Genomic DNA, 54,776 nt, shown 5'->3' with positions numbered 1-54,776 from the left:
ACCGTAGAGGGCGAACACCGGTTTCAGTGGCATCCATTCGCCGAACCGATATTCCCGGCCAGGGACCAGGCGAACGGCCAGTTCCGGGCTCTGTTCAGCGAGATAGGCGCGGGCAGTCTCAGCATGCGTCGGCAGCGAGACGATCTTGATCCGGTCGACGTCCTTCAGATACGGGATCGCGAAGGCGATGTTCTCCCAGGTGGACCGGCTCGACTCCTCCAAAACGAGTTCGCCCTCGTAACCGCGGGTTTCCACGGCGTAGCGGCCCATCATCGCCGCCTCGGTCTCCGGTCCCGCGCAGGCACCTCCACACAGCACGAGGCGAGTCTCGGACGCGTGCGGATCGATTGATCGTAGACCGGCGCGCACTCGCCAGCGGTTCATGCCGTTGGCACGCGAACCGGTGTTGCGATATCCGAGGACCACGACGGCCTCCGACCCTGAGCGTGGGGCTCCGACGCCCCGACGGGAGGCCCGTCGATTCGCCCATTCGCCCCACAGCATCACTCCGACACCGGTGGCGATCGTCAGCCGGGTTCGTTTCCGCACGTCTCCAGCAAACCACACACCCCGTCAGCAGGGCCATAAGCCGAAATTATGACCACCTGCGAATTCGCTCTCTACCTCGGGCTCCTGCGTACCGCGAAGGTGAAGGAGTGAACCGCGCACCCGCTCTCGCTCCCGGCCTGATCCTCGCCGCGCTCCTGGCCACTGTGGCCACGCCGTTCGGCAAGGCGCTGCCGATGATCGGCACGCCGGTGCTCGCGCTCGGCGCGGGCGCCGTCGCCGGGATGGTGCTGCGTCGCAAGGACGTGACGGGCGAGACGTTCGGCCCTGGGCTCGACGTTGCCCGCCAGCGCTTGCTCGGGCTGGCGATCGTGCTGCTGGGGCTCGGCCTGCCGCTCGGGTCGGTGATGAGTGTGGGGCGCGAGACGGCGGTGGTGCTGATCGGGACGCTGCTCGTCGGCGGTGTGGCGGCGTTCTTCGTGGGACGGATGCTCGCGGTGGACAAGGAGTCGGCGACCCTCATCGCCGTGGGCACCACGATCTGTGGCGCGTCCGCGATCGCCGCCGCCACCGCGGTCCTGCGGCCCGACAAACAACGGGTCGCCTACGCCCTGTGCACCATCTTCATCTTCAATGTCACGGCCGTGCTGGTGTATCCGCCGCTGGGCCGCGCTCTCGGCCTGTCGCAGGAGGCGTTCGGACTCTGGGCGGGCACCGCGATCAACGACACGTCGTCCGTCCTGGCCGCCGGCGTCATCTTCGGCGCGGGCGCCGCCCAGTTCGCCGTGATCGTGAAGATGGTTCGCAGCCTCGCCATCATCCCGCTCTGCGTCGGCCTGCACGTCGGCCGCCGCCACATCGCCGAGGACACCGATCTCCCCCAGGCCTCCCTGCGCCGGGCGGTCCCTCTGTTTGTGATCTTGTTCCTGGCCGCCTCCGTCATCGCGGGCCTCGGCATCGTTCCCAGCGAACTCACCGCACCGCTCGCCACTGTCAGCGGTTGGCTGATCGCCGCCGTCCTCGCCGCCATCGGCACCTCGCTGAGCATCGCCCGCCTGCGCACCGCGGGCATCCGCCCCCTGATCCTCGGTGGCACCCTCGGCCTGATCCTCGGCACCACCAGCCTCGGCCTCATGTACGTGACCGGCTGGTGCTGACAACAACGGCCCCACCGACGTGCGCGCGGGGCCTGATCGGGCCCGCGTCGCGGAGCTAGGATTGCTGGACATCGCAGGTCGGCGCGGACAGGAGGATGTCATGAACAGCGTGTACCGGATCATCGCCACCGCGGGTGCCGCCGCGGCAGTGACGCTGGTCGCCGCGGGCGTCGCGGCGGCCGAGGACACCGAGCCACCGTCGTCGCCGTTGGTCGAGTACATCGAGTCGTGGCCACCCGCCCCCGAATGGTGCAACGCGAGGTGGGACCCGATCGAGAACGCCATCGAGGACTCGATCCCACCCCGGTACGAGCCGGAGTTCGACGCGTTCGACGACTGGTGCGAGGGCGACGCGGACTGACTCGCCCGGTGCGGTGGGGCGGCCGACAGGGCGACCGCCCCATCGATCTATCCCACCGCGTTGACGGCGTTCATCACCGCTGCCAGCGAGGCCGCGACGACCGAGGTGTCGCGACCGAATGCCCATCCGGTGCGGTCCGCCGCTCGGTACTCGACGTAGCTCACGGCGGTGCCTGCGGCGCCCTCGCCCACCGAATGCTGGGTCAGGCCGAGGATCTCGATGCGATAGCCTGCCTCGTCGAGTGCGGCGGTCAGTGCCTCGACCGGGCCCACCTCACGGTGCACCGAATGCCGTTCACTGCCGTGCGCGTCGAGGACGATCCCGGTGGCGCCGTCGGCGATCTGCCACCCCACCAGCGTGATTCGCTGATCGGAGACGGTGTAGGTCTGCTCGAACAGCGTGAACAGATCCTTGGCGGTGATCTCCGCGCCGGTGTCGTCGGTGTGTTCCTGCACCCGCTTCGCGAGGTCGATCTGCAGACGACGTGGCAGGTCCAGACCGTATTCGGCGTGCAGCAGGTAGGCGATACCGCCCTTGCCCGACTGGGAGTTGACCCGGATCACGGCGTCGTAGGAGCGGCCGAGGTCGGCGGGGTCGATCGGCAGATACGGTACGCGCCACTGTGATTCGCGCTCGGCGATGCCCTGGGCCGCTGCCCGCTCGCGATGTTCGGCCATGCCCTTACCGATCGCGTCCTGATGGGTGCCGGAGAAGGCGGTGTGGACGAGATCGCCCACGTACGGATGCCTCTCGTGCACGGGCAGGCGGGTGCAGTGTTCGACGGTGCGGCGGATCTCGTCGATGTCGGAGAAGTCGATCATCGGGTCGACACCCTGGGCGTGCAGATTCAGGGCCAGCGTGGCGATGTCGACGTTGCCGGTACGTTCACCGTTGCCGAAGACACAGCCTTCTACGCGTTGCGCGCCCGCGAGCACGGCCATTTCGGCGCAGGCGATACCGGTCCCCCGGTCGTTGTGCGGGTGCACCGACAGGATCACGCCGTCGCGGCGAGCCAGGTTGCGGTGCATGTATTCGATCTGGTCGGCGTAGATGTTCGGGGTCGCGACCTCCACTGTCGCAGGCAGATTCAGCGTCACCGGACGCTGCGCGCTCGCCTGCCACAGGTCGGTGACCGCGTCGCAGATCTCGAGGGCGAAATCCGGTTCGGTCAGGTTGAACACCTCCGGCGAGAACTGGAAGCGCACGTGGGGCAGCTCGCCCGCCAGCTCCAGCACGTCGCGGGCACCGGCGACGATCAACTCGCGCAGTTGCGCACGATCCTTGCCGAGGACCACCTCCCGCCAGACCGGCGCGGTGGCGGTGTACAGGTGGATCACCACCTCGTTGGCGATACCGCGCACCGACTCGACGGTTCGTTCGATCAGGTCTCGCCGCGCCGGGGTGAACACGACCACGGTGACGTCCGGCGGGGCGATCGCGGCGTCGGCCAGCAGGCGCACGAAATCGAAGTCGGTCTGTGAGGCGGACGGGTAGCCGACCTCGATCTCCTTGTAGCCCATGGCGATCAGGAGCTCGAAGAACCGGCGTTTGCACGCCGGGTCCATCGGTTCGGCCAGCGCCTGATTGCCGTCACGCAGGTCGACGGGCACCCACAGAGGGGCGGTGGTCAGCCGCGCGTTCGGCCAGTCGCGGTGTCCGACAGCAACATCCACGCGCCGATGGACATCGCGATATCGAGACGAGGGCATTGCCGAGTGACGCTGGCGATTCCACGCGGGCGCACCGTCGGCGACAGCGCCCGAGGGGGTGGTCAGGGTGGGGAATTCGGTCATGACTTGCTCTGCTTCCCGGCCCACTTCGGGCCACGAGACGACGGCGACCGGCCATGACGGAGCCCCACGGCGGGGCGGCCGGTCGGTCAGGCCCCGCCGTGGCGGCCGAGAAGAAGCGCGGTGTAGGTCATGATGGGTACACTTCTACCACAACTCCTCAGACAAGTAGAGAGGTTTGCCGGTGGTATCGCAGGTACGACGTCAGCCGCTGGCCGCACAAGCGGCTGAACTACTGCTCGCGCGGATCCGCGCGGGCGAATGGCCACTGGGTCATCGACTACCGGGTGAGACGCTGCTCGCCGCCCAGCTGGGGGTCGGCCGCTCGACGCTGCGCGAGGCGATCAGAGAGCTCGCGGGCAAAGGCGTGCTCGACAGCAGGCAGGGCTCCGGGGTCTTCGTCACCGCGCTCGACGTGTCCGAGGACTGGGACGTCGTGCTGCGCGGCGCCACCATCGCCGCGGTGATCGAGGCGCGCATCGCGATCGAGGCCGAGGCCGCCGCCCTCGCGGCACAACGGCGCACGCCTGCCGATCTGCGGGCCATCCGGCGTGCGCTGGCCGGTCGTCGTGCCGAGGGCCAGACCGTCGCCGCGCACGTCGATGCCGATATGGCCTTCCATCGCGCGGTGATCGTGGCCGCGCACAACGATGTGCTCACCCAGCTGTTCGACAGCTTCCTGCCGCGGCTGCGCCTGGCCATGATCGACATGCTCGAGTTGCGCCCGGTCCGCTCCGAGGAGGCCGACCACTGCGCGCACGAACAACTCGCCCAGGCGATCGCCGACCGAACTCCCACTGCCGCAGCGGAATTCAGCCGCACCCACCTGTCCACCCTGAAGGAGGCCTTCACATGACCGGCGCCCCCGTGATCGAGCTCGACGACGTGACCTTCCGGCGCGACGGCAAGAAGATCATCAACGGCATCTCACTGACCGTCCGGGCCGGTGAGCACTGGGCCCTGCTGGGCCCCAACGGCGCGGGCAAGAGCACGCTGCTCGGCTTCTGTGGCGCGGTCACCTTCCCCACCACCGGCGCGGTGCGGGTGCTCGGCGAACAGTTCGGCCGGGTGGAGCTGGCCCGGCTGCGACGCTCGATCGGCCACGTCAACCCGCGCCATCCGCTGCGCTATGCCCTCACCGTGCGCGAGGTCGTCCTCACCGGTATCACCGGCACCATCGATACCCCGATGCGCTGGTCACCGACCTCCGGGGAGCTCGCCCGTGCCGACGCGATCATCGACACCCTCGGCCTGTCCGGCAAGGCCGACGACAGCTGGCCCACCCTGTCCCAGGGCGAACGCGGCCGCACCCTCATCGCCCGCGCCCTGATCAGCGACCCCGATGTCCTGCTCCTGGACGAACCGTCCACCGGCCTCGATCTGGCCGCGCGCGAGCAACTCCTCACCACCATCGACACCCTCGATCGCACCCACCCCGAGGTCGCCTCGATCCTGGTCACCCATCACCTCGAGGAACTCCCCAGCACCACCACCCACGCCCTCCTCATCGCGAACGGCCACACCGTCGCCGCGGGCCTCGCCACCGACGTCATCACCACCGACCACGTCTCCACCGCCTTCGCCCACCCGATCGAAGTCCGCTACGACGGCCGCTGGAGCGCCCGCGCCCGCTGAACACCGGATGCCCACTCGGGCAACGCTTCGCGCGCCGCGAGCCACTCCTGCGGGATCCCGCGGGTCGTGCCACGGTCCCCGGCACCGGTGTGGGCAGCCACGATCCCGCCGACGATCGCGGCGGTGGTGTCGACGTCGCCGCCGGCTTCCACACAAGCGGTGACGGCGCGCGGATAGTCCACGAGGTAGGTGGCGGCGGCCCACAAGGCGAAGGGCACCGTGTCCTGAGCGCTGACCCGGGCGCCGTTGCCGAGTTCGTAGGCCGCTTCGGCTACGGTTCGGCCGAGCAGCTCTCGAGCTCGACGGATTCCGTGCGCGGTGCGCCCGTCGACCAGATATGGTTCGACGGCCCGCAGCAATTCATCTGGCGCGCAGCCCTTTCCCCGTGTTCGCGCAGCGTGCGCGGCGGCAACCGCCACTGCCATCGCTCCCACGATCGCTTCCGGGTGCCGATGGGTGATCTCGGCGGACAGCGCCGCCTGCACCGCGGCCAGATCGGGATTTCCGGCGAAATGCGCGCCGAGCGGCGCGACTCGCATCGCGGCCCCGTTTCCCCACGATCCACTCCCACCGAAGACAGCACCCGCCGCCTCGCCCCATGGACGCCCGTCTCGAATCTCGTGCAGCACAACAACTGTGCCCGGCCCGTAGCCACGATACGGTTCGCACCGCTGCGCGAACGCGCCCGCGAGGACATCACGATCCACGTGGCCACGCTCACGGATTTCCGCATACACCGAACACGCCATTTCGGTGTCGTCGGTCCATGGCCATGGCGCCGACGGCGGTCGACCCGCGAGAAGATCAGGAACAGAACGACCGGGAACGAAGAACTGCGCACCCAGCGCATCACCAACAGATAAGCCTTGAAGGCTGTCGAAAGCGGGATCGGAATTCGGCATGCTGGGCGTAATCATTGCCCACCCTGGGCTAACGACGCAACACGACCTCCGGTCGGTCAGACCAGCTCGACCTCGTCGAATCCGACGGTCAGCTTGTGTCGGCGCTCGCGCAGGACATTCCCCTCACGGTGGACGGTTCCCTCCCCGAACTCGATTCTCAGCTCCGCGCGCCGCGCGTCGACCTCCCGGACAACCCCGCAGATGCCGCTGAACGGACCTGCCGGGAAATACACGACATCGCCCGGCCCGTAGTCGGTGAACCCCACGGCGCCACTGTAATTCACGTCAGCGGGCATCGCCTTTGTGTGATGGGACAAAGGGGGGAAGGATCGGTTCGTAGAGGTTGCGAGCGCGCCGCCGGTCGGCGTTGTCGAGATCGAGAAAGTAGGCGGACTGCCACTGCTGTGACTGCTGCGCTTGCTTGTTCCGGGTCGCGGACCACGGCGGGTACAGGCGGAACCCGCGTTTGCCGCCACGACCGGCTACGGAAACGATGCCGTGTTCGACGAGGGCGTTCCGCGGGAAGACGAACTGTCCGACCCGCGATTCCTCGCGAACGGTGATCACCAGGAGGTCGACACCGTCCTCCACGGCGAACGGCTCGGTCGAGCCGTCCTCGGCGCGCTGCCACACGGATACGAACAGACCCGGCTTCGCCGGAGTCCGCTTGCCCACCCGAAATCTCACCGAGCCACGACCGACCTCGGCCACGGATGCTCCGTATTCCGCGTTCTGTGTCTCGGGAACCGTGGCCGACATGTCCAGTCCCAGCTGGGCGATGAGGGTTCGGGCCGCGAGAAGTTCAGGGTGCGTCATCCGAGCCTTCGAAGTCGGGATCGAAGTTGTCGAGGAGTTCGTCGGCCCGGGAGAGGGCTTGGTCCAGTTCGTCGGTGACGGTGTCGAGCACAGACATGCCGTCGAGCATCCCGGACAGTTCGGAGTGCAGGGCGTGGAGTTCGGCGATGGCGGGGTCGACGGTGGTCCAGGCGACGGTGTCGGACCACCAGGTGTCGCGTTGGATCCAGGACCAGACGATGTCGCGGACCAGCAGGGCATCGGTGGTGAACAGCTGACGGTGTTCGGCGCCGGTGGTGTGCTCGAGTTCGTAGGTGCCGTCGTCGAGGTAGCGCGCCTGGATGGAGTCGGCCGGGGTGCGTGTGAGGAGGAGGAAGGGGTGCTCGGGGGCCGGATCGGTGGCGGCGGCGCCGGGTCGGGCGGGGTCGACGGGGTGTGGCTGCGCCGAGCCGTCACCGACGTGGACTACGACTTCGGGCTGGTCGTCGCGCTGGGCACCCATCGGGCCAGTGTGCCGGATCGGCGAACATCGCGAACAGCCGGACCGATGAATCGGTGACGCGTACAGCGTCTACATCGACAGCAGGTTTTCTGTCGACAGAGAGGCTCCACCAGTGCACGAAAACGAAGTCAGGGCCGAGACCGCACGGCAGCGAGCGGAGACGGCGGAGTTCTTGGCGGGCTTGGACGAGGCCGCCTGGGACGCGCCGACACTGTGCGCCGGCTGGCGGGTGCGCGAGGTCGCCGCACACCTGAGCATGCCGTACCGGACCTCGCTACCGCGTTTCGTCCTCGGCATGATCACCGCGCGCGGCAACTTCGATCGCTTGGCCGACCGCGCGGCCCGCGAGGACGCCGCCCGGTTGAGCACCGCCGAGTTGGTCGCCGCCATCGGCGACAACACCGGGCACCCGTGGAAGCCACCGGGCGGCGGCTTCGCGGGCGCGCTGAGCCACGATGTGATCCACGGCCTCGACATCACCGTCGCGCTCGGCCACGCCGATCCGGTTCCCCTCGACCGCATGCGCATGGTGCTGGCAGCGCTGAACCCACGCACGGCCGAGTATTTCGGTGTCGACCTCGCGGGAATCGCTTTGCGCGCAAACGATCTCGACTTCAGCTACGGCGAAGGCGAGGTGCTGTCCGGACGTGCGCAGGATCTGCTGCTCGTGCTCTGCGGGCGAAAACTTCCCCCGGGCCGACTCGATGGCGAGTCGGCGGCCCGATTCACCGGCCACTGACAATCGAGCTGCGCCACAGCACGACGGCGGGTAGCCTCGCACCGATGACGTGGACAGCTCCCGAGCTAGAGCCGACCAGAACTCTGGTCGGCGCGGACGAGCGGCCGATGTTGCAGTCCTGGTTGGACTTTCATCGCCAGACCCTGCTCGGCAAATGTGGTGGACTCGACGGTGAACAGCTCGCCGCACGCTCGGTGGAGCCGTCCTCGCTCTCGCTGCTCGGCCTCGTCCGGCATCTCACCGAGGTGGAGCGAGGCTGGTTCCGGACCTCCGCCGCGGGCGAGGAGGTCGAACCGGTCTACAGCTGCGAGGCCGAGCCCGACGCCGATTTCGACGACCTCGCCTCGCTACCCGCCGAGGCGGTGTTCGCGGCGTTTCACGCCGAGGTCGCCGCCTGTGACGCCGCCGTCGCCGAACTCTCCCTCGATCACGTGTTCCACGTGCCGTGGCGCAGCGACGAGTACACGTTGCGCTGGGTGTATCTGCACATGATCGAGGAATACGCCCGCCACAACGGCCACGCCGACCTGCTGCGCGAGCGGATCGACGGCGTCACCGGCAGCTTCTGAGTCAGGCGGCGCCGGTCACGACGCCGGGGGTGAGCTGGTCGAGATCGTCGATGACGGTGTCGGCCAGGGCGAGGGCGTCGGGCAGCGGCGGGAACTCCGGGCGCGGCGCCGCGATCAGGCGCATCCCGGCGTTGTGGGCGGAGCGCAGACCATTGGTCGAATCCTCCACAGCGGTACAGTCGTTCGGCTCCACGCCGAGTCGCTGCGCGACGGTGAGGTAGACGTCGGGTGCGGGTTTGCCGCGTCCGACCTCCTCGGTGGACAGCACCACGGTGAAATAGTCGAGCAATCCGGACTTCGCGAGCACCAGATCGATCAAGGTGGCCGGTGACGAGCTGGCCAGGCCGAGTTTCCAGGAACCCGCGCACCGCCGCACCGCGTCGACCGCGCCGGGCAGCAGCGGGACGTGGTGGGCGTACTTGTCGGCCATCAGGTCGATGACGGCGGCAGCCACCTCGTCGGCCGGTTCGGCCACGCCCAGCTCGTCGGCCAGGTACGACGACCACTCGACGGTGTTCATCCCCATCATCTTCTTCTGCGAATCCGGTTGCCACCGGCCACCTTTGAGGACCACGTACTCGTGCCTGACCTGTTCCCAGATCGGCTCGGAATCGATCAGCACGCCGTCCATATCGAACACAACCGCCGCGATACCCATGCGTTCAGCCTTTCGCCGCTCACCCGGAGGGGCACCACCAGTTGGTGCGCCGACGCTCCGGTACGTAGGACCTGCTCGGTGATCGGGATCCAGCCTAGTTGACCCGACACCGATCCCCGGCGCGAACATCCAGCTCGGCAGCGATAACGTGTTGCATATGGACGATACACAGGTCGGCAACTCGCTCCCGGACGAGAAGCATCACGAAGGCGGATTCCGGCCGGTTGCCGAGCTGATCCAGGCACGCAAGAACCGCGGCACCGACAACACGGTGGGTGGACCGCACTACGGCGAGCTGATCGATCAGGTCCGCGCGCTGATGGACCGGGCGCGGCTGGTCAACCCCTCCGACGAGCTCGCCAAAGAGGCCATCGCCACTCTCGAACAGCTCAACGCCCGCCTCGACGAGGCCGTGGTGGACGAGTGGTCCTCGCCCAGCTGGACCCGGACCGACCTGCCTGCGCGGGGCAACATCACGCTGCCGCCGTACACGGTGGTCAGCGGAGACCGCGACGGTGTCACCGCGAAGGTCACCTTCCGCACCTTCCACCTGGGCGGCAACAACGCCGCCCACGGTGGCCACATCGCCCTCGCCTTCGACGACATCATCGGCATGACCGCCGCGCTGTCCACCAGGTCGGTGACCCGCACGGCCTCGCTCACCTTGGACTACCGCTCGATCACGCCCCTCAATCGCGAGCTGACGGTGCGCGCGTGGACCGAACGCATCGAGGGCCGCAAGGTGTACCTGCGGGCGACGCTGCACGACGGCGAGCGGTTGTGCGCCGAGGCGAAGGGTCTGTTCATCGTGCTCAATCCCGGCCAGCCGTGACTGCGCGCCGACATTGCGATCGACGTGATCGCAATGTCGGCCGTACGGTCCGAGGTGGCGCAATAGCGGTTTCTCCGCGGATACCCGCAGGTCGTGTGAGCCGCCACCCGGCGTAGAAACATCCGCTGAATTCCCCCCGCGATCGCGGCGCGCGGAGCGCCGCGTAATCGCCGCTATCGTCGCTGTTCATGCAGGTCAGCGAGAAAACAGGGGCTACGGAGCCCACCCCGATCCGCGGTCAGCGCGCCGATCGGGCGCGCCGGGTCGCCGATATCCTGCGCCACCAGATCCTGGCGGGCGCGGTGACGGGTACGGTGCCCGGCGAGCAGGAGCTCGCCGCCGAGCACGGCACCTCCCGCAATACCGTGCGCGAAGCGCTGGCGCTGCTACGCGACGAGGGACTCATCGATCGCGCCCCGAAGCTCGGCACCCGGGTCGCCGCCCGCAAGTTCGACCACGGCCTCGATGCCCTGCTCGGACTACAGGAGACGCTCAAAGGGCACGGCACCGTCCGCAACGAGGTCAGGGCCGCCACCACCATCACTGCTCCCCCGGCCGTCGCGCGCCGGCTCGAGCTGGCGCCGGGCGACAAGGTCGTCTACATCGAACGCCTGCGGTTTCTCGCCGATCTGCCGCTGAGCCTCGACCTCACCTATCTCGCGCCCGATGTGGGCGCTGAAGTGCTCGCCCACGATCTCGAGACCACCGACGTGTTCGTGCTCCTCGAACAGGTCACCGGCCGGTCGCTGGGCGCCGCCGACCTCGCGCTGGAAGCTGTCGCGGCCGACCCGCACACCGCGACCACTCTGGATACCCCGGCCGGTGCGCCGCTGCTGATGCTCGAACGCCTCACCCACCTCGACGACGGCCGCCCCGTCGACCTCGAATACATCCGCATGCGCGGTGACCGCATCACGATGCGCGGCAGCCTCACCCGCAGCACCCCCGAATGGAAGGTCCTGTAATGGCACTGGTCCCCCAGCGCGCCGACGTCCCGGTGACGATCGACGAATCACTGTGCATCACCGGCTGCACCCTCTGCGTGGACATGTGTCCGCTCGATTCCCTTGCCATTCACGATGATTCGGGCAAGGCCTACATGCACGTCGACGAGTGCTGGTACTGCGGGCCGTGCGCGGCCCGCTGCCCCACCGGCGCCGTCACCGTCAACATGCCCTATCTGCTCCGCTGAAACCGGGAATCCCACGCATGAAGATCACTCGATTCGCCCCTGTCGCTTTGGCTCTCGCGCTCACCGCGGCAGGCTGCTCGCTCGAAAGTTCCGACGCCGCACCGGCGGGCACCGTCAAGGTCGTCATCGGCTACCAGTCCAAGACCATCAACACCGTCACCGCGGGCACGCTGCTGAAAGCGCAGGGTTACCTGGAGCAGCGGCTACAGAAGATCACCGATGGTGGTGGCGCGAAATACCAGGTGGAGTGGCAGGACTACGACACCGGAGCACCGATCACCGCCCAGATGGTGGCGGAGAAGATCGATATCGGCTCGATGGGCGACTACCCGTTGCTGATCAACGGATCTCGTACGCAGGCCAACGAACGCGCACGGACCGAGCTGGTGTCGATCACCGGCTACAACCCCAAGGGCGCGCTGAACATGGTGGTGGTGCCCAACGACTCACCCGCTCGTTCGCTGACCGATCTGGCCGGGCAGAAGATCTCGGCCAGTGTGGGTTCGGCGGGCCACGGCACCCTGGTGCAGGCGCTGAGCCGGGCCGGGATCGACCCGGCCAAGGGTGTGGAAGTACTCAACCAGCAGCCACAGGTCGGGGCGACCGCGCTGGAATCGCATCAGGTGGGCGCGCTTTCGCAGTTCGTGGCGTGGCCGGGTCTGCTCGTGCAGCAGAACAAGGCCAAGCTGCTCTATGACGGTGCGGAGCTGAACGTGCCGACTTTCCACGGCGTGGTCGCTCGCCGTGCGTACGCGGCCGATCATCCGGAGGTATTGCAGGCGTTCCTCGCCGCGCAGTTGGATGCGACCGCGTTCCTGAACGAGAAGCCGTTCGAGGCAGCGGATCTCGTCGCGAAGGGTTCCGGCCTGCCACAGGAGGTCGTGTACCTCTACAACGGCCCTGGCGGTACCAGTTTCGACACCACGCTCAAGGCGAACCTGATCGCGGCGTTCAAGGATGACGTGAACTACCTGAAGTCGATCGGCGACTTCGCCGATCTCGACATCGACGCCTTCGTGCAGGACGGACCGTTGCGCAAAGCCTTCGCCGAGACCGGTCGTACGACCTACGACACCGAACTCGCGTCGGGGGTCAATCCGAGCAAGGTGACCGGCACCGATCCGATCTGCGCTGCGCCGGTGAGTGATCCGGCACTGGCCGGCGAGATCTGGGTCGACGGCGCGGACAAGCCCCAACCCGCCGCGAACCCTGTGTGCTTGTTGCGGGCGGTGCAGGCAGCGAAGGCGCAGGGCAAGACGATTCGCGCGGTCTATGTTCCCGATGCCGAACTGGGTACTCGCTGGTTCGCGGACAAGGCCATCTGGTTGCGCGAGAGCGCGCAGTACCTGCCGTTCACCACGCAGGCAGCGGCCGACCGCTACCGCGCCACCCATCCCGCCGCCGCACCGGTCTCCTATGCGCAGGCCGTGACGGAAGTCCGCGGATGAGCACGGTCTCCGGGCAGGTCGGACGGACTGCCGACGCGACCGAATTGCGCACTGCCACTGCCGGTGCGGCGAATGCCGCGGGCAGCAGACCTGGCGTCGCGGGCGGCGAGCCCGCCGATGCCGCCGCCCTGCACGACGACATCGCGCCCGTCAGATCGGTCTGGGTGTCGCGGACGATCCGGGTCGCCTCGGTGGCGGCGGCGATCGGCCTGTGGCAGTTGCTCACCGCGGGCGATGTCCGCGCGGGCCTCCGGTTCGACACCTTGCCGACGGTGACCGAGATCGTGGCCGAGTTCGGCGAACACCTCGGGACCGGGCAGTACTACCTCGATGTGGCGCAGTCGCTGATCCGGATCGTCACCGGATTCGGTCTGGCCGCGGTCGTCGGTGTGCTGGCCGGCATCGGGCTCGGCCGGTCGCGACTGCTCGCGGATGTCTTCGGATCGCTGGCCGAGCTGATCCGGCCGATTCCGGCGATCGCGCTGGTGCCGGTGGCGATCCTGCTGTTCCCCAGCGACGAGTCCGGCATCGTGTTCATCACGTTCACCGCGTCGCTGTTCCCCGTGCTGGTGAGCACCAGGCATGCCACGCGGGCGCTGCCGACCATCTGGGAGGACGCGATCCGCACGCTCGGCGCGTCGCGGCGCGAGGTGCTGACCAGGGTCGTCGTGCCCGGCATCCTGCCCGGGGTGTTCAGCGGGTTGTCGGTGGGAATGGGGGTGGCCTGGATCTGCCTGATCTCGGCGGAGATGATCTCCGGGCGGCTCGGCATCGGCTATCGCACCTGGCAGTCCTACACCATCGTCGACTACCCGGCCGTGTTCGTCGGGATGATCACCATCGGTGTGCTCGGTTTCCTCACCTCCGGAATCGTCGAACTGGCAGGCCGCCGGGTGACCCGCTGGCTGCCGCGAGAGGTTGCCTCATGACCACGACCACCGCCGCGCCCGCCGTCTCGGTCGGCATGCGATTGGACCTCGAGTCCGTGCGGATCAGCTACGGCCGCAAAACCGTGGTGCACGACCTCGATCTGACGGTCGCGGCCGGGGAGATCCTCGTCCTGGTCGGCAAATCCGGCTGCGGCAAGTCGACCCTGTTGCGCGCGATCGCCGGGCTGCGCAAGCCCGCTGCCGGGGTCATCCGCGCCGATGCGGACGCTGTCACCGGTCCGTCGGCCGATCGCGCGCTGGTGTTCCAGGACGACGCGCTGCTGCCGTGGCGCACCGCGCGCGCCAATATCGATCTGGCGCTGCGCCTTCGGGGCGTGTCCCGCAGCGACCGTGCGGCACGGTCGCTGCGCTGGCTCGACGAGGTCGGGCTCAGCGGCTACGCCGACTATCTGCCGCGCGATCTGTCCGGCGGGATGCGCCAACGGGTTCAGCTCGCCCGCAGCCTGGCGGGCTCGCCGCGCGCGGTGCTCATGGACGAGCCGTTCGGCGCGCTCGACAGTCAGACCCGTGCGGAGATGCAGCGTCTGCTGGTCGAGACCTGGCGCGCACACCCGACCACGATCGTTTTCGTCACCCACGACCTCGACGAAGCCCTGCTGCTCGGCGACCGGATCGCCGTACTCGGCGCGGGTTCGCTGCGCGCGGTCGTCGAGGTACCCGACCCGCGCGAACCGGTGGACCGGAGCGCCCTGCGGGCCCGAATCCTGGAGACTCTGTGAACATTCCCGAACTGTCCGACCGCGTTCGCCTCGACTGCGATGTGCTCGTCATCGGCGGCGGCACCGCGGGCACCATGGCCGCGCTCACCGCCGCCGAGTCCGGCGCGAACGTGCTGCTGCTCGAGAAGGCGCATGTACGCCATTCGGGCGCACTGGCCATGGGCATGGACGGTGTGAACAACGCCGTCATCCCAGGCAAGGCCGAGCCGGAGGACTACGTCGCCGAGATCACCCGCGCCAACGACGGCATCGTCGACCAGCGCACCGTGTATCAAACGGCGACAAGGGGTTTCGCGATGGTGCAGCGCCTCGAGCGGTACGGGGTGAAGTTCGAGAAGGACGAGTACGGCGAGTACGCGGTGCGCCGAGTGCATCGGTCGGGGTCGTATGTGCTGCCGATGCCCGAGGGCAAGGACGTCAAGAAGGCGCTCTATCGCGTACTGCGCCAACGCACGATGCGCGAGAAGATCCGCATCGAGAATCGGCTGATGCCGGTGCGGGTGCTCACCGCCGGCGGGCGCGCGGTGGGCGCGGCCGCGTTGAACACGCGCACCGGCGAATTCGTCGAGGTGGCCGCGAAAGCGGTCATTCTGGCGACGGGCCCCTGCGGTCGGCTCGGCCTGCCCGCGTCGGGCTACCTCTACGGCACCTACGAGAACCCCACCAACGCCGGTGACGGCTACTCGATGGCCTACCACGCCGGCGCTGAACTCTCGGGTATCGAGTGCTTCCAGATCAACCCGCTGATCAAGGACTACAACGGTCCCGCCTGCGCGTATGTGGCCAACCCGTTCGGCGGGTACCAGGTCAACGCCGAGGGGGAACGCTTCGTCGACTCCGACTACTGGTCGGGGCAGATGATGGCCGAAGTGAAGCAGGAGATCGAATCCGCGCGCGGGCCCATCTATCTCAAGGTCTCGCACCTGCCCGACGAGACGCTGTCGACGCTCGAATCGATTCTGCACACCACCGAGCGGCCGACTCGCGGGACTTTCCACGCCAACCGGGGCCACGACTACCGCACCCACGATATCGAGATGCACATCTCCGAGATCGGTTTGTGCGGTGGACATTCCGCGTCGGGCGTGTGGGTGGACGAGAACGCGCGAACCACCGTGCCGGGCCTGTACGCGGCGGGCGATCTGGCCTGCGTGCCACACAACTACATGATCGGTGCGTTCGTCTACGGCGATCTGGCCGGCGCGCACGCGGCCTCCACCCTGGCCGAACTCGATACCCCTGCCGAACTGCCCGAGGATCAGCTCGCCGAAGCACACGAATTGATCTACCGGCCGTTGCGTCAGCCCGAAGGCCCGCCGCAGCCGCAGGTCGAGTACAAGCTGCGCCGGTTCGTGAACGACTATGTTGCGCCGCCGAAAACGGCCGCCAAGCTGTCGATCGCCGTCGAGACCTTCGAGCGGATGCGCGCCGAAGTCGACGGGATCGGCGCGCAGACACCCCACGAACTCATGCGTGCCGTCGAAGTGCAGTTCATTCGCGATTGCGCCGAGATGGCCTCGCGCAGTTCCCTCACGCGGACAGAGTCGCGCTGGGGCCTCTATCACGACCGCGCGGATCTGCCCGATCGCGACGACGAGTCGTGGAACTTCCATTTGAACCTGCGCAAGACCGTCGACGGCGAGATGGAATTCGTCAAGCGATCGGTGGCGCCGTATCTGGTGCCGGTGCCCGGTCTCGATGATGTGCCGTCGGCCGAGCCGATCGTCGAGGTGATCGCCCAGCCCGAGCTGGTGGGAACGCGAGCGCCGCAGCGCGAAGCCCCGGTCCGGAGTGAGGCGGCGCCGGTGTCGCCGTCCTCGCCTCGACTGGTCACTCTGCTCGCGCTGGATTCCCCGGTGGTCGAGGATCTTTCGAGCTACCTCACCGACCCCGATCCGGTGGTGCGGGTGGCCGCGCTGTCGGTGCTCACCGAGAACACCCCGGACGGATTCGGCGATGAGCTGATCCGGGCGCTGGGCGACGAGGCCGCTTCGGTGCGCCGGGCGGCCACCGAGAGTCTGCGGGAACTGGTAGAGGTGCTGGCGGGAGCCGGTGCGCTGAGTGAGTATCTCGGCTCCCCCGATCCCCTCGTCCGCGCGACCGTCGTCGATCTGCTGCGGGCGTTGCGGGCCGGGTCTGCCTCGGAATACCGTGCCGCACTGGGCGATACCGATCATCGCGTCAGGATCGAGGCGGTGCGCGCACTGGTCTCGCTCGACGACGCCGATGCGGTGTCCACGATCGCGGGCGATGTCAACCGTGAGGTCCGCATCGCGGTCGCACACGGACTCGCCTCGATCGGGAGCGGCGGCGTGGAGGTGATCCGCGTGCTGGCGGGCGATCCCGATCCACTGGTCCGCGCTGCCGCCCTCACCGCCTACGCCGCACTGGGTACCACGGAGGTTGATGTCGCCGAACTCACTGCGGCACTGCGGCATTCCGCCTGGCAGGTGCGTGTCGGTGCGGCGCGCGGGCTGGCGGGTTCGACCCCGGAGACGGGCGTGGTGCCGTTGAGCGAGGCGCTCACCGACCGTCACCTCGATGTGCGCAAGGCGGCGGTACTGGCCCTGTCCACCTGGCCGGGGAGTGCCACCGCCCTCGACGCGCTCGAGTCGGCGATCACCGATCCCGACGCCGACGTCCGCGCCTACGCCCGCCGCGCGGTGACCGCCGCGGGTCGCACCCCGGTCGACGCTGTTCGCGCCGACGCGGAACTGACCGAGGCCAGGGCATGATCAGCAACTCGCCGGGGCGGTGCCGCAGCGCGAATGCGCCACGCTCGTCGCTGCTGCGGGCGGGTGGCGGCGGGTCCGGCGCGCAGCGGTCGACCGCCGAGGAGTACCTCGGTGACCGGGCGGCCGAGACCGATGATCCCGGTCGTCGCACGCCGGGTTTCGCGGACCCGGCGACGTCGCTGTGCCACCGTTCACCCGACAGCGCGCTCAGGATTATCACAGCTCACCGTCGGTAGGCTGGCCCGATGAGCGCACTTCCTACCACCCTGGTGAGGGTCACCGACAACCTGGACGCGGTGACGACGATCGGCCACGAGGACGATCCGGCCGACGTCGGGTCCTCGCGGGCCGACGTCGAGGCGATCTGGGCGTCGGTGCGCAGGTGGTACGCGATGGGCACGACGCCCGCCATCCAGGTGTGTCTGCGCCGCAACGGCGGGATCGTGCTGAACCGGACGATCGGTCACGGTTGGGGCAACGCACCGAGCGACGGACCGGATGCCGAGAAGATCCTGGCAACACCGGAGACCCTGTTCTGCGGGTTCTCCACCGCGAAGGGCGTCGCCGCCACGCTGATGTTCATGCTCATCGAACAGGGCGCGTTCGGTCTGCAAGACCGGGTGGCCGACTATGTTCCCGAGTTCGCGGCCCACCGCAAGGGCGTGATCACCGTCGGCGATGTGCTGTCGCATTCGGCGGGTATTCCGTTCATCACCGCACCACACAGCGGAACCGCGGCGGTGCTCGACGAGGATCTGGCCCTCGCTGCTCTCACCGACCTGGTGCCGAGCTGGGCACCCGGACGTTTTCGCGTCTACCACGCACTGACCAGCGGATTGATCCAGCGCCTGCTCGTCCAGCGCGCCACCGGCAAGCGGATGCGCGAGCACCTCGCCGAGCAGGTGCTGACCCCACTCGGCTTCCGCTGGAACAACTTCGGTGTCGATCCCGCCGATGTCGGCAAGGTCGTACCGAGCGTCAAGACCGGCCCGCCCCAACCCCGCCTCGCCCGATTCCTGGCGAACAAGGCCCTGGGTGGGCATCTGGACAAGGCCTCGAAGGCCACCAACGACGCATTCCTGGCCGCCGAACTCCCCTCCGGCAACCTGGTCACCACCGCCTACGAACTCTCCCGCTTCTACGAAATCCTTGCGCGTGGTGGCGAATTGGACGGAACGAGGATCATCGGGACCGGCACCCTGCGCGACGCGATCGCCCCCGCCGATCGCATGCTCGGAGTGGCCGGTCGCGTCAGCCGCGCCGGATTCGAACTCGGCGCCCGCCGGTCCAAGTTCGGCCGCGACACCGGGTCGCACTTCGGCCGCAGCGGTCTCACCACCCAGTACGGCTGGGCCGACCCCGATCGTGGCCTGTCGGGCGCTGTTCTGACCAATGGCAAAGCGATCACCGACCTCGATCGCCCGTGGCAGCTGGTCGCCCAGATCTCCGACACCCTGCGTCCACTGCCGCCCGCCGCTCGGCTCTTCCGACCCTGATCCGGGCACACGCCCTCGATCAGAAGAAGGTGCCGCTGAAAGGCAGTGCGGGAGTGGCGAAAAGGTCGTCGGCGGCGTCGACAGCACCCGCACGGTGCTCGACGACACGACCGGCGAGGGCGAGCTGGCGCCAGGTCGACCCGCCGAGGTAGATCGCGCCGAGGGTCGCGACGTCGACGGTGACATCGGCGGGGTCATCGACTCTGAGCACCTGCTCGGCGCCGATCCGGTACCGGCCGGTGTTGGCGGTGCGGATCGCGTCCTCGACCTCGACGATCACCGGCGGCGCGTCGCGATAGGTCCGGCGGGCGAGTGCGGTGGGGACATCGACCAGGCGCAGCCAGGTTTCGTCGTGCACCCCCGCGACGCCGACCGCGCGTTCATCGGTGAACAGATGCCGCAGCGGCGCGTCCACCGGCGCGAACGCGAAACTCACCTTGTCGACGAGATCGACCGAGAGCAGGTGCCGGATCACACCGAGGTAGGCCTGCGGGGTGGTCGCGACGAGATCGTCGACGACGATCGTGCGTTCGCGGCTGGTGAACCAGTTCGCGGTGTCGACCGGGTGATAGCGCGCGAACCCGTCCTCGGCACCGGCCGGCCCGTGCGTCACGGTGTACAGCGGTTCGGCCGCGGCACGTTCCTTGCCCTTCCACCAGTAGCCGGGCCGATCGATCGCGCCGGTCCAGGCGATCGCGGCGGTCGCGTAGATCTGTGGGAACAGCTTCCACGCGTCGGCCGGTTCGACGAACCGCACCGGACCGGACGGCGGGACCGTGTCACGCAGGCGGGCTCGACCTCGGTGCAGGTCCAGGCGCGCGAACGAACTCGCCACGCCGTACCCGAAACGCTCGTAGATCGAGCCCTCGGACGCGCGCAGGGTCGCCACCACTTCGCCCCGCTCGGCGATGTCGTCGAGCTGTCGGCGCAGCAGGGCGGTGAGCACTCCGCGCCGGGTGTGCGTGGGCAGCACGCCGACATGGGTGACCGCGGCGTGTGAGACGCGCGCGCCACCGGGAACGACCAGCCAGCTGGTGTAGGACTCCGCGGTGCCGACCAGCCGACCATCGATGCGAGCGCCCAGCGTGCGGCCCGGTTCGGACAGATGGTCACGATCTGGTGGCAGCGGCGGCAATCCCACCATCGCCGCCCGGAACAGCGCGCCCGCGGCGTGCAGATCGTCGTCGTCGTGCAGGGTGTCTACGTCAACAGCCATCCCCTCACTGTTCCCTATTCGGGGCGGCGCCTCTACTCCGGATCGACCACGACCACGATGCCGGTCGGCGCTTCGAGCAGCTCGAGCGTGCGCGCGGCGGCGGTGTCGACGTGGATGCGCGGGTGCGCCGGTGGGGTGGACTCGTAGTACGTTCCGGGACCGTAGAACTGGCCGTAACGCAGAACGACGCCGCCCGCGGCGAGGACGGCGGATTCGTGGGTCGCGATGGCGTCACCACGGCCCGCCGGCAGCGTCCAGGCGATGCTCTGGGCGAGAAAGCGTTTCGCTCCGGCCGCCGCGGCGGCCGCGAGCAGATTCGCGGTGCCCTCGGTACGGATGCGGGAGTTCGCCTCGCCGGAGCCGGCCAGGAGCGCCACCTCGTCGGGGAGGTCGGTGAGCTGGTGCATGACCAGGTCAGGGGTGAAGTCGAGCACCGCGGTGGTGAGGCCGTCGGCGTCGTAGACGTCGTGGACCACCGCGGTGGCTCCGGTGGCGCGGACCGCCGCCGCTTTACTCGGGGAACGGGTCAGGCCGGCCACGTCGTGACCGGCGCCGACCAGCAGTGGCAGCAACCGTGATCCGATGACGCCCGTGGCGCCCGCGAGAAAGATACGCACAACCCCGACAGTAGCGGGGCCGATGATCAGGCCCCGATGACCGCGTTCATGATCGTGCCCGCGCTGGTGGCGACCGCGCCGCCCGCCATGGCGCTGGCGATCATCTTCGGCGATTGCAGGCCGCCGCCGTTCCACTTCTCCCAGGCGAAGCGGCCGCCGCCGTAGGTGATGGCGGTGACGCCGGACAACAGGATCATCCAGGTGAAATACCGGCCCAACTGCATCACCTTGTCGGCCATCGGCGGCGCTTCCGGCGTGGGATTGCCCACCTGGGCGACAACGACGTTATAGGTGTCATGCACTGCGGCCAGGATCATGCTCACGATCGGTGCTCCTTCGTCGGTTGTTCGTGGTGAAGCCGATGTCGAGAACTCGTGACGCGGTAGAACCCAGATATGTTGAACATTCAACCTCATGGGCGGTTCGGTGACGTGGGCGACACTCCGCGCAAACCATGACCGCAGTCACAGCCGCGGATCCGTGCCCGCGTCGCGCCGTGCCCCTACTATCGAACGTGCGGGGCTCGTTCAGATTCGGCGCGACGAGGCGCTGACCACCACCTTCATCGCACGACTACCGTACCGCGAGGAGGGCACCATGGCTTTCCTGATTCCCTTGTTCGTCGCGTTTCTTCTGGTAACCGCAGCAGTGGTCCTGGCTTCTTACGCCACCGTTTCCCTGACCTATTGGTTTGAATCACGCCGGATCCGTCCGGAACAGTCCGACCCGCAACCTGCACGCTGAGCCCTGTTCCGACCCGATGTCCCGGTACCCGACGCGGTACCGGGACATCGTCGGTTTGAGACCCGATCGCGATCAGGGCAGATCGAGACCGGACTGCGATGCGATCACCGCCGCCTGCACGCGCGACTGCACACCGAGCTTGCTCAGCACCCGGGAAACGTGCGTTTTCACCGTGGCCTCGCCGATGCGCAGGCGGGTACCGATCTGGATATTGGACAGACCGGCGCCCAGACCGGCGAGTACCTGTCGTTCACGGTCGGTGAGCGCGGACAGATCGGGCGGTGGCGCGACATCGGCCGCGCGAGGCAGCGCCGCGATCACCGCGCGCGTCACCTTCGGGTCGAGGACCGCGTCTCCTTCGGCCACCGCCAGTACGGCACTGACCAGGTCGTCGCCACCGACGGACTTGAGCAGGAATCCGCTCGCACCGGCCGAGAGCGCGCCGAGGACGTATTCATCGAGGGCGAAGGTGGTGAGGACCAGTACTTTCGCGCTGGTCTGCGCGACGACGGCGGCGGTCGCCTCCAGCCCGTCGACGCGCGGCATCCGCACGTCCATCAGCACCACATCGGGGCTCAGGGCCTTGGCTTGGCGGACCGCGGCGGCGCCGTCGGCCGCTTCACCGATCACCCGCACCTCACCGGACACTTCGAGCAGCATCCGCAGACCCGCGCGGATGGTGGCGTGGTCGTCGGCCACCAGCACTGTGACTGTCACTTGTCTCCCAGGGGAATTCGCGCGCACACCCGCCAGGTGCCGTCCTGTGCGCCCGCGGTGATGGTGCCCTCGACTGATTCCGCGCGAAACATCATGTTGCGCAGTCCGTTTCCCTGCCCTACCGGAATGCCGGGTGGGATCGGATTCATCGCGGTCACCACCAATCGTGTCGCATCGCGGTGCAATTCGATATCCAGGGGTGCGCCGGGGGCGTGTTTGGTCGCGTTGGCGAGAGTCTCGCTCAGGATCCGGGTGAGGACGGCCTCGACCGCGGTGGACAGTTCGAGGTCGGCGGGCCGGCGCAATGTCACCGAGCCGCCGGCCGCCTCGGCCGCGTCGATCAAGCCGTCGAGGGAGGCCAGTCGCGTGGTCACGGCGGTGTCGTCGGGCGCGGTGAGCAGTTCGATGGTCGTGCGCATCTCCTCGACCGCGGCCAGACTACTCGAGCGGATCGTCGCCAGCACCGCGGTGTTGGCGGGGTCCTTGAGGGCGACTTCGGCGAGGATCGCGACGGCGGAAACGTGGCCTGCCACCGCGTCGTGCAGGTCACGGGCCAAGCGCCGGCGCTCCTCGCCGATCGCCGCGGACCGTTCGGCGTCGCGGGCGGCGAGTTCGGCGCGGGCCGCGGCCCGTTCGGCGTCGACCGTGCGGCGCGAGGCCCGCACCGCGCGGGCGTAACCGAGCGGCGACCACGTGAGCGCGACGCCGATCAAGCCGGTGTAGAAGGCCGCTCTGACGCCGAACACGGTGAGCGCCAGCAGCGACCCGCCCAGGGTCACCGTCACCGAGAACCAGCCGACCACCGCGCCCAGCCGATCCGATCCGGTGCTGACCGCCAGGAAGATCACGTCGGTCAGCGCGATCCACAGCGGCAGCGACGGACCCAACACGAAGTCGCCGGCCAGCAGCGCGACCATCAGGCCGAAGGCGAGCGCGGGCCTGCGCTGCGCGGTCAGCTGGATCGCGAACGCCGCGCACAGCAGCGCCATTTTCGCCGGTGGTGGATACAGGTCGTGGTCGACCACGACCGCCCAGCCACCCGCTGCCCACAACAGCAAGCCCACCAGGAACACCCCGACGGCGGCCGCGGTCGAGCTGTCGAAAACGTCCGCGAGCCGGCTCAGGAGCGTGCGGGACGTGGGCATGCCCCATTTCAGCACATCGTCCGCACGGGCCGGGTCCCCCGAAAGACGGACCGGCGGCGGACCACAAGCGGGACGACGGTGGACCGACGTGCCCGGCACAGTGGGGGAATGAACGAACTGAGCAACCCCGTACTGCTGACGATCGCCGCGTGCGAAGTCGGTTTCTGGGTGCTGGTGGTCGGCGGATTGCTGCTGCGCTATGTGATCCGGGTGCCGCGTGCGAGCACCGTGGCGCTGGCTCTGGTGCCGGTCCTGGATGTGGTGCTGGTGGTCGCGGTGGCGATCGACCTCCACCGTGGTGGCGAGGTGACCTTCGCCCATCGTGTCGCCGGGATCTATCTGGGCTGCACGGTGATGTTCGGTGGCCGGATGATCCGGTGGGCCGACGAGCGATTCGCCCACCGCTTCGCCGGTGGACCGGTCCCGGTGAAGATCCCGAAGTACGGGCCGGAACGCACCCGCAAGGAATGGGCCGATTTCTCCCGCTGGCTCGGTGCGGCGGCTATCGCCGGCGCGCTCACCCTGGCGTTGAGCTACACCGTCGCCGATGCCGCCCAGCGCGAACAGTTGATGGGGGTGTTCGGCAGCCTCGGTGTGATCACCGTGATCTGGCTGCTCACCGGGCCGGTGTGGGTCACGGGGTCGCGGCGCGACTGAACGCGATGCTCGGGTGATCGGTTCGATCACCCGAGCGTTCCGGGCTCAGACGGTGACAGCGGACCGGTCGCTGATCACCTCACCGATCCACGGCAGCACGGCCGACCGCACCTCGACCGTGCGCGGGAGCAGCCCGTTGGCCGCGAGGAGGTCGGCGGCGCGTTGCTGTTCGTCGAGGAAATCCTCGCTCACCGGATGCACGCCGAAGGGACGGCCGCGCAGGGCTGCTTCCCAGGCATCCAGGTCGGCGGGGATGCCACGTGCCTGTGCGTCGTCGACGAAGTACTGGGCCGCCTCGCGGGGGTTCGCGGCGATCCAGGCGTCGGACTCCTGGAGTGCGGCCAGCACCGCTTCCACTGCGGCGCGGTTGCTTTCGGCCAGGTCGCGACGGGTGAACCACAGCGACGGGTGGCTGAAGACCGAGGCGGTGTCGACCAGCGTGGTGAGCTCGGTGGCCGCCTCCACGTCTTGAAGACCGGGGTAGGTACCGACCCAGGCGTCGAGGTCACCGGCCAGCAGCGCGGCGCCGCCCCCGCGCACGTCGACATCGACCGGTTCGACGTCGGCCCAGCTGAGACCGGCCTGGTCGAGGGCGAACAGCAACAGGGTGGTCTGCCACGAGCCGTGCGCGATCCCGACCCGCTTGCCTTTCAGATCCGCGGCGGAGGTGATGCCGCTCGCCGCGGTCGCGACCAGCCTGCCGTTCTCCACACGCGGGCCCGAGATACCGAGATAGACGATGTCACGCTGGTTGGCGAGCGCGGTGATCGGCGGGGTGAACCCGGTGCCGATGATGTCGTAGCCGCCCTCGGTGAACAACCAGTCCGAGTGTTCGCTCGGCAGCGCGGTGGTGGGATCGACTCGCGCGGGCTGCGGCAGCGCACGCAGATCGACCCATTCGACCTCGGGCAGCGACCGTTCCAGGATCCCGCGATGACGCAGGACGAACAGCGAATTGTTGTGCGGGAAGTAGCCGACCCTGATACCACTCATCGCGCGTCTCCGATCAGGCCGAGACGGCGGGCCTCGTCGGCCAGACCGCTGCGCTGCCACTGCACCGCGAGATTCGACGGATCGAATTCGACCGAGCCGCCGAGGGTTTCGGCGATCGCCTGATACTGCGCGCCCTCCTCGAGCAGCACGACGAACTTCGCCAGTTCCAGCAGACCGGCGCGACCGATCACGTTCGCGCCACCGTTGGCCTCGAAGATCGCGACCAGGTGCGGGTCGACCTCGAGGCGGCCGAGAATGAAGTCGCCCGCACCGACCGTGCGGTCGATGTGCGGCGGGATCTCGCGCGACAAGGTGAGTCGCTGCGAGGCGGCGTAGCGAATCGGCAGGGTGCGGTGGGTCTGTGCCCAGCCGCCGAGCCATGGGGTGTGGATGTGGACGACGGAGGTGATCTCGGGGTGCGCGCGGAACACCTTCGCGTAACCGGTGACGAATCCGGCGGATCCCTTGCCGGACAGCACTTCTCCGTCGAAGGTGGCGACGACGGGCGCGACGGTCCGGTCGTCGGCCCACGGGCCGGGCTCGTTGAGAGCGACGGCGATCTCCTCGCCGGGTACGCGCTCGACGAAGTTGACGGTGCCGTTGCCGGTGACGGTGCCGGTCTCCCGGAATACCCGGAACGCGGTGTCGGCGTCGCGGGTGACCGCATCGACGAAGGCGGTGACGGCCTCCGGCAGACGGGTTTCGGTGGTGGTCAAGGTTGCTCCTGCGTTATCGGGCCGTCGCGAGGACGGTGTCGGTGGACGGGGTGGTGAGCCGGGAACGGCCCAGCAGTGGCAGTACTTCCTCGCCGACCCGGTAGGCCTCTTCCAGGTGCGGGTTGCCCGCGAGGATGAAGGCGTCGACGCCGAGGTCGATCAGTTCGTCGAGCCGCTGGGCGACCTGCTCGTAGCTGCCGACCAGGCCGAAGGCCGGGCCGCCGCGGATCAGGCTGAATCCGCACCAGACGTTGGGCTGGACTTCCAGATCGCGGTATCCGGTGATGGTTTCGGGCACCCAGCCCTTGATCCGGGCCGCCCCGACGGAGTCGCCCTGAGCGGCGCGGTTGGCGGCGTCGCGGTCGACGAAGGCCCAGCCCTTCTCGATCTCGGCCCAGGCCGCTTCCTCGGTGTGGCGGGCGACGATGTCGATGCGGACCGCGAACTTGGGCGTGCGGCCGGTGGTTTCGGCGTTGCGGCGGACACCGTCGAACTTGGCGCGCAGGTCGGCGTAGGGCTCGAGCCAGGACAGGTAGTAGTCGGCGTGGCGCCCCGCCGCGGCGACGGCGGCACCCGAGGAGCCGGAGAAGTACACCTCGGGGAAAGGCTGTCCGGCCAGACCCGGTGGCAGTGCGGCGCCCTCGGTGCCGAAGAAACGGCCGTCGTGGTCGAAGGATTCGCCGTCCCAGACCCCGCGCAGCACGTCGAGGAATTCGCTCGTTCGCGCGTAGCGGTCGTCATGGGAAACCTTGTCGCCCCACCACAATTGGGCCGGTCCGCCGCCACCGCTGATGATGTTGTAGACGAGTCGCCCGCCGGTGGCGCGTTGCAGACTCGCCGACATCCTGGCCGCCTGCACGGGATGGAGGAAGCCGGGCTGGAACGCCACCATGAAGCGGTAGGTGGTGGTCTCGGCGGCGAGTGCGGCGGCCACGGCCCACGGGTCGTCGGTCACCGGGAACGAGGGCAGCAGCCCGCCGAGGAAGCCCGCCGATTCCGAGGCCTTGGCGACCGCGGCGACATGGTCGAGATAGCTGTACTGATCGAGTGCGCCGTCGCGGATGGCCGGTGCGATATTTCCGGGCCCGTAGCCGCCCGCGTTGCCCCGGTTGTAGCGGCGCGGGGTGCGCAGGGAAGCGTGGTCGCCTTCCATGCCGATGCGCCAGTAGACGTCGATGGTCATGCGGTGAGCTCCTGCGCGGTGGGGAGGGTGCGGCCTGCCGGGTCGGCGAGGAACAGCAGGTGTTCGCCCGCGCGGTGGATTTCCTCGATGTTCGGGTGGCCGGACAGCACGAAGGTCCGCACTCCGGCGCTCTCGTAGGCCGAGAGTTGGTGTGCCACCTGCTCGTAACTGCCGACCAGGCCGATGCTCCGGTCGTAGCCGAAGGCGTCGAAGCCCGCCCAGCGTCCATCACCCAGCGCGTGGTCGGCGGCGGTATCGGGGCGGTCGAGCTCGTCCCACTGGCGGTGGACCCTGGCCCAGGCTTCGTCCTCGGTCTCCCTGGCGATGATCGGCAGCTCCAGACCGACCCGTACCCGGCGTCGCGCCGCGGCGGCCCGCTCCCCCAGTTCGGTGACGGCGGAGGCGATTCCGTCGGCCCGCTCGGCGAAGAGATGGACATCGCCGTGCGCGGCCGACAAGGCCAGCGCGGCGGGTGACGTGCCGCTCAGGTGGACGGTCGGGAACGGCAGACCGGACAGGATGCCGCGGAATCCCCCGTCGATGACGTCGTAGTACCGGCCCGCGTAGTCGAAGCCGGTGCCCGCGAATCCCGCTGCGCTGATCTCGTTCTCGTTCCAGACCCCACGCGCGACGGTGAGGAATTCCGCGGCGCGGTCGTAGCGTTCGTCGCCGGTGACGCGATCGCCGCGCGAGCGGGCCTCGGCGGCGTCGGTGTCGACAGCCAGCCGCCAGTTCAATCGGCCCGCCGAGTGCCGCTGCAGGGTCGCCGACACCTTGGCCGCGTACACCGGTGTGCCGAAAGCGGGCTGGAATTCGACCGTCACCCGGGTATAGCGGGTGGCGCGCAGGGCGGCGGCCGCCACGATCCAGGACTCCTCGCCGAGCGGGTCGTAAGGCGCGAGCACACCATCGAACCCGTTCAGTTCGGCGGCGTCGACGATCTGGGCGAGATCGTCGAACGGACCGAAGCGACCCGGACGCACGTCGGTGGTCTCGAGCGGAGGTGTCGGCAGGCCGAGGCCTCCGCGACCGCGCAGACCTGGATCGGCGCGCCGACCGTCGCCGCGGCTGGGCAGCCGCCACACGAACTCGGTCATGCGGGCACCCGCTCGGCGGCGACGAGTTCCCGCGCGCGAGCCAACGGCTCAGGGGCGACCCAGGATTCGAGATCGAAATCGGCGGCCAGGAAGCCGTGGGTGTAGAGGAACTGCTTCTGCACGCCGAGTAGTTCGACGCGTTCGGCGGTGAGCGAGGGATGCAGGCCGCGATGGAACTCGTCACCGTAGGCCGCGGCGACGCCGTCGGGACCGGACAGCGTTTCGCGCTGCAACACCGCGCGGACCCCGTCGAGATCACCGGCGGCCCAATCGGCGGCGCGCAGGCTCTGCGCGAGGAAGCCGACGACGACCTCGGGCAGGGATTCCAGCAGGTCCGCGTGCACGGTGATCGGGCGCGGAGTGCCGTTGTTGACCCGCAGGTGCTTGGTGGCCGAGGCGTCGAGATCGACCGCGACGCGCAGCCCGTTCTCCTTGGCTACTTCCTGGGCGCGGGCGCCCTTGACGTAGATGGCGTCGACCTTGCCGTCGAGGAGTTCCTCCACACCCCACGTCGTCGAGCGCCGTGCGCTCTGGATCGCGGTGCGCACCTGCGGGTCCCGCTCGACATCGAGCTCGACGACCCGGACATCGGCCAGGGTCAGCCCGGCGGGGCGCAGCGCGTTGGCGAAGCCGTGCAGTGCCATCGCACGCGGGAAGCTGCGCGCCTGATCCTGCGCCCACGCGGGCACACCGACGCGCAGACCGGCCAGGCCGGCCGCGTCGGCGACCGGCGATTCGGGGCCGACCAGGATCGCCTGGGACTCGTCGATCCAGGTGAGCCCGATCAGGCGGGTGGGCGAACCCTGCGCGCGAGCGGCCAGGGCGGGCACATTGCCGCCCTCCCGGATCAGGCCCGACAGGTCGTGGGAGAAGTGGTGGCCGGCGAGCTCGGGGCCCGCGTCCTGGAGAACGCCGAACTCGAGGCCGGCGCTGGCGGCGGTCTCGCCGAGCCAGCCGAGGCTGTGCGCGAGACCGCTCGCGGTCGGCACGGGGCAGCGGGTGTACCACAGGGTTTCGGTCATGGCAGGCTCCTGGTGTGTGGTCCGACGCCGAGCTGGGCGAGGAATTGCGTGCGGTACCCGAGGGTTTCGGGTGCCGCGTGATCACGCGGGTGGGGTAGATCGATGACCTCGTCGACGGCGAAACGGCCGTGGTCGAGGATGATCACCCGATCGGCGAGGCGGATCGCCTCGTCGACGTCGTGGGTGACCATGAGGACGGCGGGCCGGTGCCGGGCGACGAGATCGCCGACCAGGTCCTGCATCTGGAGCCGGGTGAGGGCGTCCAGTGCCGCGAACGGTTCGTCGAGCAGCAGCAGCTCCGGTTCGCGCACCAGCGCCCTGGCGAGTGCGGCGCGCTGGGCTTCACCACCGGACAGGGTGGCGGGCCACTGACCGGCTTTGCCGTCGAGGTGGACTTCGTTCAGTGCGCGCAGACCGGCTTCGCGTTGCGGCTTGCCGCGCCGCAGGCCGACGATGACGTTGGCCAGTACCCGCTTCGACGGGATCAGCCGGGGTTCCTGATAGACCGTCGTGCGTCGGGCAGGCACCAATACCTCACCGGCATCGGGGGTTTCGAGCCCGGTGAGCAGACGCAGCAGAGTGGTCTTGCCGGTGCCGCTCGGGCCGAGCAGCACCACGAACTCGCCGCGGCGGATGGTCAGGTCGACTCCGTCGAGAACTGTCTTCTCGCCGAACGCCTTACGCAGACCGGTGATCGATACCGCTACCGGGGCCGGAGCTTCGGTCTCGACGGGGACCGGCGCTGCTGTTGTCGTCGTCATCGGATCGCCACCTGCTTCCGCCAGGGCATCGCGTAGCGCTCCGCGAGCCGCACGAGTGCGTCGAACACCAGACCGAGCAGCGCGTAGAGCACGACGCACAGCACCATGTAGTCGGTGCGGTTGTATTCCTGAGCGAGGGTCACCAGGTAGCCGACGCCCTGCTGGGTGCCGACCTGCTCGGCGGCGATGAGCGCGGTGATGCTGATCGACAGGCACACCCGCAGCGCCATCAGGATCCCGGGCAGCGCGGCGGGCACGATCACCTCGACCACCAGCCGGGCGCCGGTGAGCCCGAAACTGCGTGCCGCCTCGACCATCTTGCGGTCGACATTGCGCACACCGAGATAGGTGTAGGCATACATCGGCGCCGTCGTCGCCACCGCGATGAGCAGGATCTTGTACAGCTCGTCGATCCCGAACCAGGCGATGAACAGCGGAACCAGCGCCAGAAACGGCACCGCCCGCACGATCTGCATGGTCGAGTCGACCAGTTCCTCCCCGAGGCTGGACAACCCCGACAGCAGGCCGAGCACCAACCCGACCCCGACGCCGATCGCGACCCCGGCGGCCGCGCGCCCGAACGAGGCGAGCGCGAAATCCACCAGCTGGCCGCTGTCGAACAGTTCGACGAACGCCGACCAGACCGCGCCGGGGCCCGCGATCACCCGCGGCGAGATCGCGCCGCTCGCCGAACCCACCCACCAGACCAGCACGATCGCGGCGGGTAGAACAGCGCGCAGGCCGAGTGACAACCATCGCGGCCGCTGCCGGGCGACGCGCGCCCGGGGCGGGGCCAAGGCGAGGGTGCTCATCTCACTTGCCCTTCAGCGCGGCGAGCTGGTCCGGGGTGAGCTTGGATTTCAGGTCGTAGAAGATGTCGGCGGCGGTGATCCGGCGGGAGATGACGCCGTTGTCGGCGAAGGTGTTCACCACGTCGGCCAGGTCGATGGCATCGGATTCGGCGGGCAGTCGGGGCACGGTGACCTCACCGCCGACCCGGACCGCGTCGGCGAGCCGGTCACCGGTCAGCGCACGCGGGCCGGACTTCTCGAAGACGTTCTCGAAGTCGGCGGGCGCCGCCTTCTGCTTCGCGGTGAGTCCCTGCAGTACTTCCAGGTACTTCGCGGCGATATCGGGTCGCTTGTCGAGAACTTCGGTGCGGAACACCACCACGGTGTTGTCCTTGGAGCCGACGGACTTCTCGGTGGCGATCTCCTTGGCGCCCGCGGCCTTGGCCTCCTGGTAGGGCACCAGGAACGACGCCCACGCGTCGACCTTGCCGGTCGCGAAGGCCGAAGCGGCGTCCTTCTGCTGCAGGGGCACCCGGGTCACCTTGTCGGCCGGAATGCCCGCCTGGGCGAGCGCTTTGAGCGTGATGTACTCGCCCTTGCCCGCGGGATTCACCGCGATCCGCTTGCCCACCAGGCCTGCCACGGTGGTCACGCCCGAGTCCGGGGTCACCACGATGCCGCTCTGATCCTGACCCGCCGGGTCGGCCACGGCGACGATCTTCACGCCGACATCCTTGGACAGCGCGCCGACGACGGGGCTGAACGCGGCGCCGGAGACATCGAGTTCACTGGTGTTGAACAGCTTCAGCATGGAGCTGAAACCCGGCGTGGTGCTGACCCATTCGATCTTGGCGCCCAGCGGGGCGAGTGCGGCGTCGAAGGTGCCGTCGCGTTTGCCGACGGCGAGCGGGCCACTGTTGCCCGGATCGGTGACCTTGAGAACGAACGAGGCTTGCGCCCCCTGTTCCGGCGTGGAGCCGGAGCCACACGCCGCGACGAGGGCTACGACGGGGACGATCGCGAGGGCGATCCGCGAGAAGGCCGGCAGCCTGCGGGACATCGGGGCTCCTGTTCGGGGCTGGGGGTTGATGCCTTCGCAGCGTAGGAGCGGGTGTGGTCTCGAACGAGGTATGCCTTTCCACGGATCGGAAAGCTTGACAGCGGTGGACTTGTCGTTCTATGGCAAGTGACCGGGGTTCCCGGACCCACGTTTTCCACATAGCGGAAATTTGGGCGGTCGAGCGCTCGAACACCTGTGTTACCGTCGGCTCTGTGGAGACCTCCAGCGTGCAGACCGTGACCAGGGCCCTCTCGGTACTCGACTGCTTCCGCGGCGGCGAGGAGCGTGGAGTCTCGGAAGTCGCCCGTGCCCAGGGCCTGGCGATCAGCACCACCCACCGTCTGCTCGGTGCGCTCGTGCAGGCCGGGTTCCTGGAGAAGGACGCCGAGTCCAGTCGCTACCGCATGGGCGGAGCACTGGCCGAATACGGTCAGATCGCCTATCGCCAACACCGGATCTACCTCGCCGAGCCCTACCTCGAGCAACTGGCCGCCACCACCGGAGCGACCGGGTCGGTGGCCACCCGCCACGGCATCCACGCGGTCCTGCTGGGCACCAGCCGATGGCGCGAGAGCGACGGGCACAAGCTCCAGGGTGTGCGACTTCCGCTGCACGCCAGCGCACTCGGCAAAGCGCTGCTGGCATGGTCGGATGCCAGCGATGACGAATTGCGTTCGCTGCCTTACGAAGAGGGTACCGAGCGTTCGGTGTCGAGCCCCGAGGAACTGCGCGCGGAACTGATCACCACGCGCGAACGCGGCTATGCGTTCAACGATCGCGAACTCGACCCAGGATTCCGGACCATCGGCCTGCCGATCCTCGACAGCCAGGGTCGCTGCCGCTTCGCTCTGGGCATGCGCGGACCCGCGACGCTGATGATCGACGAGCGGGTGCCGTTCTTCGTGGAACTGGCCAAGGTCACCGCGGCCGACATCGCCGCGAGGTTCGCCGCCGACTGAAGACCCGCCCCACACCGATCGCGTCACACCCTCGGAAAATGCCGCGCGGAAACGGTTGCGCCCCGGATACCTTGAACCGAGTGGTTAGTCGATGCAACGAAAGGACCTCGGTGGCTACCGATACCGTGAGCCCGGCTGTCGGTCTGCGTTCCGAACGAGGTCCGATCCTGGCCTCGCTCATGCTCTCCACCGGGCTGGTGGCCCTCGACTCGACCATCATCGCCACAGCGGTGCTCACCATCACCGACACTCTCGGCGGGTTCGCGATGTTCCCGTGGCTGTTCTCCATCTACCTTCTCGCGCAGGCCGTCACGGTGCCGATCTACGGCAAACTCGCCGACATGGTCGGGCGCAAGCCGGTGATCCTGTTCGGGATCGCGGCGTTCGCGGTGGGGTCGCTGCTGTGCGGGCTGGCCACGAGCATGGTGGCGCTCATCGCCTTCCGGGCGATCCAGGGCATCGGAGCGGGCGCGATCCAGCCGATGACGATGGTGATCGCCGGTGATCTGTACACACTGGCCGAACGCGCCAAGGTCCAGGGGTATCTGGCCGGGGTGTGGGCGAGTTCGGCCGTGCTCGGCCCGCTGCTGGGCGGCTTGTTCGCCGACCATCTGAGCTGGCGGTGGATCTTCCTGATCAACCTTCCGCTGTGCGCGGTCGCGGCCTGGATGTTGGTGCGCCACTTCACCGAATCGGCGGTGCGCCGCACCCAGCGCATCGACTACCTCGGCGCGATCCTGCTCACCGTCGGTGCGGGCGCCCTGATCCTCGCCCTGCTCGAAGGTGGTCAGGCCTGGGAGTGGACCTCACCGGCCTCGCTCACCTTGTTCGTGGGCAGCATGACGGTGCTGGCGCTGTTCGTGGTGGTCGAGCTGCGGACGGCCAACCCGATTCTGCCGCTGTGGATCTTCACCCGGCGCGTGGTGATCGCGAGCTGCACGGTCTCCTTGCTGGTCGGCGCCGTCATCCTCGGATTGACCTCGTACGTGCCGACTTTCGCCCAGGGCGTGCTCGGGACCACCGCCCTGGTGGCCGGGCTCACCGTGGGTGGGCTCACGCTCGGCTGGCCGCTCGCCGCGACCCTGTCCGGCAGGCTGTACCTGCGCTGGGGATTCCGCATCAGCGGCGTCGTCGGCAGCACGATCGCCGCGCTCGGCTGCGCGACCACGCTGCTCGTCGACCCGCAGTCGAGCCCGTGGCAGATCGCGGCCTCCTGCTTCCTCATCGGCTGCGGGATGGGCCTGGTCGCCTCCCCCACCCTCATCGCCGCTCAGGCCAGCGCCGAATGGCACGAACGCGGCGTGGTCACCTCCGCCAACATGTTCGCCCGTTCTCTCGGCAGCGCACTGGGCGTCGCGGTGTTCGGCGCCATCGTCAACGCCGGCATCCACAACCCCGACCACCCCGCACCCGGCGAACTCGCCCACGGCATCCACCTGGTCTTCCTCGCGATGCTGGCCATGGCTGTCGTCATGCTCGTCGCCGCCGCGACCATGCCGGGCCGCGGCCACGTCTCCGCGACGGTCAGCGCGCCGTGATCACCGCGCGATGTCGGCCACGACCTCGCCCTCGATGTGCCGCGGCCGCGCGTATCCGCAGGCATCGAGGTGGTCTGGGTATCGTGACCAGCGTCGGTCGGCGAACCTCAACCGAGGTGGTCGAGCTGTTGGGCGGGCACGTCGGGCCGTTGCCTCCCGACGAACTCGTGGCGCATTTCCCTGAGAGAGACGAGACGGCCGCCGAGATCGGCATCGGCCCCGGGTTCGATCCCGAGGTCCTCGCGGATCGCTCGACGCAGCAGGCGGACACCGAAGCCCACTGACTCGTCCAGGAAGCGATAGAGTGCCGCGACCTCCACGGCGTCGTTCTCGTCCAACTGGAGCGCTGTGCGATGGGCGATGTCGAGGCAGCGATTGACCTCCGACGCAAAATCGAGTGCTCGATCCGACACCACCATCTGCGCACGGGAATAGCTGTCGCGCAACGCCTCCCGCGCAGTCTCGAACTTGGCGAGATCAGGGGTACGCCCGCCGCTTTTCTCGTCGAGATAGTGCCGGATCGCCGTTCGGCAGGAATGCGCCGTGGTGTTGAGATCCGCGTAGACCGCCCGCTTCTCGTCGGTGGCCTCTTTCCGGGTGAGCTCCCGCAGTTCCTCCGCTCGATTGTCGCGCTGTACCTTCGCATCGATTCGCTTGCTGCGAATCGCGAAGACCTGGGTCACGACGCCGCCCCCGAGCGTGCCGACAACCGTGATCGAGGCAACCGCCACATTGGTCCAATCCATGGCAACTATTCTCTCTGTACCCCAATACAATTCACCACCCACACGAACCATTTCGCGGCGCGACGGCAGTCGGTAGCTTTGTGCCATGGTGGGAATCGGCAACTCTGCGGATCGGACGGCGGACCAGGTCCAGCGGCGGAAGCGACGGGCCGGCTCGTTCGGCGCGCAGGCAGCCGTCTACGCCGAGCATCGGCCGGACTATCCGGAGGCGGGGATTCGGTGGGCGCTGGAGGCGGTCGCGAAAAAGGCGGGGGTTGTTGTGCTGGATTTGGGAGCGGGGACAGGCAAGCTCACCGGCGGTTTGCTCGCCGCGGGGGTCGAGGTGATCGCGGTGGAACCCGATGAGGCGATGCGGGCCGAACTCGTTCGTCACTTTCCCGCAGTGACGGCGCTTTCCGGTACGGCGGAAGCGATTCCGCTGGCCGATGGATCGGTGGACGCGGTGCTCGCCGGGCAGGCGTTCCACTGGTTCGATCAAGCGCGGGCGTTTCCCGAGATCGCGCGGGTGCTGCGCGCGGAGGGGGTGTTCGCCGCATTCTGGAACAACGACGACAACAAGGTCGAGTGGGTCGCGGGACTGCAGGAGGTCTCGCGCTCGTCCGCGTCGTTTCCACCGTCGTCGTCCGATGACGCGCTGCCCGCGCACCCACTGTTCGCGCCGTTCGAGTACGCCGAGTTCGCGCACAGCCAGCGGCGGACCGCCGAATCACTGACCGCGTCCATCGGCACCAATTCACACACCGTGGTCGTCTCCGCGCAAGAACGAGCCGAAGTGCTCGGCCGGATCCTCGACTACCTGCGTGCGACACCGGAGACCGCCGACGGCGAGTTCGATCTACCGCTGCGCACGGAGGTGATCCGCACGGTCCTGGGCCCGAATTCACCCCGGTGAGCGCCGATCACGGACACGAATGAACCCGCGCCGGACCGCGGGTTTCACCGTGCCGAGGTTCGCCGCCGCCATGACCGGACTCGGCTGTCGCGCCCGCTATGCCGAGCGTTCCTCCGATCTGCGCACCACGTCGACGATTTCATCGGAGGCGAATTCGACGACGCGACGGACGCGGGAGTTGGCGACCGGTGCCAAGTCCACGACGATCGACGCGCCCGCGGCGGGTTGGGTGAGCGCGGTGATGCGGTCCTGGAGGAAGCCGCCGTCGGGGACCGGGACGCGGATGATGTCGCCGACCGTCAGGGCTTCGGCGCGGATTCGGCCACCGGTCGCGGTGGGATCGTGCGTGCCGCAACGGGTGTGGCCGACCGTTGCGCCGAGGCCGCGTTCGGCGATGGTCCACCAGACGGGTGAGCCGGGATCTTCGGGGCCGATTCGGGTGTGCCAGGACAGGATTCGGTCGCGTTCGGCTTCGGCGTCGGCGCGGGTCTCGTGCAGGGACAGCTGGCGCCGGACCGGCGCGTTGCGGGGCCGGGTGGTGCCCGCGGCGCCGTCGACGACCAGGATCCAGCGGGCGCCCACGGCTTCGTCGCGGCGGGCGGTGACCCGTTTGGCCAGGGCGAGGCCCGGGGTGGCGCCGAGTCGGTCGGCGGCTTCCTCGATGCTCTCGACCAGCCCCAGCGCACGCAGCAGCTCGGCGACCGACAGTTCCGAGGTGGCCAGTTCCTGGGCCAGCGCGGGCATGGGGGTGCGCCTGCGCCAGCCGATGCGGGCGCAGTGCTCGTGGCGGGTGAACCACAGACCGCTGCGGGAGCGGCGGTGATGGTCGATCACCACCGCCCACCAGTCCCATTCCGGTTCGGCGACAAGGCGTGTGCGGATCCAGCGCTCCCGTTCGGCGGTCGGTACCCGTTCCTCCGGCGGTACGAAGTTGCGCAGCGCGGCGCGCACCGCCGATTCGGTACGCCCGACCGTGATCGCCGTGCGGGCCAGATCGGCGCCCGCGCGCAGATCGTCGGCCAGTATCCGGTATTCCGATTCCCGCCAGGTGGTTCCGTGCTGGCGTGGCGGCCGCAGATCGCCGCGGTTCTCGTCACTCATCTCGTGTGCCCCCGTTCTCGCACCGCCCGGCCACACTCGCGTCCGGGCTGGTTGTGTGACACTTCGACGATACCGAGGGGGTACGACAGAAAATGGCTCTCTGCCAGCGGCTTTCCAGCAAACGGAGCTATCCGGTGTGTACTGCGTCGCGGCGGCCGAAGGCGTAGTAGCCCGCGCAGACCAGTGCCGCCCAGACCGCACCGACGACCAGCGCGGTGCGCCCGCCATCGGTCCACAGCAACAGCACCACGACCAACCCGAGGAAACTCAGCGCGGCCCACGTGGTGACGGGAGCGCCGGGCAGCCGGTAGTCGCTGCCGGGCAGCTCGCCCGCCCGAACCTTGGCGCGATACTTGATGTGGCACACCAGGATCACGCTCCACACGACGATGATCCCGACGGTACTCACCGAGGTGATGTAGGCGAAGGCCTTGTCCGGCGAGATCGCGTTGACGACCACCCCGATGACCATCGCACCCGCCGAGGCGCAGATGCCGGTGAACGGCACCGACTGCTTGCTCAAGATCGCGAACTTCGCGGGCGCTTCGTCACGCAACGCGAGGCTGCGCAGCATCCGGCCGGTGGAGTAGATGCCCGAATTGCACGATGAGAGTGCCGCGGTGAGCAGCACGAAGTTGATGATGCCCGCGGCGGCGGGGATGCCGATCTGTTCGAAGACCTCGACGAACGGGCTGCGCCCGGCGTGGAAACTGCGCCAGCTCGCCACCGACATGATCACCACGAGCGCACCGACGTAGAACAGACCGATCCGGAACGGCAGGGTGTTGATCGCCTTGCGCAGCGTGGTCTCGGGGTCGCGAGCTTCTCCCGCTGTCACGCCGACCAGTTCGACACCGACGTAGGCGAACACGACGATCTGCAACACGAGCAGGGTCTGACCGAAACCGTGCGGGAACATGCCGCCGTCGGCCCACAGGTTGGTCACCGTGGGATCGGCGGCGTGGCCGAAGCCGAACACCAGCACACCGATGCCGATCAAGATCATCGCCAGGATCGCGGTCACCTTGATGGCCGAGAACCAGAACTCGCCCTCACCGAAGACTCGCACCGAGATCAAGTTCGCGGTGAACAGCACCGCGAGCACGACCAGCGCGGTCACCCACTGCGGGATATCGAACCAGTACTGGACGTAGTGGCCGGCCACCGTGATCTCGGCCATGCAGGTCGACACCCACACCGCCCAGTACGACCAGCCGGTCGCGAACCCGGCGAACCGGCCGAGGAACTCGTGCGCGTATTCGGCGAAACTGCCCGACACCGGGCGGTAGGTCAGCAGCTCACCGAGCGCGCGCATGATGACGAAGATCGCGAGCCCGGCGGCGAGATAGGCCAGGATCAGCGACGGACCCGCTTGCTCGATCGCCGCGCCGGAGCCGTAGAACAGCCCGGTGCCGATCGCACCGCCGATGGCGATCATCTGGATGGTGCGCGGGTTCAGGCCGCGCTCGTATCCCTCCGATTCGGCCGTAGGGGCGGACGCCACGGGGGCGTCGGTGGATAGGCCGGAGCCATCGGCTGACATGGAGCAGTCCTTCCGTCGCGTCGATCAGTCGTGCACGCTACCGCCCCGCAACCGTGGCCGGTGTCACCACCACCGGTGCGCGGAAATACCGGCAGTCCGGCGCGGGTTGGCCTCCATAGGGGTAGTACACAACTCGAGGAGGCTCATGAGCGCCGTCACGCTGTCGGTTCTGGATCTGGCACCGGTGCAATCGGATGCGACGGCCGGTGACGCGTTGCACGCGACGACCCGCTTCGCACAGCACGCCGAAGAGCAGGGCTTTCGCCGATTCTGGGTGGCCGAGCACCACAACATGCCCGGCATCGCCAGTGCGGCGCCGGCGGTGGTGCTGGCGCATCTGGCCGCGTCCACCTCGCGGATCAGGGTCGGTTCGGGCGGGGTGATGTTGCCGAACCATCCGCCGCTGGTGGTCGCCGAACAGTTCGGCACACTCGAGTCGCTGCATCCCGGACGGATCGATCTCGGGATCGGCCGCGCCCCCGGCACCGATCCGGTCACCGCGCGCGCACTGCGCCGCAGTGCCGAAGGACTCGGTGGTGACGCGTTTCCTCAGGAACTCACCGCGCTGATCGGCTTCTTCCGTGGCGCCGATCCGAGCGGGATCGTGGCAAGCCCCGGCCTCGACGCGGAACCGCAGGTGTGGCTGCTCGGCTCGAGCGGCTACAGCGCGCAGGTCGCCGCGGTGCTGGGTCTGCCGTTCGCGTTCGCCCATCACATCGCCCCCGACAACACCGTCGCCGCGCTGACGCTCTACCGCGACAACTTCCGGCCGTCGCAGACCCTGAGCGAGCCGTACACGATCGTGGCCGCCTCCGCGATCTGCGCCGACACCGATGCCGAGGCAGACCGCCTCGCCGCACCCCGCGATCTCGCCTTCGCCAACCTGCGCTCGGGCCGCCCCCAGGCACTGGCCACCCCGGAGCAGGCCGCGGGCTTCCCCGGCACCGACGCCGAACGCCACTTCGCGGCGCAGCGCCGGGCCGCGCAGCTGCAGGGCTCGCCGGAGACGGTCCGCGCCCAAGCCGCACAACTGCTCGACGCCACCTCTCCCGACGAGCTCATGCTCAACACCCTCGTCTACGACCTCGACGCCCGCATCCGCTCGCTCGACCTGACCAAGAAGGCGATCGACGGCTGAGCGCTTCGCTCAGCGCAGTCGGAATCCCCTGGCGGCCAAGGACTCCCGCAACCGGTGGCGGCCGTTGAGGGAGGCCGCCGAGGCCAGCCGGGCGAGGGTGCGCTCGGTCCACGAGAACGGCAGGCCCTGATCGGTGTAGATCTCGCCGATCCGCTGTTCGTACTCGGCGACCGGCTCGCGCTGGACCGGAAGGTCGTAGGTCTCGTGATGCAGCACCGCCGTCTGCGGTAGGCGCGGCTTGACCCTGGTGCCCTCCGCCGGGTCCGGGTGGCCGACAACCAGGCCGAAGACCGCGAAGACGTGGTCGGGCAGATTCAGCTCGGCGGCCACCGCTTCCGGGTCGTTGCGCAACGCGCCGATGTAGACGGTGCCCAAGCCGAGAGATTCGGCGGCGACCACCGCGTTCTGTGCGGCGAGCGCGGCGTCGACGAAGCCGACGTAGCTGGATTCGAGATAGTCGGCACCCTCCAGCGGCGCGCCGTGATCGTCGGCGAGCTGACGCAACCGGGCGAAGTCGGCAGTCCAGACCAACAGCACGGGCGCCTGCTCGATATGCGCCTGACCGCCCGCGATCGCGGCCAACCTGGCCCGGCGCGCCGGATCACGGACCTCGATGACGCTCCACACCTGCAGGTTCGACGAGGTCGCCGCCGACTGCGCGGCCGAGACCAGCAGCCGAATCGTGTCCGGCGATACGGGATCCGGGAGATAGCGGCGCACCGACTTGTGCGCGTGCAGCACTTCGAGCACCGGATTCCACTGGGCCGGAATCTCGGTGGCCGGGTCCGCGTAACGCTGCTGTACGGGGTGGGTGGGGCTCGGTGCGGTCTGCGTCATAGGGATATCGTCGGCCAAGGCGCCGCGGCCGTCTGCGGTAACCCTCACCGTGAACCGAACGGCGGCCTCGGTCCGGCCGGTCGATACAGTGGACGCGGGGAGCCCACCGACTGGTGGGACGAAGAGAGTGCGTCATGGGCAAGGTGTTCGATCGGATCGACGACAAGTTGCGGGCATTCATCACCGAACAGCCGATGTTCTTCATCGGCACCGCGCCGTCGGCCGGCGGCCACGTGAATGTCTCCCCCAAGGGCTATCGCGACACCTTCGCCGTGCTCGACGACCACACCGTCGCCTATCTCGATCTGTTCGGCAGCGGCTCGGAAACGATCGCCCACCTGCGCGACAACGGCCGGATCACCGTGATGTTCTGTTCGTTCACCCGCACCACCCGCATCCTGCGACTCTTCGGCGCGGGCCGGGTGGTTCGCCCCGACTCCGACGAATTCGACACGCTGCGTGAACATTTCGGCACCGGCCACACCGGAATCCGTTCGGCGGTGGTGATCTCGGTCGACCGGATCGCCGACTCGTGTGGCTGGTCGGTGCCGAAACTCGACCTCGTCGAGGAACGCTCGATCCTCGACGAGGCCCATACCCGCCGCACCGATGCCGATTTCGCCCGCCGCATCGCCGGCGACAACGCCACCAGCATCGACGGGCTGCCCGCGCTCGAGCCGGACCATCCGGTGCCGTCCACCGTGCGGCGCTGAGGTCAGGTCGCCGGGACCGAGGTGACCGCGATCGCCGGCTCGGACAGGCTGCCGAGGTAGAGGGTGCCGTTGTGTTCGGCCACCGCGGTGACCAGCGCGTAGTCGCCGCCGTCGCGCTGCAGATCGTGCACGAGGGTGCCGTCGAAATCGAACGCGAGCACCCAGACCGAACGAACGGGCGCGGGCGTCAGGCGATCCGGCAGCGCGTCGACCAAGCGCCTCAGGATCCCCGGAAGCGGGAAGAGCCTGTCCAGCAATGGGTTACGTGGGGAGACGATGCCGACCCAGACCAGTCCGTCGCTGCCGACCAGCATGTTGTCGGGTGAACCGGGCAGGTTCTCGGCGACGTGGTCCGTGGTGCCCGCGCGCGGACCGGTCAGCCAGTAGCGCGTGATCCGGTAGGCGCCGGTCTCGGCGACCAGCAGACAGGATCGGTCGGGGGCCAGTACCACGCCGTTGGCGAACTGGAGACCGTCGACGAGCACCTCCAGGTGTCCGTCCGGATCGCGGCGGACCAGCGCTCCGCTGCCGGAATGTTCCAGAATGTCGGTCATCCACTCCTCGAACGGCCACCGCCGCGACGAGATCGAGAAATAGATCGTGCCATCGTCGTCGCGAATCACGTTGCTGGGGAACGCGATCGGAACACCGTCGAGCTCGGCGACGACGACCTCGAGTTCCGCGCCCGCCTCGGCCAGCCGGAGGATGCCCCGGCCCGCGACGCAGATCAGTAGTGCGCCGTCGGCCTCGACGTGCATGCCCAGCGGCCTGCCACCGGCGTCGGCGATCCGCTCGACCTCACCACTGGCGGGATCGACGCGCCAGATCGCGCCGTCGTCGGTCCCGGTGACGATCCGGCCGTCGGGCAGCACCACCACATCCTCCGGGCCGTTGCCCGGCAGCGGCAACAGCCGGGTCGGCGGCATCGGCGGATCGCTCTTGGTCTGCCGAGCACGAGCGGTGGGGCGTGGCGGAGTCCAGCGGTGAGGGCGCATCTGCATGCCCATTGCTACCACGCTGTGGGTCGCCACGGGCCCGGTGGCGGAATGGACGGCACCGCAGGCAGTTCAGCGGCAGTCCGGTTGCCCGGTCGGCGACGCAGGAGCCCGAGGACGGTTAAAGTGCGGCGGTGAACACCGGATCTGCCAGCTCGCTGCTCGATCGTCTCCTCGCACCCCAGCCCGCGCCCGCCTGGTGGTTGGTGCTCGCCACCGCCGCGGTGGCGTTGATTCTGGTCGGCTACCGACCGCTGTGGCGGCTGACCCGCGCCGCGGTGACCGTGGCGCACGAGGGTGGGCACGCGTTGGTCGCGCTGCTCACCGGGCGCAGGCTGCACGCGATCACCCTGCACACCGACACGTCGGGGCTGACCGTGTCGAGCGGCAAACCGAGTGGTCCCGGCATGATTCTCACCGCGGCCGCCGGGTATCCGGCGCCGGCGCTGCTCGGGCTCGGCTACGCGGCACTGCTGGGAACGGGCCGGGTCACGGTGATGCTGTGGGCGACGCTGGTGATGCTGGCCGCGGTGCTGATCAAGGTGCGCAATGTGTACGGGCTGCTCACCGTGTTCGTGCTCGGCGCACTGGTGTTCGGGGTGTCGTGGTTCGGCAGCGATCTGCTGCAGGCCGCGTTCGCGTATCTCGCGGCGTGGTTCCTGCTCGCCGCCGGGGTGCGGCCCGTCTTCGAACTGCAACGCAGCCGTCGCAGGCAACCGGGGCGGACGGACTCCGATGCGGACCAGCTGGCCCGGTTGACCCATCTGCCCGCGGTGCTGTGGGTGCTGTTCTTCAGCGCTGTCTGCCTGGCGGCGCTGGTCGTGGGCGCGATGCTGATGCTGGCCCCGGTCGAGGAGCTGCACCCGCTGCTTCAGCGGTGATCGGCGATCCAGTAGTCGACGGCCTCGGTGACGAGCGCACTCGGCGGCTGCAGCGCGTTGAGGGTGACACCCGCTTCGTCGGGTTGCAGCGGTTCGAGGGTGTCGAGCTGGGAGTCCAGCAGGATCGTCGGCATGAAGTGACCGAGTCGGCCGGTCATCCGGCGGAGCAGTTCCTCGCGGGTGGCGGCCAGGTGAACGAAGTAGGTCTGCGGCGCCTTCTCGCGCAGGCGGTCGCGGTAGGCCCGCCGCAACGCCGAGCAGGTCGCGACCCCGCCGGCCGCCTGGTGCTCGGCGAGCCAGTCCGCGACGGTGTCGAGCCAGGGCAGCCGGTCCTCGTCGGTGAGCGGGATGCCCGCGGCCATCTTCTCGATGTTGGCCGGCGGATGGAAGTCGTCACCTTCGGCGTACGGGACTTCGAGCCGGTCGGCGGTCAGCGCGCCGACGGTCGTCTTCCCGCACCCCGACACGCCCATCACCACGATGACAGGTTCGACCACAGCGACCTCCTCGTCTCCACAGCACGCCCACGCATCCTGCCCGACCGAGGGTAATGGGGCGACGACTCCCCCAGCGTCGATCAGGGAATCGGACGGTCGGTGGGCAGGTTGACGAAGCTCGGCGCCGCGGGGTCGAGACGAACGTGCTGGGGCTCGAGACCGCTGGCGTTCAGCATCGGTCGGAACGGCAATGCCTTGGGCGCGTTGCCCGCGAAGACGTCGATGCGCAGCCGGTGTCCCGGCGCCAGCACCGCCTGGGTCGGGATGACGGCCACATCGATGTCGGTGGGTGCGCCGGGGACCACCGGCAGCAACCGGTCGACGGTGAGGGGGTTGAAGGGCGCGGTGAAGTCTCCGTTGATCGAGCGCGCGCTGCGCCGTTCGTCGACGGCCCGCATCGACGAGGTGAGCTGGCCGGTGGTGAGCACCGTCGAGGTCCCGTCGGGTGCCACGTCGTTGACGGTGACGTTCCAGAATCCGTCGGTGGCATCGTGGATCGTGTTGAGCCGCACATTGATCGGGCCCGAGATCACCGTCTGTTCGGTCAGCGGGGCGCTGGTGAAGGTGAGGCCGTTGCGTTCGGCGATGCGGGAGTCCTTCGCGCAGGTGTCGAACGCGGCCGCCATACCCGCCGAGCCCTGAGCCGCGTCGCGCGAGCAGACCTGATTCAAACCCGGTGCGACGGTGAGTGTTTCGGTAGCGGTAGGCCCGGTGGCGCTGAGCGATCCGTCGTGCAGACTCTCCTCGGTGCTGCCGCTGGGGGCGGCCGAGAGGTAGACGCGGCGATGCGTGACGCCGGGCTGCGGGAACTCGCGCAGCGTCACCCAGCTGCCACCTTGCTGTTTCACCGTGACCGGCCCGAATCCCTCGATGCCGCTGTCGATGTCCTTGAGCCATTTGTCGAACCAGGCCCGCTGCAGAACGTCCAGGCGCGGGGGCGCGCCGGGAACACCGGTCCCCGCACCGGGATTGGCGTGATAGGTGTCGCCGACGACGAGTTGCTTGCGCCCGGCGGGCAGCGGGATCTGTTCGTAGAGCTTGGTCGCGCTGTTGGCGAAGATGTCGTGCCAGCCGCCGTAGACGAAGGTGGGCACCGTGACGTTCTCCGGGTGGCCCATGATCGCCTCGCGGAACGCCGAGGTGTCGTCGAGCGCGCCGTCGAGCGCGGGCGGCATGTTCGACAGCGACGGGGTGAGCAGCGACTGGGCGAGCAGGTCGAAATTGGTGGTCGGGTCGGCGAGGCGATCCTTGAACCAGGTCCAGTCGAAACTGCCGTCGACCATCGAGGCCACGTCGGGTACGAGCTTGAGCTGGTTGACCGAGTTCAGCCACATCGGCAGGAACGTGGTGCCGACGCCGCCGCCGGGGGCGACCACGTCCCGCATGAGGTCGCTGCCGGGTTCGACCGGGAAGATCGCCTGCAACGCGGGCGGGGCGTTCTCGGCGGCGCGCAACTGGTTGATCCCCGAGTAGGAGCCACCACTCATCCCGATGCGCCCGTTCGACCACGGCTGCGTGGCCGCCCAGTCGATCACCTCGCGGGTGTCGAGTTGTTCGCGCGCACCGAGGGTGTCCCATTTGCCCTGCGACAGACCGGTTCCCCGCACATCGGCGACGATCACGGTATAGCCGGCGCTGACCAGTTTGCGGTCGACGCCGAGCATGGTCTGGATCATGCCGCCGTCCAGTGCCTGCATGAGGTCGCCGAAACCGCTGATCGGGGTGGTGGACAGGTTCAGCCTGCGCACGATATCGACGGCGGTGGACTGCAGGCCCGGGATCGCGGCGGCCGATTCGATCAGCCCGGTCATGAGTTTCGAGTACGGCGTCAGGCTGACGATCACCGGAAGCGGCTTCTGCTCGATCACGCCCGCGGCGTCGGCCGGGCGATAGACGTCGGCTTTGAGCACCACGCCGTCGCTCATCGCGATCTGGACGCCGCGCTCCACCCGCACCTCGGGGTAGGCCCCCGGGCCGTCGTGCTGGGCGGTCCACCGCGCGGACGGCGCGTCCGGCGGCTGTCCACCGGCGAGACCACCGCCGCAGCCGAGCACGACGACCACCGCGAGGATCGTCACCAGAATCCGGACCAACCCGCGTTCCGAACCTCTAACCACCATGAGTCGCTCCCGACCGGTTCGTTTCCGACGTTGACCAAGCCACCGCACGATCGGCGCGGAAACTGTAACAGGGGTAACGAGTTCGCCGGGTGATCGTCGGCCCGCTCGGACTGTCGCTGTGAACACACGTTGTTCCAGTTCAGCGCGGTTGTGGCTCCGCGTTCATGTCGGTGGCCGGTGGTTGACTCGACCCATGCCGGTGCGGTTGGGACCGGCCTTCATCCATCGCCGAGGAGGACGTTCGACAATGCCGACACGCGACGAAGCTTGGCCGCAGGGGACTCCCTGCTGGATCGACTGTCAGGTGGACGACACCACCGCCGCCCGCGATTTCTACCGCACGCTGTTCGGTTGGGAGGTCCAGGACGGTCCCGCCGAAGCCGGCGGCTATCTCATGGCCACACTCGACGGCCGACCGGCGGCGGGCATCGGCCCGAAACCCGAGGGCATGAGCGAGATGCCGTCGGTGTGGACCACCTACTTCGCGGCTGAACGCGCCGACGAAATCGCCGAGCGGGTGAGCAAGTCGGGCGGACAGGTGTTCATGCCGCCGTTCGATGTTCTCGACGTCGGGCGGATGTTCATCGCCGCCGACCCGGCAGGCGGGGTCTTCGGTGTGTGGGAAGCCAAGGCACACCACGGTGCCGGCGTGTTCAACCAGCACGGCGCCTATTGCTGGAACGAACTGCACACTCCCGCCTACGACCAGGCACACGAGTTCTACGACAAGGTATTCGGCTGGCAGTACAACGAGATCGGCGACGGGGAAACCTTCACCTACTCCACCTTCGCGCTGCCCGGTGACAGCCACGAGATCGGCGGCATGATGGACGCCTCAGCGCTGAGTACCCCGCCCTACTGGCTCACCTGGATCCAGGTCGACGACGCCGACGGCTCGCTGGCCGAGGCCACCGCACTGGGAGCCTCGGTGATCATGGGCCCCGACGACAGCCCGTTCGGCCGGATGGGCATTCTGCAGGCGCCCCAGGGCGAGGTGTTCGGCGTGATCGATCCGGCCAAGGCGGTCGGCGAGGTACCCACCGGGTCCTGACCTCGTCACGGCGTGACGATGGCGAAGTTCGGGTCCGGCTTGTCGATCAGACCGGGCAGCTTCGCCAGTGCGGTGGCATCGCCGTCGAGGGCGATGTCACCGCTCGCGACGCCCTTGCGCAGGTCGGCGCCACCGACCAGGGTGGCGATCAGGGTCTGACGGGTGAGAGTGATCGTCGCGTCGGGTGCGGGCAGCGCGTCACCGGGGAATCGGTCGTAGTGCACGAGTACGCCGTTGCGCAGTTCGACGCGGTGAACGCGGTTGTCCTCGTTGCTGATCCGCCAGTCGGTGCTCATCCGGACATCCCAGGCCTTTGGTCCGTCGATCCGCAGCGACACCGCGTCGAACACCTGCTCCACGCTCAGCGCGGCGGCCATCGCCGCGGAGTTGGCCGTGGTCGGCGTGCCGAAGGAACCGTTGCGCAGTTCGTGGGCGCCACTGAGATAGAAGTTGCGCCAGGTGGCGTTCTCCGCGCCGTAGGCGAGCTGTTCGAAGGCACTGGCCTGCAAGTCTTTTGCCGTCTTGTTGGTGGGGTCGGCGAAGATCACGTAGTTCACGACTTGGACGACCCAGCGGTAGTCGGCGGCGTCGTAGGCCTTCTGCGCCGTGCGCAGGGCCGCGTCGGCGCCGCCCATCGCGTCGACGTGGCGGCGCGCGTTCTCCACCGGCGGGTGTTCCCACAGGTGCGCCGGGTTGCCGTCGAACCAGCCCATGTACCGCTGGTACACGGCCTTGACGTTGTGGCTCACCGAGCCGTAGTAGCCGTGCGTGGACCACGACGTTGTCAGCGCGGGCGGCATCCGCAGCATTTCGGCGATCTCGGCGCCGACGTAGCCCTGGTTCAGCAGTCGCAGCGTCTGATCGTTGAGGTAGCCGTACATGTCGCGCTGCAGCGACAGGAACTCCACGATCCGATCGGTACCCCAGACGGGCCAGTGGTGCGAGGAGAACACCAGATCGGACCGGCGACCGTAGCGGTTGATCGAATCGGTGAGGTATTTCGACCAGACATGCGGGTCGCGCACCAGCGCGCCGCGCAGGGTGACGATGTTGTGCATGGTGTGGGTGGCGTTCTCGGCCATGCACAGGATGCGGCGATCGGGGAAGTAGAAGTTCATCTCCGACGGCGCCTCGGTGCCCGGCGTCAGCTGGAAGACCATCCGCACGCCGTCGACCGTCTCTTCCTGGTCGGCGCGGGTGACATGGACGGTGGGTGGGATCAGGCCGATCGTGCCGACCGAATTGGTCTGTCCGAGACCGGCTCCCACCTGGCCTTTCGGACCGCGCGGCAGGGCGGCGCCGTACATGTAGGCGGCGCGGCGGGCCATCGCCGTACCGGTGTAGATGTTCTCAGCGACGGCGTGCTCCATGAATCCCGAGGGCGCGATCACCGGACAGCGACCGGCGGCGACGTCCTGCGGGGTGATGACGCCGTAGCTGCCGCCGAAGTGATCGACATGGGAGTGGGAGTAGATCAGGCCGGTGACCGGCCGGTCACCGCGATGCTTGCGATAGAGCGCGAGCCCGGCCGCCGCCGTCTCCGCCGAGACCAGCGGATCGATGACGACCACGCCGGTCTCGCCTTCGATCAACGTCATGTTCGACAGGTCGAGGCCACGGATCTGGTAGAAGCCCGGCGCGATCTCGTAGAGGCCCTGTTTGACGGTGAGCTGGGACTGCCGCCACAGGCTCGGGTTCACCGAGTGCGGACAGGAACCGGCGAGGAAGTCGTAGGAGTCGGTGTCCCACACCACTTTCCCCGACGGATCGGTCACCGTGCCCGGCTCGAGGGAAGCGATCCAGCCGCGGTCGGCGTCGGCGAAGTCGGCGGTATCGCCGAAGGGCAAGGTGTCGACCAGCGCGCGGTTGGCCTCCAGGATGGCCTCGGTCGGGTCGGTCTGGGTGCTCGACGGGGTGACTCCGGCGGGTCGGTCACCACATCCGGTGACGGTCGCGCCGACCGCTACCGCGGCAGCCGCGCCGACTCCGACACCCAGCATCCCGCGCCGCGACAGCTCGCCCCGGCCCCTGTGTGCACTGCTCACCGTTACTCCTTCGTTCCACGACCGTCCGACCCGAACGACTATTGCAGACTAACTGCAATATCTGTGTTATTTCTGAGCAATCGCCGTACCGGGCAGCGCGGCCAGCTGAATATCGAGCAGCAACCGGTCCTCGGGGTCGGTCATATCGATGCCGAGGATGGCCTCCACCCGCCGCAGCCGGTAGCGCAGCGTGTTCGGATGCACGCGCAACGTGGCCGCCGCGGCACGGACCTCACCGTGCGCCCGCAGATAGGCCTGAACCGATACCCGCAGGTCAGCGGCGTGAGTTCGATCGTAGGCATCGAGGTCGGCCAGGCGCGGATCGTGCAGGCGCGGGCGCTCGCGGATCAGCTCCATGATCTCGGCCAGCAGTACCGCGGTCCTGGCATCGGCCAGCGTGGCGACCCGGCCACCCGTGGGGTCGGCGACCGGGCTGTCCAGCACCCGGTCGACCTCGGCGCGCGCACTCGCGACCGCGGTGAGCCCGGCGACCGGTGCGGCGATCGCGGCCCGCACGATCAGTTCGCGCGTCTGCTCGAGCTGGGTCACCAGCTTGCGCACCCACGAACCGACGCCGCGCTCGGAATGGTAGGCGGGCAACAGCACATAGACGCGCTCGCCGATCGACTCGGTCACCGAATCGTCGCGGAAAGCGCTGGCGTGCAACCGGATCAAACCGCTCGACGCGGCCAGTCCCGCGGCCGGGCCGATCGGCGCGAAGCCGATCACCGCGGCGGGACCGGTCGCCGGCAGGTTCAATGCGGCGGCCACCGAGGGCACGTCGACGCCGTCACCGTGCGCGCCGAACAACCGGCGCACGAGCAGCGCCTCGGTCGACGGCGCGTCCAGTCGTCGCGCGATGATCCGGGCCGCCACCGCCGACGCGCCGCGCAACACCTGCGCCGCGTCGGGTCGCAGCGGCCCCGCACCCTGCTGCAACCAGATGGTCCCGAGCATTCTGGCTTGCGCGCCGTCGGCGCCTCGCCGGATGCCGACGACAAGTCTGCGGCGGATGTCGAGCTCGGGATGTTCGGGCACATCGACGACCTCGTCACCGCGCCGCACCCGGTCGAACACGCCCCATTCCCGCAGGATCCGCAGGTAGTCGCTCGGGCCCTCCCGTCCGAGGATTGACTGGATGCGCAGCTGATCGGCCGAGGCGTCCGAGGCCGAGTAGGCCAGGACGTGCGATTGGGGGTCTTCGATCGAGACCATGCCGCCGGTTTCCCTGGCCAGCACCTGAGCCAGCCCGAACAGGTCGGTGTCGGGGGCGAGCAGGTCGTGCTCGTCGGATGCGGCGCGCTGACCGGGCGAACGGGCAAGCATCCGCCGGATCAGGGAGAACACCTGGTCCCAGCGCGCCTGCCGGTGCACGTGCACCAGCGCGACGCCCGCGGTGTGGGCGGCGGCGCGCACCGCGGGTGAGTCGTTGGCGCTCTTGGTCATGAGCACGCGCGGCCGCTGCGCGGGGTCACGGTCGCCGACTTCGCGCAACCACCGCTCGGTCGCGTCGGCGTCGACGCCGACCAGCAAGTACACCTCGGGCAGGGCGCCCTCGGCGTCGAGGTGTTCGGGCAGGTCAGCAGGCTCGGCCAACGCGACCGTTCGCACCGTGACCTCCTCGCCCGCAGGCGCGTCGACGAGGGTCGCGACGGCATGGTCGAGCGCGGCGAGCAGCCCGCGCAGCGTGGTGGACCCGTCGGGCATCGGGTACCTCCGGTTTGGTTGATCGGACAAAGACGGGCTCGGATATTCATCCGATCAGATGATTATGACTGCTGCCGATCGGTGTTGACTACGTCACATCCCGCTCTCCCCCACGACGCAGGAGCCGCACTCATGGACGCCATCGCGACCACCCCACCACCGGTCAACGAACCTGTCGGCACCTTCGCTCCGGGCAGCCCGGAACGCCGCCGCCTCCAGACCGCGCTCGCCGAGTTGTCCGCCTCCCCCACCGAGATCAGCCACGTGATCGGCGGTCGCCATCTGCCCGGCGACGGCCCTTCCTACGACGTGGTCCAACCGCATCGTCACGCCGCCGTCCTGGGCACCCTGCGCGACGCGAGCACCGCCGAAACCGCCGCCGCGGTCGAGGCCGCCTGTGCCGCGGCGCCCGCCTGGCAGGCGATGCCGTTCGACGATCGAGCCGCGATCTTCCTGCGTGCGGCCGACCTGCTCTCCGGGCCGTGGCGGGAGAAGATCGCGGCCGCGACGATGCTCGGGCAGTCCAAGTCCGCCTACCAGGCCGAGATCGACGCACCGTGCGAGCTGATCGACTTCTGGCGGTTCAATGTCTCGTTCGCCCGCGAGATCCTGGCCGGGCAGCCGATCTCCGCACCCGGGGTGTGGAATCGGATGCAGTACCGCTCGCTCGAGGGGTTCGTCTACGCGGTGACACCGTTCAACTTCAGCGCGATCGCGGGCAATCTCCCCACCGCGCCCGCCCTGATGGGCAACACCGTGGTGTGGAAGCCGGCCAGGAGCCAGTCCGTGGCGGCCTATCTGACGATGCGACTGCTCGAGGCGGCCGGACTGCCGCCCGGAGTGATCAACCTGGTCAACGGGGCGGGTCCGGTGATCTCCGATGTCGTGCTGGCCGACTCACGACTGGCAGGCGTGCACTTCACCGGGTCGACGGCCACCTTCCAGCACCTGTGGCGCGAGGTGGCACAGCGTTTGGACGGCTACCGCACCTATCCGCGGCTGGTCGGGGAGACCGGCGGCAAGGATTTCGTGCTCGCGCACCCGTCGGCCGATCCGGCGGTACTCACCACCGCGCTGCTGCGCGGCGCGTTCGACTATCAGGGCCAGAAGTGCTCGGCCGCTTCGCGAGCCTTCATCCCGCGTTCGGTATGGGCGACGATGTCGGAAGACCTGATCGAACGGACATCGAACCTGCGCTACGGCGATGTCACCGATTTCACCAATTTCGGTGGGGCGCTGATCGATCGACACGCCTTCGACCGCAACACCGCCGCGCTCGAGCGCGCCAAGGCCACACCGGGCCTGACCGTGGTGGCGGGCGGACACAGCGATGACAGTGTCGGCTGGTTCGTCGACCCGACCATCGTGGTCGGTGACGATCCCACCGACGAGGTCTTCGGCACCGAGTACTTCGGCCCGATCCTGGCGGTGCACGTCTACGACGACAGCACCCCGACGGCCTTCGCCGACGCGATGGACCTCGTCGACAGCGGCAGCCGCTACGGGCTCACCGGCTCGGTCATCGCACAGGACCGCACCGCGATCACCGCCGCGACCGACCGGCTCACCTTCGCCGCGGGCAACTTCTACATCAACGACAAACCGTCCGGGGCGGTCGTGGGCCAGCAGCCCTTCGGCGGTGGACGCGCGTCCGGCACCAACGACAAGGCCGGTTCCCCGCAGAACCTGCTGCGCTGGACCTCCGCGCGCACGATCAAGGAAACCTTCGTTGCGCCCACCGAGCATCGCTACCCCCACCAGGCACCGGAGGTGGGCTGATGTCTGCTCTGCTGCGTTCGACCATGCTCGCCGCCGCGCGTTCACCCCGACTGGAGCGCACCATCACCCGACTGCCGATCAGCCGGGCGGTGGTGGCCCGCTTCGTCGCGGGCACCAGCACCGAGGAGGCGGTGCGGGCCACCGAATCACTGTTGCGCTCAGGGCGTTTCGTCAGCATCGACTACCTGGGCGAGGACACCACCGACCTGGGGGGCGCCGAGGCGACCGTCGCGCAGTACCGGACCTTGATCGCCGCGCTCGGCGCACTCCCCCAGTCCGAGGTGGCCACGGGAGCTGTTCGGCCACTGGAGGTTTCGGTGAAGCTGTCCGCGCTCGGGCAGGCCGTGCCGAGCGGTGGTCACGCCATCGCCCGCGAGCACGCCCGCCAGATCTGCGCCGCCGCCGAGGCCGCGGGAATCTGGGTCACCGTCGATGCCGAAGACCACACCACCACCGATTCGACGCTGTCGATCGTGCGCGAACTGCGCGCCGACTACCCGTGGCTGGGCACGGTGCTGCAGGCGTATCTGCGCCGCACCGAGGACGACTGCCGCGCGATGGCGGGCCCGGGCTCGCGAATCAGGCTGTGCAAGGGCGCCTATGACGAACCCGAATCGGTCGCCTTCCGCGACAAGGCCGAGGTCGACGCGTCGTACATGCGGTGCCTCGGCGTGCTCACCGCAGGCGCGGGCTATCCGATGATCGCCTCGCACGACCCGGCCGTGATCACCGCGGCCGGGGTGGGTGTGCAGTCGGCACAGCGCAAGACCGAGGAGTACGAATACCAGATGCTGTACGGCATTCGCGCCGAGGAACAGCAGCGACTCGCCGCCGCGGGCAACCATGTTCGCGTATACGTCCCCTACGGTGACCAGTGGTACGGGTACTTCATGCGCAGGCTGGCCGAAAGGCCCGCCAACCTCGGGTTCTTCCTGCGCGCGTTGGTCGGCACGCGCGGAAGATGACCGGCTCGGTCGAACGATCATCGCCGCTGAACATTATTCACTCTCGACGCCCGTGGTTGCGCGTGGCGGTGTACTCGGATGAGCCCACCGTGACGCGGCGGTGTGCGCCGATGGAAGGAAACGCGAATGTCTTTCGCAGAGCTGCGCACCCAGATGTTGCGCCGCAAACCATTGATCGAGGTCGACGACGAGATCCCCAGTGACGAGCGCCTGGCCAAATCACTCGGGCTCTGGCAGCTCACCGCGATCGGCGTCGGCGGCATCATCGGCGCGGGCATCTTCACGCTGGCGGGCTCGGTCGCGCACTCGGTCACCGGTCCGGCAGTGCTGATCTCGTTCCTGATCGCCGGTGTCGCCAGCGCCGCGGCAGCGCTGTGCTACGCCGAATTCGCGGGCATGGTCCCGAAAGCGGGCTCGGCCTACACCTACGGCTACGTTTCCCTCGGTGAGCTCGCCGGCTGGTTCATCGGCTGGGATCTGCTGCTCGAGTACATCGCGGTGGCGGCGGTGGTCGCGATCGGTGTGTCGGGCTATTTCGGGTTCCTGCTCGATCAGATCGGGCTGACCCTGCCGGAGTGGATGCTCGGCGCGCCCGATACCGGGGACGGCCGGGTGATCGACCTGTTCGCGGTGCTGTTCTGTCTCGGCACCGCGTGGGTGCTCTCGCGAGGCATCGGCAGTGTGGGCCGGTTCGAGACAGTCGCGGTCGGCATCAAGGTCGCCCTGGTCGTGCTCATCGTGGTGCTCGGGGTGTTCCATATCGACAGCGCCAACTACGAGCCGTACTTCCCGTTCGGCACCGGCGCGGTGTGGACGGGTGCGGCGACGGTGTTCTTCGCCGTGTTCGGCTATGACGCGATGAGCACCGCCGCCGAGGAATCCATCGACGGGCGCAAGCACCTGCCCAAGGCGATCATCTACTCCCTGGCGATCGCGATGGTGCTCTACGTGCTGGCCACGCTCGTGCTCACCGGTATGCAGAAGTACACCGAGATCAGCCCGACCAGCGGTTTCTCCACCGCGTTCGAATCGGTCGGGATGCCGGGCGTCGCCAACATCATCGCGGTCGGCGCGATCGTCGGCATCATCACCGTGGTGCTCACCTTCATGCTCGGCGTCACCCGGGTGTGGTTCGCGATGAGCCGCGACGGGCTGTTGCCGATCTGGTTCGCCAAGACCCACCCCACCCGCAAGGTCCCGACCAGGGTCACCTGGATCGTCGGCTTCGGCGCGGCGATCCTGGCCGGCGTGTTGCCGATCAACACCGTCGCCGAGCTCACCAATATCGGCATCCTGATGGCCTTCATCGTGGTGTGCGTCTCGGTGATCGTGTTGCGGCGCACCAGGCCCGACGCTCCGCGTTCGTTCCGGCTGCCGCTGATGCCGGTGATCCCGCTGGTCGGGATCGGGTTCTCGGCCTACCTGATCTGGTCGCTGCCGTGGGAGACCTGGGTGCGCTTCCTCGGCTGGCTGGTCGTCGGGCTGATCGTGTACTTCGCCTATTCGCGCAAGCACTCGGTGATGAACCGGACCGCGCCGGAGCCGAGCAAGTAGGCCGACAGC

Annotated in this window: 55 protein-coding genes (1 of these 55 only partly in view); 26 read left to right on the top strand and 29 right to left on the bottom strand. The window is 68.6% G+C overall.

The window, feature by feature from the left end; genetic code table 11:
- Positions 1-504: the 5' portion of a YdcF family protein gene (locus ACFQ9R_RS09875; RefSeq protein ID WP_378990023.1), read on the bottom strand. Its footprint begins 57 nt before the window's first position; 504 of the gene's 561 nt are visible here — the first part of the coding sequence; its start codon is at positions 502-504; its stop codon lies off the left edge, out of view.
- 152 nt (positions 505-656) lie between these two features.
- Here ACFQ9R_RS09875 and ACFQ9R_RS09870 point away from each other — a divergent pair, with 152 nt between their 5' ends.
- Together ACFQ9R_RS09870 and ACFQ9R_RS09865 are read left to right on the top strand one after the other, a co-directional pair.
- Positions 657-1,664, top strand: a complete 1,008-nt coding sequence (locus tag ACFQ9R_RS09870) for a YeiH family protein (RefSeq protein WP_378989990.1) — start codon at positions 657-659, stop codon at positions 1,662-1,664.
- 100 nt (positions 1,665-1,764) lie between these two features.
- Positions 1,765-2,025 (top strand): hypothetical protein, encoded by a 261-nt coding sequence (locus ACFQ9R_RS09865; RefSeq protein WP_378989989.1) that lies wholly within the window; start codon positions 1,765-1,767, stop codon positions 2,023-2,025.
- A 47-nt stretch (positions 2,026-2,072) separates the two neighbouring features.
- On the opposite strand, the gene ACFQ9R_RS09860 is transcribed toward ACFQ9R_RS09865, so the two are convergent.
- Positions 2,073-3,818, bottom strand: coding sequence for a 2-isopropylmalate synthase (locus tag ACFQ9R_RS09860; RefSeq protein WP_378989987.1), 1,746 nt, complete (start codon positions 3,816-3,818; stop codon positions 2,073-2,075).
- A 181-nt stretch (positions 3,819-3,999) separates the two neighbouring features.
- Here ACFQ9R_RS09860 and ACFQ9R_RS09855 point away from each other — a divergent pair, with 181 nt between their 5' ends.
- Together ACFQ9R_RS09855 and ACFQ9R_RS09850 are read left to right on the top strand one after the other, a co-directional pair.
- Positions 4,000-4,671 (top strand): FadR/GntR family transcriptional regulator, encoded by a 672-nt coding sequence (locus ACFQ9R_RS09855; RefSeq protein ID WP_378989986.1) that lies wholly within the window; start codon positions 4,000-4,002, stop codon positions 4,669-4,671.
- Entirely contained in the window at positions 4,668-5,450 is a 783-nt protein-coding gene (locus ACFQ9R_RS09850; RefSeq protein ID WP_378989985.1) for an ABC transporter ATP-binding protein, read from the top strand. The genes ACFQ9R_RS09855 and ACFQ9R_RS09850 overlap by 4 nt, the downstream gene beginning before the upstream one ends.
- Here the strand turns inward: ACFQ9R_RS09850 and ACFQ9R_RS09845 are convergent.
- From ACFQ9R_RS09845 to ACFQ9R_RS09830, 4 genes are read right to left on the bottom strand one after another with little or no spacing between them, the layout of a single operon-like run.
- On the bottom strand, positions 5,417-6,367 hold the full coding sequence (locus tag ACFQ9R_RS09845) for an ADP-ribosylglycohydrolase family protein (protein ID WP_378989984.1): 951 nt from the start codon (positions 6,365-6,367) through the stop codon (positions 5,417-5,419). The two genes, ACFQ9R_RS09850 and ACFQ9R_RS09845, sit on opposite strands and share 34 nt — an antisense overlap.
- A gap of 41 nt (positions 6,368-6,408) precedes the next feature.
- Positions 6,409-6,618, bottom strand: coding sequence for a hypothetical protein (locus ACFQ9R_RS09840; RefSeq protein WP_266289138.1), 210 nt, complete (start codon positions 6,616-6,618; stop codon positions 6,409-6,411).
- Positions 6,619-6,637: 19 nt separating this feature from the next.
- Complete coding sequence (locus ACFQ9R_RS09835) at positions 6,638-7,168, bottom strand: MepB family protein (RefSeq protein ID WP_378989982.1); 531 nt, start codon at positions 7,166-7,168, stop codon at positions 6,638-6,640.
- Positions 7,155-7,649, bottom strand: a complete 495-nt coding sequence (locus ACFQ9R_RS09830; RefSeq protein ID WP_378989981.1) for a hypothetical protein — start codon at positions 7,647-7,649, stop codon at positions 7,155-7,157. Before ACFQ9R_RS09830 ends, ACFQ9R_RS09835 begins: the two co-directional genes overlap by 14 nt.
- Before the next feature lie 112 nt (positions 7,650-7,761).
- Here ACFQ9R_RS09830 and ACFQ9R_RS09825 point away from each other — a divergent pair, with 112 nt between their 5' ends.
- A complete protein-coding gene (locus ACFQ9R_RS09825; RefSeq protein ID WP_378989980.1) occupies positions 7,762-8,388 on the top strand; it encodes a maleylpyruvate isomerase family mycothiol-dependent enzyme in 627 nt (208 codons plus the stop codon).
- Between the two features lie 44 nt (positions 8,389-8,432).
- The gene (locus ACFQ9R_RS09820) at positions 8,433-8,957 is read left to right on the top strand and encodes a DinB family protein (RefSeq protein WP_378989977.1); all 525 of its coding nucleotides are present in this window, start codon (positions 8,433-8,435) and stop codon (positions 8,955-8,957) included.
- 1 nt (position 8,958) lies between these two features.
- On the opposite strand, the gene ACFQ9R_RS09815 is transcribed toward ACFQ9R_RS09820, so the two are convergent.
- Entirely contained in the window at positions 8,959-9,615 is a 657-nt protein-coding gene (locus tag ACFQ9R_RS09815) for an HAD family hydrolase (protein WP_378989976.1), read from the bottom strand.
- A 157-nt stretch (positions 9,616-9,772) separates the two neighbouring features.
- Between ACFQ9R_RS09815 and ACFQ9R_RS09810 the strand changes: the two genes are divergently transcribed.
- The 8 genes from ACFQ9R_RS09810 (at position 9,773) to ACFQ9R_RS09775 (ending at position 18,987) form a co-directional block, all read left to right on the top strand.
- Positions 9,773-10,447, top strand: coding sequence for a PaaI family thioesterase (locus ACFQ9R_RS09810; protein ID WP_378989975.1), 675 nt, complete (start codon positions 9,773-9,775; stop codon positions 10,445-10,447).
- A 188-nt stretch (positions 10,448-10,635) separates the two neighbouring features.
- Positions 10,636-11,412, top strand: a complete 777-nt coding sequence (locus ACFQ9R_RS09805; protein ID WP_378989973.1) for a GntR family transcriptional regulator — start codon at positions 10,636-10,638, stop codon at positions 11,410-11,412.
- Complete coding sequence (locus ACFQ9R_RS09800; RefSeq protein WP_056816936.1) at positions 11,412-11,639, top strand: ferredoxin family protein; 228 nt, start codon at positions 11,412-11,414, stop codon at positions 11,637-11,639. Before ACFQ9R_RS09805 ends, ACFQ9R_RS09800 begins: the two co-directional genes overlap by 1 nt.
- A 17-nt stretch (positions 11,640-11,656) precedes the next feature.
- The gene (locus ACFQ9R_RS09795) at positions 11,657-13,087 is read left to right on the top strand and encodes an ABC transporter substrate-binding protein (protein ID WP_378989972.1); all 1,431 of its coding nucleotides are present in this window, start codon (positions 11,657-11,659) and stop codon (positions 13,085-13,087) included.
- The gene (locus ACFQ9R_RS09790; RefSeq protein WP_378989971.1) at positions 13,084-14,016 is read left to right on the top strand and encodes an ABC transporter permease; all 933 of its coding nucleotides are present in this window, start codon (positions 13,084-13,086) and stop codon (positions 14,014-14,016) included. Before ACFQ9R_RS09795 ends, ACFQ9R_RS09790 begins: the two co-directional genes overlap by 4 nt.
- Complete coding sequence (locus ACFQ9R_RS09785; RefSeq protein ID WP_378989970.1) at positions 14,013-14,756, top strand: ABC transporter ATP-binding protein; 744 nt, start codon at positions 14,013-14,015, stop codon at positions 14,754-14,756. Before ACFQ9R_RS09790 ends, ACFQ9R_RS09785 begins: the two co-directional genes overlap by 4 nt.
- The gene (locus tag ACFQ9R_RS09780) at positions 14,753-17,491 is read left to right on the top strand and encodes a fumarate reductase/succinate dehydrogenase flavoprotein subunit (RefSeq protein ID WP_378989969.1); all 2,739 of its coding nucleotides are present in this window, start codon (positions 14,753-14,755) and stop codon (positions 17,489-17,491) included. Before ACFQ9R_RS09785 ends, ACFQ9R_RS09780 begins: the two co-directional genes overlap by 4 nt.
- A gap of 245 nt (positions 17,492-17,736) precedes the next feature.
- Positions 17,737-18,987, top strand: coding sequence for a serine hydrolase domain-containing protein (locus ACFQ9R_RS09775; RefSeq protein ID WP_378989968.1), 1,251 nt, complete (start codon positions 17,737-17,739; stop codon positions 18,985-18,987).
- Positions 18,988-19,006: 19 nt separating this feature from the next.
- Here the strand turns inward: ACFQ9R_RS09775 and ACFQ9R_RS09770 are convergent, their stop codons facing one another.
- From ACFQ9R_RS09770 to ACFQ9R_RS09760, 3 genes are read right to left on the bottom strand one after another with little or no spacing between them, the layout of a single operon-like run.
- A complete protein-coding gene (locus ACFQ9R_RS09770; RefSeq protein WP_378989967.1) occupies positions 19,007-20,203 on the bottom strand; it encodes a GNAT family N-acetyltransferase in 1,197 nt (398 codons plus the stop codon).
- Positions 20,204-20,235: 32 nt separating this feature from the next.
- Positions 20,236-20,820: an NAD-dependent epimerase/dehydratase family protein gene (locus ACFQ9R_RS09765; protein ID WP_378989966.1), complete on the bottom strand. Its 585-nt coding sequence runs from the start codon at positions 20,818-20,820 to the stop codon at positions 20,236-20,238.
- 26 nt (positions 20,821-20,846) lie between these two features.
- Positions 20,847-21,137: a hypothetical protein gene (locus ACFQ9R_RS09760; protein ID WP_211300305.1), complete on the bottom strand. Its 291-nt coding sequence runs from the start codon at positions 21,135-21,137 to the stop codon at positions 20,847-20,849.
- A gap of 280 nt (positions 21,138-21,417) precedes the next feature.
- On the opposite strand from ACFQ9R_RS09760, the gene ACFQ9R_RS09755 reads away from it, so the two are divergent.
- Complete coding sequence (locus ACFQ9R_RS09755; RefSeq protein WP_378989965.1) at positions 21,418-21,564, top strand: hypothetical protein; 147 nt, start codon at positions 21,418-21,420, stop codon at positions 21,562-21,564.
- Between the two features lie 72 nt (positions 21,565-21,636).
- Here ACFQ9R_RS09755 and ACFQ9R_RS09750 read toward each other — a convergent pair whose 3' ends face one another.
- A complete protein-coding gene (locus tag ACFQ9R_RS09750) occupies positions 21,637-22,281 on the bottom strand; it encodes a response regulator (protein ID WP_378989963.1) in 645 nt (214 codons plus the stop codon).
- Positions 22,278-23,426: a sensor histidine kinase gene (locus ACFQ9R_RS09745; protein ID WP_378989962.1), complete on the bottom strand. Its 1,149-nt coding sequence runs from the start codon at positions 23,424-23,426 to the stop codon at positions 22,278-22,280. Before ACFQ9R_RS09745 ends, ACFQ9R_RS09750 begins: the two co-directional genes overlap by 4 nt.
- A 108-nt stretch (positions 23,427-23,534) precedes the next feature.
- Between ACFQ9R_RS09745 and ACFQ9R_RS09740 the strand changes: the two genes are divergently transcribed.
- Entirely contained in the window at positions 23,535-24,083 is a 549-nt protein-coding gene (locus ACFQ9R_RS09740) for a hypothetical protein (RefSeq protein ID WP_378989961.1), read from the top strand.
- A 45-nt stretch (positions 24,084-24,128) separates the two neighbouring features.
- On the opposite strand, the gene ACFQ9R_RS09735 is transcribed toward ACFQ9R_RS09740, so the two are convergent.
- From ACFQ9R_RS09735 to ACFQ9R_RS09700, 8 genes are read right to left on the bottom strand one after another with little or no spacing between them, the layout of a single operon-like run.
- Positions 24,129-25,076, bottom strand: a complete 948-nt coding sequence (locus tag ACFQ9R_RS09735) for an ABC transporter substrate-binding protein (RefSeq protein ID WP_378989960.1) — start codon at positions 25,074-25,076, stop codon at positions 24,129-24,131.
- Positions 25,073-25,792, bottom strand: coding sequence for a class II aldolase/adducin family protein (locus ACFQ9R_RS09730; RefSeq protein WP_378989958.1), 720 nt, complete (start codon positions 25,790-25,792; stop codon positions 25,073-25,075). Before ACFQ9R_RS09730 ends, ACFQ9R_RS09735 begins: the two co-directional genes overlap by 4 nt.
- 13 nt (positions 25,793-25,805) lie before the next feature.
- Positions 25,806-26,975: an LLM class flavin-dependent oxidoreductase gene (locus ACFQ9R_RS09725; protein WP_378989957.1), complete on the bottom strand. Its 1,170-nt coding sequence runs from the start codon at positions 26,973-26,975 to the stop codon at positions 25,806-25,808.
- Entirely contained in the window at positions 26,972-28,072 is a 1,101-nt protein-coding gene (locus ACFQ9R_RS09720; RefSeq protein WP_378989956.1) for an LLM class flavin-dependent oxidoreductase, read from the bottom strand. The genes ACFQ9R_RS09725 and ACFQ9R_RS09720 overlap by 4 nt, the downstream gene beginning before the upstream one ends.
- On the bottom strand, positions 28,069-29,094 hold the full coding sequence (locus tag ACFQ9R_RS09715; protein WP_378989955.1) for an ABC transporter substrate-binding protein: 1,026 nt from the start codon (positions 29,092-29,094) through the stop codon (positions 28,069-28,071). The genes ACFQ9R_RS09720 and ACFQ9R_RS09715 overlap by 4 nt, the downstream gene beginning before the upstream one ends.
- Complete coding sequence (locus tag ACFQ9R_RS09710) at positions 29,091-29,855, bottom strand: ABC transporter ATP-binding protein (RefSeq protein ID WP_378989954.1); 765 nt, start codon at positions 29,853-29,855, stop codon at positions 29,091-29,093. Before ACFQ9R_RS09710 ends, ACFQ9R_RS09715 begins: the two co-directional genes overlap by 4 nt.
- The gene (locus ACFQ9R_RS09705) at positions 29,852-30,667 is read right to left on the bottom strand and encodes an ABC transporter permease (protein WP_378989953.1); all 816 of its coding nucleotides are present in this window, start codon (positions 30,665-30,667) and stop codon (positions 29,852-29,854) included. Before ACFQ9R_RS09705 ends, ACFQ9R_RS09710 begins: the two co-directional genes overlap by 4 nt.
- A 1-nt stretch (position 30,668) precedes the next feature.
- A complete protein-coding gene (locus tag ACFQ9R_RS09700) occupies positions 30,669-31,706 on the bottom strand; it encodes an NrtA/SsuA/CpmA family ABC transporter substrate-binding protein (RefSeq protein WP_378989952.1) in 1,038 nt (345 codons plus the stop codon).
- A 212-nt stretch (positions 31,707-31,918) separates the two neighbouring features.
- Between ACFQ9R_RS09700 and ACFQ9R_RS09695 the strand changes: the two genes are divergently transcribed.
- Together ACFQ9R_RS09695 and ACFQ9R_RS09690 are read left to right on the top strand one after the other, a co-directional pair.
- Positions 31,919-32,665: an IclR family transcriptional regulator gene (locus ACFQ9R_RS09695; RefSeq protein WP_378989951.1), complete on the top strand. Its 747-nt coding sequence runs from the start codon at positions 31,919-31,921 to the stop codon at positions 32,663-32,665.
- A 110-nt stretch (positions 32,666-32,775) separates the two neighbouring features.
- Positions 32,776-34,203 carry an MDR family MFS transporter gene (locus tag ACFQ9R_RS09690; RefSeq protein ID WP_378989950.1) on the top strand — a complete coding sequence of 476 codons (1,428 nt, stop codon included), beginning with the start codon at positions 32,776-32,778 and terminating at the stop codon, positions 34,201-34,203.
- 107 nt (positions 34,204-34,310) lie between these two features.
- On the opposite strand, the gene ACFQ9R_RS09685 is transcribed toward ACFQ9R_RS09690, so the two are convergent.
- The gene (locus tag ACFQ9R_RS09685) at positions 34,311-35,036 is read right to left on the bottom strand and encodes a hypothetical protein (RefSeq protein ID WP_378989949.1); all 726 of its coding nucleotides are present in this window, start codon (positions 35,034-35,036) and stop codon (positions 34,311-34,313) included.
- Here ACFQ9R_RS09685 and ACFQ9R_RS09680 point away from each other — a divergent pair.
- A complete protein-coding gene (locus tag ACFQ9R_RS09680) occupies positions 35,035-35,841 on the top strand; it encodes a class I SAM-dependent methyltransferase (RefSeq protein ID WP_378989948.1) in 807 nt (268 codons plus the stop codon). The two genes, ACFQ9R_RS09685 and ACFQ9R_RS09680, sit on opposite strands and share 2 nt — an antisense overlap.
- Before the next feature lie 96 nt (positions 35,842-35,937).
- Here ACFQ9R_RS09680 and ACFQ9R_RS09675 read toward each other — a convergent pair whose 3' ends face one another.
- Together ACFQ9R_RS09675 and ACFQ9R_RS09670 are read right to left on the bottom strand one after the other, a co-directional pair.
- Positions 35,938-36,942 carry a hypothetical protein gene (locus ACFQ9R_RS09675; protein WP_378989947.1) on the bottom strand — a complete coding sequence of 335 codons (1,005 nt, stop codon included), beginning with the start codon at positions 36,940-36,942 and terminating at the stop codon, positions 35,938-35,940.
- A 127-nt stretch (positions 36,943-37,069) separates the two neighbouring features.
- Positions 37,070-38,485: an amino acid permease gene (locus tag ACFQ9R_RS09670; RefSeq protein WP_378989946.1), complete on the bottom strand. Its 1,416-nt coding sequence runs from the start codon at positions 38,483-38,485 to the stop codon at positions 37,070-37,072.
- A gap of 145 nt (positions 38,486-38,630) precedes the next feature.
- Here ACFQ9R_RS09670 and ACFQ9R_RS09665 point away from each other — a divergent pair, with 145 nt between their 5' ends.
- Positions 38,631-39,623: an LLM class flavin-dependent oxidoreductase gene (locus tag ACFQ9R_RS09665; protein ID WP_378989945.1), complete on the top strand. Its 993-nt coding sequence runs from the start codon at positions 38,631-38,633 to the stop codon at positions 39,621-39,623.
- A 9-nt stretch (positions 39,624-39,632) separates the two neighbouring features.
- On the opposite strand, the gene ACFQ9R_RS09660 is transcribed toward ACFQ9R_RS09665, so the two are convergent.
- On the bottom strand, positions 39,633-40,460 hold the full coding sequence (locus ACFQ9R_RS09660; RefSeq protein WP_378989944.1) for an NADPH-dependent oxidoreductase: 828 nt from the start codon (positions 40,458-40,460) through the stop codon (positions 39,633-39,635).
- 134 nt (positions 40,461-40,594) lie between these two features.
- On the opposite strand from ACFQ9R_RS09660, the gene ACFQ9R_RS09655 reads away from it, so the two are divergent.
- Entirely contained in the window at positions 40,595-41,173 is a 579-nt protein-coding gene (locus ACFQ9R_RS09655) for a pyridoxamine 5'-phosphate oxidase family protein (protein WP_378989943.1), read from the top strand.
- Between the two features lie 2 nt (positions 41,174-41,175).
- Here ACFQ9R_RS09655 and ACFQ9R_RS09650 read toward each other — a convergent pair whose 3' ends face one another.
- A complete protein-coding gene (locus ACFQ9R_RS09650) occupies positions 41,176-42,180 on the bottom strand; it encodes an SMP-30/gluconolactonase/LRE family protein (protein WP_378989942.1) in 1,005 nt (334 codons plus the stop codon).
- 122 nt (positions 42,181-42,302) lie between these two features.
- On the opposite strand from ACFQ9R_RS09650, the gene ACFQ9R_RS09645 reads away from it, so the two are divergent.
- Positions 42,303-43,049: a M50 family metallopeptidase gene (locus ACFQ9R_RS09645; RefSeq protein WP_378631064.1), complete on the top strand. Its 747-nt coding sequence runs from the start codon at positions 42,303-42,305 to the stop codon at positions 43,047-43,049.
- Here ACFQ9R_RS09645 and ACFQ9R_RS09640 read toward each other — a convergent pair.
- Complete coding sequence (locus ACFQ9R_RS09640; protein WP_378990022.1) at positions 43,040-43,522, bottom strand: gluconokinase; 483 nt, start codon at positions 43,520-43,522, stop codon at positions 43,040-43,042. The genes ACFQ9R_RS09645 and ACFQ9R_RS09640 overlap by 10 nt on opposite strands.
- 104 nt (positions 43,523-43,626) lie before the next feature.
- On the bottom strand, positions 43,627-45,666 hold the full coding sequence (locus tag ACFQ9R_RS09635) for a CocE/NonD family hydrolase (protein ID WP_378989941.1): 2,040 nt from the start codon (positions 45,664-45,666) through the stop codon (positions 43,627-43,629).
- A 247-nt stretch (positions 45,667-45,913) separates the two neighbouring features.
- On the opposite strand from ACFQ9R_RS09635, the gene ACFQ9R_RS09630 reads away from it, so the two are divergent.
- On the top strand, positions 45,914-46,717 hold the full coding sequence (locus ACFQ9R_RS09630; protein ID WP_378989940.1) for a VOC family protein: 804 nt from the start codon (positions 45,914-45,916) through the stop codon (positions 46,715-46,717).
- 5 nt (positions 46,718-46,722) lie between these two features.
- On the opposite strand, the gene ACFQ9R_RS09625 is transcribed toward ACFQ9R_RS09630, so the two are convergent.
- A complete protein-coding gene (locus ACFQ9R_RS09625; RefSeq protein ID WP_378990021.1) occupies positions 46,723-48,717 on the bottom strand; it encodes an alkyl/aryl-sulfatase in 1,995 nt (664 codons plus the stop codon).
- Between the two features lie 111 nt (positions 48,718-48,828).
- Complete coding sequence (locus ACFQ9R_RS09620) at positions 48,829-50,469, bottom strand: PucR family transcriptional regulator (RefSeq protein ID WP_378989939.1); 1,641 nt, start codon at positions 50,467-50,469, stop codon at positions 48,829-48,831.
- A 132-nt stretch (positions 50,470-50,601) separates the two neighbouring features.
- On the opposite strand from ACFQ9R_RS09620, the gene pruA reads away from it, so the two are divergent.
- The 3 genes from pruA (at position 50,602) to ACFQ9R_RS09605 (ending at position 54,767) form a co-directional block, all read left to right on the top strand.
- On the top strand, positions 50,602-52,248 hold the full coding sequence (gene pruA / locus ACFQ9R_RS09615; protein ID WP_378989937.1) for an L-glutamate gamma-semialdehyde dehydrogenase: 1,647 nt from the start codon (positions 50,602-50,604) through the stop codon (positions 52,246-52,248).
- A complete protein-coding gene (locus tag ACFQ9R_RS09610) occupies positions 52,248-53,213 on the top strand; it encodes a proline dehydrogenase family protein (protein ID WP_378989936.1) in 966 nt (321 codons plus the stop codon). Before pruA ends, ACFQ9R_RS09610 begins: the two co-directional genes overlap by 1 nt.
- 126 nt (positions 53,214-53,339) lie before the next feature.
- The gene (locus tag ACFQ9R_RS09605) at positions 53,340-54,767 is read left to right on the top strand and encodes an amino acid permease (protein WP_378989934.1); all 1,428 of its coding nucleotides are present in this window, start codon (positions 53,340-53,342) and stop codon (positions 54,765-54,767) included.
- Positions 54,768-54,776: the final 9 nt, after the last annotated feature.

The organism is Nocardia sp. NPDC056541, from assembly GCF_042794235.1.
Taxonomy (GTDB): Bacteria; Actinomycetota; Actinomycetes; order Mycobacteriales; family Mycobacteriaceae; genus Nocardia.
This window is presented reverse-complemented; position numbering and strand designations above follow the sequence as displayed.

Coding starts and splice junctions, on each gene's coding strand:
- ACFQ9R_RS09865 (WP_378989989.1), top strand. CDS start 1,765: ATGAACAGCGTGTACCGGATCATCGCCACCGCGGGTGCCGCCGCGGCA.
- ACFQ9R_RS09860 (WP_378989987.1), bottom strand. CDS start 3,818: ATGACCGAATTCCCCACCCTGACCACCCCCTCGGGCGCTGTCGCCGAC.
- ACFQ9R_RS09850 (WP_378989985.1), top strand. CDS start 4,668: ATGACCGGCGCCCCCGTGATCGAGCTCGACGACGTGACCTTCCGGCGC.
- ACFQ9R_RS09845 (WP_378989984.1), bottom strand. CDS start 6,367: ATGATTACGCCCAGCATGCCGAATTCCGATCCCGCTTTCGACAGCCTT.
- ACFQ9R_RS09835 (WP_378989982.1), bottom strand. CDS start 7,168: ATGACGCACCCTGAACTTCTCGCGGCCCGAACCCTCATCGCCCAGCTG.
- ACFQ9R_RS09830 (WP_378989981.1), bottom strand. CDS start 7,649: ATGGGTGCCCAGCGCGACGACCAGCCCGAAGTCGTAGTCCACGTCGGT.
- ACFQ9R_RS09820 (WP_378989977.1), top strand. CDS start 8,433: ATGACGTGGACAGCTCCCGAGCTAGAGCCGACCAGAACTCTGGTCGGC.
- ACFQ9R_RS09815 (WP_378989976.1), bottom strand. CDS start 9,615: ATGGGTATCGCGGCGGTTGTGTTCGATATGGACGGCGTGCTGATCGAT.
- ACFQ9R_RS09810 (WP_378989975.1), top strand. CDS start 9,773: ATGGACGATACACAGGTCGGCAACTCGCTCCCGGACGAGAAGCATCAC.
- ACFQ9R_RS09805 (WP_378989973.1), top strand. CDS start 10,636: ATGCAGGTCAGCGAGAAAACAGGGGCTACGGAGCCCACCCCGATCCGC.
- ACFQ9R_RS09800 (WP_056816936.1), top strand. CDS start 11,412: ATGGCACTGGTCCCCCAGCGCGCCGACGTCCCGGTGACGATCGACGAA.
- ACFQ9R_RS09795 (WP_378989972.1), top strand. CDS start 11,657: ATGAAGATCACTCGATTCGCCCCTGTCGCTTTGGCTCTCGCGCTCACC.
- ACFQ9R_RS09790 (WP_378989971.1), top strand. CDS start 13,084: ATGAGCACGGTCTCCGGGCAGGTCGGACGGACTGCCGACGCGACCGAA.
- ACFQ9R_RS09785 (WP_378989970.1), top strand. CDS start 14,013: ATGACCACGACCACCGCCGCGCCCGCCGTCTCGGTCGGCATGCGATTG.
- ACFQ9R_RS09775 (WP_378989968.1), top strand. CDS start 17,737: ATGAGCGCACTTCCTACCACCCTGGTGAGGGTCACCGACAACCTGGAC.
- ACFQ9R_RS09770 (WP_378989967.1), bottom strand. CDS start 20,203: ATGGCTGTTGACGTAGACACCCTGCACGACGACGACGATCTGCACGCC.
- ACFQ9R_RS09760 (WP_211300305.1), bottom strand. CDS start 21,137: ATGATCCTGGCCGCAGTGCATGACACCTATAACGTCGTTGTCGCCCAG.
- ACFQ9R_RS09755 (WP_378989965.1), top strand. CDS start 21,418: ATGGCTTTCCTGATTCCCTTGTTCGTCGCGTTTCTTCTGGTAACCGCA.
- ACFQ9R_RS09745 (WP_378989962.1), bottom strand. CDS start 23,426: ATGCCCACGTCCCGCACGCTCCTGAGCCGGCTCGCGGACGTTTTCGAC.
- ACFQ9R_RS09740 (WP_378989961.1), top strand. CDS start 23,535: ATGAACGAACTGAGCAACCCCGTACTGCTGACGATCGCCGCGTGCGAA.
- ACFQ9R_RS09735 (WP_378989960.1), bottom strand. CDS start 25,076: ATGAGTGGTATCAGGGTCGGCTACTTCCCGCACAACAATTCGCTGTTC.
- ACFQ9R_RS09725 (WP_378989957.1), bottom strand. CDS start 26,975: ATGACCATCGACGTCTACTGGCGCATCGGCATGGAAGGCGACCACGCT.
- ACFQ9R_RS09720 (WP_378989956.1), bottom strand. CDS start 28,072: ATGACCGAGTTCGTGTGGCGGCTGCCCAGCCGCGGCGACGGTCGGCGC.
- ACFQ9R_RS09715 (WP_378989955.1), bottom strand. CDS start 29,094: ATGACCGAAACCCTGTGGTACACCCGCTGCCCCGTGCCGACCGCGAGC.
- ACFQ9R_RS09710 (WP_378989954.1), bottom strand. CDS start 29,855: ATGACGACGACAACAGCAGCGCCGGTCCCCGTCGAGACCGAAGCTCCG.
- ACFQ9R_RS09705 (WP_378989953.1), bottom strand. CDS start 30,667: ATGAGCACCCTCGCCTTGGCCCCGCCCCGGGCGCGCGTCGCCCGGCAG.
- ACFQ9R_RS09700 (WP_378989952.1), bottom strand. CDS start 31,706: ATGTCCCGCAGGCTGCCGGCCTTCTCGCGGATCGCCCTCGCGATCGTC.
- ACFQ9R_RS09680 (WP_378989948.1), top strand. CDS start 35,035: ATGGTGGGAATCGGCAACTCTGCGGATCGGACGGCGGACCAGGTCCAG.
- ACFQ9R_RS09685 (WP_378989949.1), bottom strand. CDS start 35,036: ATGGCACAAAGCTACCGACTGCCGTCGCGCCGCGAAATGGTTCGTGTG.
- ACFQ9R_RS09675 (WP_378989947.1), bottom strand. CDS start 36,942: ATGAGTGACGAGAACCGCGGCGATCTGCGGCCGCCACGCCAGCACGGA.
- ACFQ9R_RS09670 (WP_378989946.1), bottom strand. CDS start 38,485: ATGTCAGCCGATGGCTCCGGCCTATCCACCGACGCCCCCGTGGCGTCC.
- ACFQ9R_RS09665 (WP_378989945.1), top strand. CDS start 38,631: ATGAGCGCCGTCACGCTGTCGGTTCTGGATCTGGCACCGGTGCAATCG.
- ACFQ9R_RS09660 (WP_378989944.1), bottom strand. CDS start 40,460: ATGACGCAGACCGCACCGAGCCCCACCCACCCCGTACAGCAGCGTTAC.
- ACFQ9R_RS09655 (WP_378989943.1), top strand. CDS start 40,595: ATGGGCAAGGTGTTCGATCGGATCGACGACAAGTTGCGGGCATTCATC.
- ACFQ9R_RS09650 (WP_378989942.1), bottom strand. CDS start 42,180: ATGGGCATGCAGATGCGCCCTCACCGCTGGACTCCGCCACGCCCCACC.
- ACFQ9R_RS09640 (WP_378990022.1), bottom strand. CDS start 43,522: ATGGGCGTGTCGGGGTGCGGGAAGACGACCGTCGGCGCGCTGACCGCC.
- ACFQ9R_RS09635 (WP_378989941.1), bottom strand. CDS start 45,666: ATGGTGGTTAGAGGTTCGGAACGCGGGTTGGTCCGGATTCTGGTGACG.
- ACFQ9R_RS09630 (WP_378989940.1), top strand. CDS start 45,914: ATGCCGACACGCGACGAAGCTTGGCCGCAGGGGACTCCCTGCTGGATC.
- ACFQ9R_RS09625 (WP_378990021.1), bottom strand. CDS start 48,717: ATGCTGGGTGTCGGAGTCGGCGCGGCTGCCGCGGTAGCGGTCGGCGCG.
- ACFQ9R_RS09620 (WP_378989939.1), bottom strand. CDS start 50,469: ATGCCCGACGGGTCCACCACGCTGCGCGGGCTGCTCGCCGCGCTCGAC.
- pruA (WP_378989937.1), top strand. CDS start 50,602: ATGGACGCCATCGCGACCACCCCACCACCGGTCAACGAACCTGTCGGC.
- ACFQ9R_RS09610 (WP_378989936.1), top strand. CDS start 52,248: ATGTCTGCTCTGCTGCGTTCGACCATGCTCGCCGCCGCGCGTTCACCC.
- ACFQ9R_RS09605 (WP_378989934.1), top strand. CDS start 53,340: ATGTCTTTCGCAGAGCTGCGCACCCAGATGTTGCGCCGCAAACCATTG.